The organism is Roseixanthobacter liquoris (assembly GCF_043195135.2).
Taxonomy (GTDB): domain Bacteria; phylum Pseudomonadota; class Alphaproteobacteria; order Rhizobiales; family Xanthobacteraceae; genus NCEH01.
Map to the genome: position 1 here is coordinate 931107 of NZ_CM195537.1, position 55725 is coordinate 986831.

The following is a 55725-nucleotide window of genomic DNA, read 5'->3' on the forward strand; positions in this document are numbered from 1 at the left end:
GCTGCAATGGGGCCTGCTTCCGTTCCAGGGGCGGGGCGGGCCGCTGTGGACCTGGGATGGGCTGGCCCCCATGGTGCTGCCCGCGGTCTCGCTCGGCTCCATCCTCATCGGCCCCATCGCCCGCATGACGCGCACCTCGATGCTGGACGTGCTGGGCCTGGATTTCATCCGCACCGCCCGCGCCAAGGGGCTGGGCGAGACGCGTGTGGTGCTGAAGCATGCCCTGCGCACCGCCCTGATTCCGGTGATCACGCTCATCGGGCTCCAGGCCGGCTATCTGCTGGGCGGCGCGGTGGTTACCGAGACCATTTTCGCATGGCCCGGCATCGGCCGCCTCGCGGTGACCGCGATCACCTCCAGCGACTTCCCCATGGCGCAGGGCACGATCCTGATGCTCGCGCTCTCCTTCATCATCATCAACCTGATGGTCGATCTTCTCTACTCCTGGCTCGATCCGAGGATGCGGCAATGACCGATCAGAACGCCGCGCTCCCGGCCCTGGCGCCGGCGGACGCCTCGCGCAGCCGCCAGCTCCTGCGGCGCCTGCTGCGGGACAAGATCGCGCTCGTCATGCTGGTGCTGCTGATCGTCATCGTGCTGGCGGCCGTGTTCGCGCCGTTCGTCACGCCGTTCGATCCGTACCGGACCAATCTGCGCCTGCGCAACATGCCGCCCGACGCGGTGCACTGGTTCGGCTGCGACGAGCAGGGCCGCGACCTGGTGGCCCGGGTGCTGTTCGGCATCCGCCTCACGCTGGCTTCGGGCTTCACCAGCCTGTTCCTGGGCGGGATCACGGGCACGCTGATCGGCGTGTGCGCGGCCTATTACCGGCGCGCCGATACCCTCCTCATGCGCGCCATGGACGTGCTGCTCTCGTTCCCGGCGATCCTGCTCGGCCTCGCCATCGCGGGCATCTGGGGACCCGGCACCTGGGGCATCATCTTCGCGCTTGCGATTTCCACGGTGCCGCCGGTGGCGCGGGTGGCGCGGGCGGCGGCGCTGGGGGTGGTGAACCAGGATTATCTCATTGCGGCACGCGCGCTCGGGCTCGGGGATCTCGCGATCCTGCGCCGGTACGTGCTGCGCAATTGCGCCACCTCCGTGCTGGTCTATGTGACCTTGAGATTCGGGCAGGTGATCCTGCTCGGGGCGTCGCTGAGCTTCCTCGGCCTCGGCGCGCCGCCGCCCAGCGCGGAGCTCGGCACGATGGTGAGCCAGGGGCGTTCGCTGCTCTTCACCGCGCCGCACGTGGCCCTTGTGCCGTGCTTTGCGCTTTTCCTGATCGTGCTCGTGCTCAACGTTCTCGGCGATGCCGCGCGCGACATCTTCGACCCGAAGGTCCAGCAATGAACATGGTCGATCCGAACCTGAACGCCGCGCGCATGGCATCCGAGACCACAGCCCTCTTCCCGCAGCCCGCCGGCGCCGAGGAGCCGCTGCTGCGGGTCAACCGCCTGCGCACCTCGATCGCCACCGAACGCGGCCGCATGACGGTGGTGAACGACGTCTCGTTCGAGGTGCGGGCCGGGCGCACGCTTTGCATCGTCGGCGAATCCGGCTGCGGCAAGAGCATCACCTCACTCTCGGTGATGCGCCTGCTGCCGAAGCCGCAAGGCCGCATCGACGCCGGCAACATCACCTTGCTCGGCCGCGACCTGACCGCGCTCACCGAGACCCAGATGCACGCGGTGCGCGGGCGCGAGGTGAGCATCGTCTTCCAGGAGCCGATGACGGCGCTCAATCCCGTCTACACCATCGGCGACCAGATCATGGAGGCGCTACTGGCCCACGAGCGCTGCGGGCGGCAGGAAGCGCGCAGCCGCGTCGTCGCCGCCTTGCGCGAAGTTGGAATCCCCGATCCGGAGCGGCGCATCGATACCTATCCGCACGAATTGTCCGGCGGCATGCGCCAGCGGGTCGTCATCGCCATGGCCCTGATCTGCCGGCCGAAGCTGTTGATCGCGGACGAGCCCACGACGGCGCTCGACGTGACCGTCCAGGCGCAGATCCTGGAGCTGTTCCGCCAGTTGCGGGACAGCCACGCCATGGGCCTCATGCTGATCACGCACGATCTCGGCGTGGTGGCGGAAATGGCCGACGACGTGATGGTGATGTACGCCGGGCGGGTGGTGGAAGCCGGGCCGGTGGCGAGCATCTTCAACAATCCGCAGCACCCCTACACGATCGGCCTGCTCGGCTCGCTCCCGAAGATCACCGAGCGCCAGGGGCGCCTCTCGATCATTCCCGGCACCGTGCCGAACCTCATGGCGCCGCCGTCGGGCTGCTGCTTCCATCCCCGCTGTCCCCTGAGCACGGAGCGCTGCGTTTCGGACGCGCCGCCGCTCGCTGCGGTGCGCGGGCGCCATCGTTCCGCCTGCTGGCTCGCGCCGCTGGATTGAGGCCGCAAGGACATCCGACCATGCAAGACGAAGCCCCCATTCTTCAGGTCCAGGATCTCGTCCGGCATTACGCCATGCGCGGGTCCGCCGCCGTGAAGGCGGTGGATGGCGTATCGTTCGACATCGCCATCGGGGAGACCCTGGCGCTGGTGGGTGAAAGCGGCTGCGGCAAGTCCACCCTCGCGCGCATGATCATGGCGCTGGACACGCCCACCGGCGGCAAGGTGCAATTCCAGGGCACCGACCTGTCGCGTCTGTCCGCCCGGCATCTGAACCGGCTGCGGAGGAAGTTCCAGATCATCTTCCAGGATCCCTATTCCTCCCTCAATCCGCGCATGACGGTGCACGAGACCCTGGCGGAGCCGCTCAAGCTGCATCGCATCGTGCCGGCCGACGCGGTCGCCGCGCGGGTGGCCCAATTGCTGGAGTGCGTGGGGCTCACGACGGCTCAGGGCGGGCGCTATCCGCACGAATTCAGCGGCGGCCAGCGCCAGCGCATCGGCATTGCCCGGGCGCTGGCGTGCGAACCGCAGCTGATCGTGTGCGACGAGCCGGTGTCGGCGCTGGATGTCTCGGTGCGCGCCCAGGTGCTGAACCTGCTGCAGGACCTGCAACATCAGTTCGGCTTCTCCTACCTGTTCATCTCTCACGACCTCTCGGTGGTGCGCCATATCTCGCACCGGGTGGCGGTCATGTATCTGGGACGGCTGGTGGAGATCGGCCCGACCGAAAGCGTGTTCGAGCGGCCGCTCCATCCCTATACGCAGGCGCTGCTGTCGGCGATCCCGGTGGCGGACCCGGACGTGCCGCGCTCCCGCATCGCCCTGCGGGGGGAATTGCCCAATCCCACGGCGGAGCTTTCAGGGTGCAAGTTCGCCCCCCGCTGCGCCTATGCGGACGACCGCTGCGTGGCCGAAGTTCCGGTGCTGGAAGAGGGCGACGGACCGGCGGCGAGCGCGGTCGCCTGCCATCATTGGCGCAAGCTTGCCCCTTTCGATCGGGGCCTGACGCAGGAACGCGAGATGCCCGCCTATATGGCGGATATCATCGCCCGCATGTCGCCACCCGCGGCATGACCCGGCACCGCCTGCCGGATCCGATGCCGGCCTCAGGTCTGCGGTTCGTTCTTGACGCTGGCCACCACCCAGATGACCCGCGCCGACCCGCCGCCCTGGTTTTCGAACCGGTGGGCGATCTCGCTGGGAAAGCGGAAGCTGTCGCCCTCGTTGAGGATGTGCGGCTCGTTGTCGAGCCAGAGCCGCAAGGTGCCGGCGATCACGACGCCGGCCTTCTCGCCGCGATGGCTGTAGAATTCGGAACCGGACGTGCCGCCGGGCTTCACCGAAAGCTCGTACAGCTCGATCAGTCCCGGGCCCTCGGGGGTCAGCAATTCCTTGTAGATGCCGCTCGGCGTCAAGGTGAGCGCGCCGCGCGATCCGCGTCGGACGATGTATCCGGATTCTGCGGGATCGTCGCTGTGGGTGGGCGTGAAGAACCAGGAAATGGGCACATCCAGCGCCGCGCCGAGCACCCGCAGCGAGCGCACCGAGGGGGTGGTGAGGCCGCGTTCCAGCTGGCTCAGCATGCCCACCGAAAGGCCGCTCTCCTCGGAGAGGCGCTCGATGGAGAGCTTGCGCTCCTTGCGCAGGATGCGAATGCGGGAGCCGATGCGACGGTCTTCTTCGGCATGCGCCAGTCCCCCGGCTTCGCCGGCCGCGCTGTTCTCGTCGTCGCGACCCGCTGTCTTGCCGATGGAACTCATGCCCTCTCTCCACACCCGCAAATTATATCGCCTTTTATGCAGCTGTGCCCGTCCATTACAACATCAAACATAAAAATGAAGGGAATGTCCAAAATAATCATTATTTTGCATGAACTTATCTATCCAAAAACCAGCTCGGCGCATGTCTCGCGCCACACTTCTGGAGTTTCCGGTGACCTACAGCATCATTGCAGCCTGCCCGGCGACCGGCCGCGTCGGCATTGCCATCGCCAGCCGGTCCATTGCCGTCGGCTTCACACAAGTCCATCTGGTTGGCAAGGTCGGCGCGCTCGTCCGCCTCGGCAAGCGAGACGACCTGACCACCCGCACGCTCTTCAAGCTGCTGGAGCAAGGCGTTCCGCCATCGGCTGCGATCGCGCTCAGCGGGGTCGAGGAGCGCTCGCACCTGACGCGGCAAGTGGCCTTGATTGATGCATCGGCGCGCACCGCCGTCTGGGAGGCCTCCGGCACGGACCCCTGGTCGGGGTTCGTCGCGGGCGCGGGCTTCATCGCCTCGGGCGAAGGCCTCGCGGGCGCGGGGGTCATCAAGGCCATGGCGGATTCCTTTGCCGCAGGGGGCGGTTCGGACTTCGACGTGCGGTTGCTGGCGGCCCTGGAAGCGGGTTCTGCCGCCGGTGGTCTCGCCGGCCCCGCGGAGCGCTCGGCCGCTCTGGTGGTGCACGGCGCCGGCGTCCATTCCGAACTGGACCTGCGCATTGATTTGCAGGAGGGCGCCGTCGCGGAGCTGCGGGTGATGTTCGATTTCTACAAGCCCTATGAAGCCTTCTACCGGCTGCGGAGCGAGAACCCCCGCCAGACGCCGCCGCAGGAAGCTTTCATGGCCACGCTGGCCGCCACGGCCGATTGAGGAGCGCGAAATGACCTATTCAATCGTCGCGAGATGCGCGCGCACGGGCCAGCTTGGCGTCGCCTCGGCAACCTTTTCCCTGGCCTGCGGGGCACGCAACGAAGGGGCGCGGCCCGGTGTCGGCGTCAGCCGCACGCAGGCTTTTCCCAAGCGCTCCAATGATCCGCTGGTCTTGAACATCCTGCAACTCGGCTTCGGCCCCCGCAAGGCGATGGAGTTGGTCGCCGAGAATGATCCGGATTTCGAATACCGGCAGATGGGAATCGTCACGCCCGACGGGGCCGTTGCCATGCATACGGGCAGTATGGCCCGGCCTTGGGCGGGACATCGCACGGGCGAGGATTTCGCCGCATTCGGCAATATCCTCGTGGGCCCGCAGGTGATCGACGGCATCGTCGCGGGATTCCAGGCGGAGCCCGGCGAGGACCTGGCGGAACGCCTGCTTCAGGCCATCGAGGGCGGGCGGGACGCGGGCGGCCAGGTCGGGGTCTCCGGCCATGTCACGGAACGGTCCGCCTGGGTCCGGATCATCGATCCCAGCTATACGCCGCTGCTGGATCTGCGGGTGGATGTCCACACCTCGGCCGTCCATCACCTGCGTCACATCTATTCGGAATTCCTCGCCGAGCAGGCCGAATAGCGCCTGACCCGATATCATCGCCCGCGGCGCGGCTGCCTCGGGGGTGAGGGCGCCGGGTGGGCGTTCGACGAAAACGGCGACGCGGGGGTCCCGCGTCGCCTGCTCAAATCCCCCTGGTCCGATCGGGGCGGACGCGGGCGTCCCGCTTGCCGCGCCCCTGCGCCGCGCGCGGCAGCCCCGGTCAGTTTTTCTTCGGGAAGCTCAGGGGGCTCATTTCCTCGGCGGTGCGGCCGTGCGGGTCCCAGTCCTGCCAGTGCGCCCACACCCGTTCGCCCGCGGCCTGCGCCGCCCCGCGCAGATCGGCGAAGGAGATGCCCGGAATCCGGCCGCCTTCCATGCGCACGATGCCGTCGACGATCACCGTGTCCACATCGTCGCCGATGCCGCAATCCACGAGGCTCTTGATGGGATCGCGCACCGGCCCGTAGCGCAGGCTGTCGCGGCCGGTGAGATCGATGGTGACGATGTCGGCCTTCGCGCCGGGCGCAAGCCGCCCGAGATCCCCGCGTCCCACCGAATGGGCGCCGCCCAGCGTCGCGGCCGAGAACACCTCGGCCGCGGTGGCCGCCTTCAGGTTATGGCTGGCGATCTTGCCCATGTAGGAGGCGTTGCGCATTTGCAGGATCATGTCGCGCGGATAGGTGTCGGTTCCGAGCGCGATGTTCACCCCGGCCTTGCGATAGGATTGCCAGCTGTTCAGGAAGCGCCCGCGCCGCGCCACGTTCACCGGACAATGGGAAATGGAGCAGTGGTGGCGGCCCATGATCTCCAGGTCGTGCGATCCGGAATAGTTCGCAAGCGGATTGTCGGCGGTGAAATTGCCGTGGCCGATGTTCAGCGTGGGGGACATCAGCCCCACATGCTCCAGAAGCTCGATCGACGTCATCTGATGTTCGCGGATGATGTCGAACACTTCGTGGATATTGTAGGCGGCATGGATCGCGACCGGCAAATTGCGTTCACGCGCGGCGATGGCCGCCTTGCGCATGAGGTCCACGGTGCAGGTTTCGATTTCGCGCGGCACGAGGATGCCGCGCACCCGCCCGTCATGGGCGCCGTCATTGCGGGCGATGAAGTCGAGGGCGAGCTCGAATTCCCGCTCTCCCGCCGCCTCGTCGATGACGCGGACGAGCTTTCCATTCTCCCCGCCGATCCAGCGGCCGCTGTCGAAGCCGGGGCCGAGATAGGCCCGGTTACCGATCGTGCCGATCTCCTCGAGCAGGGCTTCCTGCACCTTCAGCTGGCTGCCGAACTCGACGAAGGTGGTTATGCCGTTGCGCAGCAGCTCGGCGGCGGTGAAGCGGGCGTTCAGCGTCAGCGCCTCGGATGCGGCCTTGTCGTCGGGCCGCACATAGCGCACGTCACCGCCGACGCGGGTGCCTTCCCGCGCGACGCTGATTTCCAGGAACGGCTGGCCGAAATAGTCCGGCCGGCCGATGTCGCTGATCAGCCGGTGCGAGGCGCGATGGCCCGAATGCACGTGCGTATCGATGAAGCCGGGCACGACGAGACGGTCGCGGGCGTCCATCTCCTCGTCCACGTGCCCTTCGAAGCCTGTCCCGGCGAACAGGATGGTATTGCCCTCCCAGACCAGCTCGGCGTCTTTCCACAGCGTGTGGCCCGTGCCGTCATGCCCCACGAGCCAGCCGCAGGTCATGCGGGAGCGTTTCTCGCCCATCGATCAGCTTCCTTGTTCGCTGGTGACTTCAGGAAAAAACAGGTCCTTCCAGCTCGCGGGGCGCTGCTTCAACGTGCCGATACGGGCGAGGAAGTCCGAGAGTGCGCCGCTGTTCTGGGGGGCCGTGTTGTAGGCCATGGACGGGTCCTTGATGCAGTCGACGACGAGGTCGAGCGGCAGTTTGGACTGCTCCGCCTTCAGATAGATCGCGGCCGCCTGGTCGGGATGCTCGGCGATGAAGCGGTTGGCTTCATGCATGGCGGCGAAGAAGGCGGCGTAGGTCTTCGGGTTCTGGGCGCGGAAGCGCTCGGTGGTCCAGGTGGCGAGGGCCGTGGTCGGCGTGCCGAACACGTCGGTGCTGGACCAGACCTTGTGAATGCCCGGCTTGCCGCGCAATTGCTGGATGAAGGGCGCGGCGAAGGTGTAGCCGTCCACGACGCCGTTATTGGTCAGCAGGGCGGTCGCGCCCTCGGGTCCGGCAAGGGCGACCGTCATGGCGTTGAGGCGGTCGTGCTGGCCCGCGCCGAACTGCCGCTCGGCGGCGATCTGGAGCATCACCGCCGGGAACGAGACCTTCACCGCCGGCAGGCCGATGCGATCCTTGGCGGTGATGTCGGCGAGCGTCTTCATGTCCGGATTGTTGGTCAAAAGCTCGTACGGCATGGCCGAGAGCGCGACGATGCCGCGCATGGACCGCTCGCCGGCGCTCTTGGTCTTGTCCCAAGCGACCATCATGGCGGTGATGCCGCCGCCGCCGATGTCCAGCGAGCCGGAGAGCAGGCCGTCGCCGATATCGGGTGCGCCGGTGAAATTATGGATGTCCACCGGCACCGGCGGGAGGCCGGCCTTCTTCAGCTCCGCGTCCAGCAGTCCGGCGTCGCGCATGACGTAGACCGGCAGATAGCCGAGGCCGAATTGCACGCCGATGCGCAGCGTCTGCACCTCGGCACGGGCCGGCAGCGCCATGGCGGCTACCAGCAATGCACTCGCCAATATTCGCTTCATCAGCTTTCCCCTTTGTGGTCACATGCCCCAGCGGCGGACGGTGAGGTTTTCGGCGGTGCGGAACACCACGCCCTCGAAGAACAGGCCGATCAGGATGATGGTCATCAGGCCGGCGAAGACGTTGGCCGTGTCCATCTCGGCGCGGCTCTGGTAGATGAACCAGCCGAGACCGCCGGAATGGGAGGAGACGCCGAACACCAGTTCGGCGGCGATCAGCGTGCGCCAGGCGAAGGCCCAGCCGATGCGCAATCCGGTGAGGATGGATGGCACCGCCGACGGCACGAGGATGTGCGCCACGAGGCCCACGCCGTGCAGGCCGAGATTGCGGCCCGCCATGCGCTGGGTCTGCGGCACGGCGAGAAAGCCGGTGTGGGTGTTCAGCGCCACCGCCCACAGCACCGAATGGGTGATCACGAACACCAGGCTGAAATTGCCGATGCCGAACCAGATCAGGGCGAGCGGCAGCAGGGCGATGGCGGGCAGGGGGTTGAACATGACGGTCATGGTGCCCAGAACGTCGCCGCCGCCGGGCACCGTGACCGCAAGCGTCGTCAGCACCGCGGCGCAGGCGACGCCGAGCGCATAGCCGCTCGCCAGCACCCGCAGGCTGGACCACACCCGCGCCGGCAATTCGCCGCTGAGGCAGGAATCGACCAGCGCTCCAAGCGTCTGCGAAAAGGTCGGCACCAGGAGCGGGTCGTTGAGGTAGCGCCCGTACGCCTCCCAGATCGCCGCGAACGCGATCACCACCAGCAGGCGGCGGACCGGCGCATGATCGAGGACGCGCCGCCACAGCGGCAGTTCGCGGGCCACCGGCATGTCGTTCGGCAGCGGGGGTAGGACCACATTCTCGATGTCCGGCCGCGCCGGCGGCTCGATGGGGCGCCGTAGCTCAGGCATGGGTGCGGTCTCCGAACAGGAGGGCGTCGATGCGCCGACGCATGGCCTCGAACCGCTCGCCGCCGCGATCCGCCGCGGTGATGTCGCGGCAATCGATTTCCGCGCGCACGCGGCCGGGGTGGGGAGAGAGGACGATGATGCGGCTGCCCACCAGGATCGCCTCGTCGATGGAATGGGTGACGAACAGGAGGCTGAAGCCGATCTCGCGCCACAGGCGGATCAATTCCTCCTGCATCTGCTGGCGGGTGAGGGCGTCGAGCGCGGCGAAGGGCTCGTCCATCAGCAGCAATTCGGGCTGCATCGCCATGGCGCGGGCAATGGCGACGCGCTGCTTCATGCCGCCGGAGAGTTCATGGGGATAGGCATCGCGAAAGGCGGTGAGCCGCACCGCTTCGATCGCCTCCAACGCGCGGGCCTTCGCCGCGTCGGCGGCAAGGCCGGCGCCCTTGCGCAGGGCGAAGGCCACATTGCCCAGCACCGACTTCCACGGGAGCAATTGGTCGAATTCCTGGAACACCATCATGCGGTCGGGGCCGGGCCCGGTGATGGCGCGGCCGTTCAGGCGGATGTCGCCGGAGAGCGGGCGAATGAATCCGCCGACCGCCTTCAGCAAGCTCGACTTGCCGCACCCGGACGGGCCGAGCAGAACCGTGCGCTCGCCCCGATAGACGTCGAAACTGACCCGATAGGCGGCCGTCACCTCGCTGCGTCGGGTGCGGTATCTGATGGTGACGTCATCGATCTGGAGCTGCGCTTGCATCAGAGGTCAGCCCCTATTCGTAAGTGCACTTATCATATGCTGACTAAAAGCAATTTTTGTGCCAGAACAATCGCAGGCGAGCGTGAGGGATTCGATGACGACCAAGGCGGGGGAGGCCGATGCGGCGCTGGCGCAGCAGGCGGAAACGGATGCCGAATTGACCGAGCGGCCGGGATTTCTCATCCGCCGCCTGCATCAGATTCACCTCGCCATGTTCTACGATGCCTGCTCAGGGCTGAACGTGACGCCGGTGCAATCCAGTATTCTCACCGTCCTGGCGCGTCGGCAGGGCCTGGACCAGGCGGGCCTCGCCGCCATGATCGGTGTCGATCGCGCCACCGTGGGTCAGGTGATCCGCCGGCTCGCGGCACGAGGCCTGGTGGAACGGGGAGACAGCAGCGAAGACAAGCGGTTGAAGCTGGTTCAGCTGACCGAGGAGGGGCGCGCGCTGCTGCACCGGATCGCGCCTTTGACTGCCGCCGCGCATCGGCGCACCCTTGCCGCGCTCTCGGACGAGGAGCGCCGGCTTTTCATGTCCTATCTGAAGAAGCTGGTCGAATCCGACAATGCGCACGGGCGCGCGCCGCTGCGCTGGGGCCCGGCTCTGCCTGAATAATGGGCAGATGCTGACTGGTTTTTAGCTTTGCCCCGATCCCGATCCGGCGGGTCGGGCAGACAGCGTCAGGCGCGCCGTGGCGCAGACGGGTGCTGCGGCCCCGCCCAAGGACGGATGCCGCAGCCAGCGTCTCAATAGAGGCCGACGTTCACATTGTTGACGTTGCGCGCGCCGCTGGAGGGAGCCGCCTGCGCCGCGCCGGGCTTGGGGGCGGGCCGCGTCTTCTTTTTCGGCGCCGCCGGCGCGAGGGCGGCGACCACCTTGGGTGCCCCCGGCTTGTTCATCGCGATCAGTTCCGAGACCGTGACGAACTTGTAGCCCTTCGCAATCAGCGCATCGAGCACGCGCGGCATCGCCGCCACGGTGGTGGCGTGGATGTCGTGCGCCAGGATGATGGCGCCCGGGCGCACCTGCTTCATGACCTGATCATAGATGCTCTGGGCATCGCGGATCTTCCAGTCCAGCGGGTCCACCGACCAGAAGATCATCGTGACGCCGTACTTCTGCACCAGGTGCTGCTGGAGCGCGGGCGTCATGGCGCCGTAGGGCGGGCGCACATACAGCGGCTTCTTGCCGGTCGACGCTTCGATCGCCGCGGATGTATCCTCGATCTGCTTGTCCGCGGCGGCGACGGTCAGCTTCGGCAGCTGCGGATGGTTCCAGGAATGGTTGCCAATCTCGTTGCCGCCTGCCGCGACGGCGCGCACCACGTCCGGATAGGCCGCGGCATTGGTACCGAGCATGAAGAACGTCGCCTTGATGTTCCGCGCCTCGAGGATTTTCAGCAGCTTCGGCGTCGTTTCCGGATTGGGGCCGTCGTCGAACGTGATGGCGATATAGGGGCCGTCCACTTCCATCGAGCGATAGGAGGAGGGCGGAGGCACCGGCGCTGCGGGTGCGAAAACGGGGGCGGTCGCCGCAGGCGCAGCGCCACCCGGCAGGAGGCTGCCCGGCAGGGCGGGCAGCCCTTGCGGAGCACCGGCCGCAGCCGGGGCGCCGACCGGCTGGATCGGCGGCAGGGCCGGCAGCGTCGCGTGGGCCTGCGCGACCACCGTCGCTGCGGCGGGCGCGGTGGCTTGCGGCAGCGGGGGAAGCGCGTTCGACGCGGGCGAGGCGATCGAGCCCGTGATGGTGGGCGCCGAGGCCGCAACGGACGCCGCCGCCTGGGCCGCAGGCGCGGACGTGAGCATCTGGCTGGCGGCGAATCCGAGACCCAGCGCGCCAGTAGCAACAAGTGCGGACAATGCCAAAAGCCGTTTCACGGCGCCGACTTTCTAAGTTGGAAGATCTTTATCCTAGCCCAATGTGGCTCTTCTTGTGTGGATAAATCGTGAAGCGCAAGGGGCGCGAGCGGCTCGCGCCCGGCGTTGCGCGCTTTCCGGCGCGAAAGCTCAGCCGGCGCGCGGCTTGGGCGGGAGGGATGATCCTCATTGCAAATACGCGCTTTTTCCTGATTCCATGCGGCCCGGCGCGGGCGCTGCGGCGCCTTTGGGACGCAGCGGACGCTGCGTCATGGCGCCGCTCTGGCATGCAAGGGGCGTGGGTCTCTTGCGCGTCCGTGTCGGGTGAGCGCCGCTAAGGCACGCGCTTTTTCTCAAGCTTTCGCGCCAGCGTGCGGCGGTGCATGCCGAGCCGCCGGGCGGCTTCGGAAATGTTGAAATCGGTCTCGACCAGGGTTTCGTGGATGCGCTCCCACTCGAGATTCTTCAAGGACGTGGGGCGCGCGCTGACGGCGATGGAGGCATCGCCGTCCACCTTGTCGAACGCGGCCTCGATGTCGTCCGTATTGGCGGGCTTGGCGAGATAATGGCAGGCCCCGAGCTTGATGGCCTCCACTGCGGTCGCGATGCTGGCGAAGCCGGTGAGCACGACGATCCGCATCTCGCAATCGCGGTGATGCAGCGCTTTCACGCATTCGAGCCCGGACCCGCCGGCGAGCTTGAGATCGACCACCGCATAGCCGGGCGAGCGCGTCGCCAGAAGCGCCTGGACGCCTTCGAGGCGATCGCTGACATGGACCTCATAGTCGCGTCGCTCGAACGAGCGGCGCAACGCCTTCGCGAACGCGTCGTCGTCCTCCACGATCAGCAAGACGCGCTTATCGTCCATCGCTTACTCCAAGCGAGAGCGCCGACAGCGGCAATGTTACGGTGACGGCCGCGCCCCCCTCCGGATCGTTCTGCGCGGTCACGCTGCCCCCGAGCTTGCGCACGACATTCACCACCAGGAAGAGGCCGAGCCCGCCGCCCGGCCGGTTCTTGCTGGATCGATAGGGCTTGCCGAACTCCGCCAGCATGTCCGCCCCGAATCCGGGCCCGGCATCGCGCACCGCGATCAAGAATTCGTTGCCCCGTTGAAGCACCGTCACCCCGACCCAGTTCGGCGAGGCCTCCAGCGCATTGTCGAAAATATTGAAGATCACCTGCTTCAGCGCCGGGTCGGAAATGATCGCCGCATCCGAAACCACGGCGTTGCGGTAATCCAGCCGGGGCGGGGAGCGGCTGGAGCGCCATTCCTCCACCAGTTCGTCGAAGAAGGCGCTGGCGGTGGTGCGCACCGTGCCTTCCCCGCGCGCCTCCCCCGACGACATCAGGATATGGGAAACGATGGTCTTGCAGCGATCCAGCTGGCTTTGCATCTCGTCGAGCTCGTCCGCAAGGTCCGGGTCGGACTTGAAGGCCTCGATCCGGCGCCAGTCGTTCAGGATCACCGACAGGGTGGCGAGCGGCGTGCCGAGCTCATGGGCGGCGCCGGAGGCCAGCAGGCTCAACCGCACGATATGGTCTTCCTCCGCCGATTTCTGGCGCAGGTCCGCCAGATGGGCGTCCCGCGCGCGCAGATTGAAATTGATGCGGGTGATGAACAGCACCAGCAGGCATGCCGCCAGCAGGAAGCAGACGAACATGCCCTGAATATGGAGATCGAACAGGCGAAGATGCGGTTCGTGGATCGCCAGCTCCAGCTTGCGGTAGGTGGTGGTCAGCCACAGATAGCCGCCGCAGGCCATCGCCACGAGCACCCAGGTGGACCATGCCTCCAGCAGCACCGCCCCCAGGGTGATCTGCAACAGGTACAGGGAAATGAAGGGATTGGCGGCGCCCCCGCTGAGATAGAGCTGGGCCGTCAGCGCCGCCACGTCCAGCACCAGTTCGAGAAACAGCTCGGTATTGGTCACCGCCTCCGATCGGAGATGGCGCAGGACGCTGACGAGATTGAGCCCGATCAGGAACAACATCACCGCCGTCAGTTCCGCGAGCGGCAGGTGGATGTTGAACCAGAACTTGACGATGAGGATCGTCACCACCTGCCCGATCACGGCAAGCCAGCGCAATTGGATCAGCAGCAGGAGGTTTTGCTTGTTGGCCGTATCGCGGATCGAGGCCGTCATGTTGCTGACCGAATGCCCTTCGTTCCGGGGTCCTCAGATGAAGACGAGCCCGGCCGTCACCATGACCGCCAATCCGAACCAGGTCAGCGCATAGATCAGGTGATTGTTCGGAAAGTCGATGATCGTCAACCCGCCTTGCGGGCCCGTGCCGCCGCCGGCTTCCGCATCGATGAAATAGGGCGCGGCCTCGACGATGCCGCGGCTTTGGGCGATCGCGGGAACGTCGCGCGAGTACCAGCGATCGGCCGCCGGATCGTTGGCGCGCAGGAATCCGCCCTTCGGCTCGCTCATGCGCACGAGACCGGTGACCACGGAGGGGTCCGGCGTCACGCGGGCCGCCCGCGCGTCCTCCGCCGGCACGAAGCCGCGGTTCACCAGCACCGTGAAGCCCTCGACCGTCTTCAGGGGCGTGACCACCCAGAATCCGCCGCCTCGCTCCGTCACGGCTTTTACGAGGGTTTCTCGGTCGTTGAGGAAGGTGCCGGTGACGCGGACGCGGCGATATTCGTCGCTGGCCGCCGAAATCGTCTTCCAGGCCTGGGGCGGCGGCGCCGCGGCCGGCGGCGCATGGACGCGGGCATCGACACGCGCGATCAGTTCGAGCTTCCAGGCCCGCCGCTCCAATTGCCAGATCCCGAGGCCGACCAGAAGCGCGCTCAGCGCCACCGCCAGAAGCCGCGCCAGGAGGCGTGCGGTCTGGGAGCGGGGAGGATGGGGAACCGCTGTCGTTCCGTAACCCGGGTCCCGCTCGCCAATCTCCTGCCGGGGCACCGCCGATCGCTCCTTCGCGCCGGCCTCCAGGGTCACGGCATCTGACGCATGTCGTGGACCGGCATCATGTTCGCATTGAGATGGTACATGACCCACAAGGAACCGCTGAGCGCGATGACCACGATGATGATCGTGAACATCAGCGCCATCATGCTCCATCCGCCTTCCACCCGCGTGTTCATGTGCAGGAAGAAGATCATGTGCACGACGATCTGAATCGCCGCGAACGCGGTGATGGCGATCGCGGTCAACTGGTTGTTGCCGAGCGCGCCGCTCATCACCAGCCAGAAGGGGATGGCGGTGAGGACGACGGACAGGCCGAAGCCGATCCCATAGCTCGCCAGCGAGCCATGCGCGTGATCGTCGGAGTGATCCGCGCCGTGGCCGTGATCTGCGGCGGCGCCCGGTTCGTGGTGCGCTTGCGCGGTCATCGCAGCATTCCCATCAGATAGACAAAGGTGAAGACGCCGATCCAGACCACGTCCAGGAAATGCCAGAACATGCTGAGGCACATGAGCCGGCGGCGGTTGGCGGGGATCAGGCCGCGTTGGCCCACCTGCACCATCAGCGTCACCAGCCAGATCAAGCCGAAGGTCACGTGCAGGCCGTGGGTGCCGACGAGGGTGAAGAAGGCGGAGAGGAAGGCGCTGCGCTGCGGGGTCGCGCCCTCGTGGATCATGTGGGAGAACTCGAACAGCTCGATGGACAGGAACGCCAGGCCGAACAGGGCCGTGACCACCAGCCACACCTGCACCTGCCCGATCCGCCCGCGCGCCATCGCCAGCATGGCGAAGCCATAGGTGATGGAGGAAAACAGCAGCATGGTGGTGTTGAGCGCGACGAGATTGAGGTCGAAGAGATCCTTCGGCCCCGGCCCCGCCGCGAAATTTCCCCCCAGCACGCCATAGGTGGCGAACAGCATCGCGAAGATGAGGCAGTCGCTCATCAGATAGATCCAGAAGCCGAGGGCCGTGCTGCCCCCGTCCGGATGGGCGTGCTCGTCGGCTTCGTAGAAGATCGGCGCGTCTGCGCCCTGCGCGGTCGTTGCGAGCGTCATGGCGTCACCTGCGCGGCGAGGAGGCGGGTGCGCTCGTCCTCGGTCCGGATCACGTCTTCAGCGGGAATGGAGAAGTCGCGATTATAGTTGAAGGTGTGGGCGATGGCGATGCCCAGCAGGGCCACGAAGCTCACCGCCGCCAGCCACCAGATGTACCAGATCAGGGCAAATCCGAGCGCCACGGCACATCCGGCGAGCAGGATCCCGGTCGGCGTGTTGCGCGGCATGTGGATCGGCTTGAACCCCTCCAGCGGGCGCTTGTAGCCGCGCTGCTTCATGTCCCACCAGGCATCGCCGTCGTGGATCACCGGCGTGAAGGCGAAATTATAGTCCGGCGGCGGGGAGGAGGTCGCCCATTCAAGGGTGCGCCCGTTCCACGGGTCGCCCGTGGTGTCGCGCAGCTGCTCGCGCTTCAGGATGCTGACGCCGATCTGCACCAGGAAGGAGAGGATGCCCAGCAGGATCAGGAACGCGCCGAAGGCGGCGATGATGAACCAGATCTGCAGGGAGGGATCGTCGAACACCCGCAGGCGGCGGGTCACGCCCATCAGGCCCAGCACGTAGAGCGGCATGAAGGCGAAGTAGAAGCCCACCACCCAGAACCAGAACGACATCTTGCCCCAGAACGGGTCCAGCTTGAAGCCGAACGCCTTCGGCCACCAATAGGCGATGCCGGCGAACATGCCGAACACCACGCCGCCGATGATGACGTTGTGGAAATGGGCGATCAGGAACAGCGAGTTGTGCAGCACGAAGTCGGCCGGCGGCACGGCGAGCAGCACGCCCGTCATTCCGCCGATCACGAAGGTGAGCATGAAGGCCACCGTATACATCATGGGCAGCTCGAACTTGATGCGCCCCCGGTACATGGTGAACAGCCAGTTGAAGATCTTTGCGCCGGTCGGGATCGAGATGATCATGGTCGTGATTCCGAAGAAGGAATTCACGCTCGCGCCCGAGCCCATGGTGAAGAAGTGATGCAGCCACACGAGGTAGGACAGGATCGTGATGACCACCGTCGCGTACACCATGGAGGTATAGCCGAACAGGCGCTTGCCGGAGAAGGTGGAGGCCACCTCCGAGAACACGCCGAACGCCGGCAGGATCAGGATGTACACCTCCGGGTGCCCCCAGATCCAGATCAGGTTCACGTACAACATCGGGCTGCCGCCGAAGTCGTTGGTGAAGAAGTTCATGCCGAAATAGCGGTCCAGCGCCAGCAGCGCCAGAACGGCGGTGAGGATCGGGAAGGAGGCGACGATCAGCGCGTTGGTGCACAGCGAGGTCCAGGTGAAGATCGGCATCTTCATCAAGGTCATGCCCGGCGCGCGCATCTTCACGATCGTGCATATGAGGTTGATGCCGGACAATGTCGTGCCGACGCCCGCCACCTGTAGCGCCCAGATGTAATAATCCACGCCCACGTCCGGACTGTAGGAAATGCCGGAGAGCGGGGGATAGGCGAGCCAGCCGGTCTTGGCGAATTCGCCGACGAACAGCGACATCATCACGAGGATCGCGCCGCCCACGGTCATCCAGAAGCTGAAATTGTTCAGGAACGGGAACGAGACGTCGCGCGCGCCGATTTGCAAGGGCACCACATAGTTCATCAGCCCGGTCACCAGCGGCATGGCGACGAAGAAGATCATGATGACACCGTGGGCGGTGAACACCTGGTCGTAATGGTGCGCCGGCAGGTAGCCGTCCGATCCGCCGAAGGCCAGGGCCTGCTGAAGGCGCATCATGATCGCGTCGGCGAAGCCGCGCAGCAGCATGATGATGCCCAGCACCATGTACATGATGCCGATCTTCTTATGGTCCACGCTGGTGAACCATTCCCTCCAGAGATAGCCCCAGAGGCGGAAATAGGTGAGCGCGCCGAACACCACGAGGCCGCCCAGGGCTACGGCGGCGAAGGTCGCCACCAGGATCGGCTCATGGAACGGAAAGCTTTCCAGCGTCAGCCGCCCGAAGATCGGACTCACGGGCGTGGAGAATGCGGACACGGCGGATTGAGACACGGCGGATGCAGACATGGCGTCTCGCGTCAGGAGTTTGAGGGCCGGCGGGCGGCGGGCGCGAGAAGGTCCGCCGGGGCGCTGATGGGCGTGAAGGAGGGCGCGGGAAGGCCCGCTCCGAGAATGCGTGCGGGGCCGGTGCCCGCGCGGGGCGCGGACTCGCGGGGCGCGAATGCGCCGACGTCGGTGGCGGGCGCGGCGAGATCCTCCGGCGCGCAGATGCCGACCACCATCGCGGGGGCGCCGCCGAACACGGTGCCGCGCCGGGCGAACTTGTCATAAGTGAGCGGCAGCACGTTGTTGACGCCGGCCATGCCGAGCCCGCCCTTGGCATCGAGGGCCATCATGTCGCTCATGCACATCTTGCCGGGCTCGACGCACAGATTGAGGATGGCCTTGAACAGGGCCGGATCGACCTCAGCGAAGCGGGTCACGGGCACGTTCTGGCTCGGCTTTTCGAGCTCCAGATAGGCCGCGCGCGTCAGATCGCCGCCGGCGGCCTTGGCGCTCGTCACCCAGGCGTCGAAATCGGCCGGAGATTGGCCAAGGAAGCGGAAATGCATGCCGGAGAAGCCGGCGCCGCTGTAATTGGCGGAAAAGCCGCGATAGGACCCGGCCTCGTTGATCACCGCGTGCAGCTTCGTCTGCATGCCCGGCATGGCATAAATCTGCCCGGCCAGCGCGGGGATATAGAAGGAGTTCATCACCGAGGAAGCGGTGATGCGGAAGGAGATCGGGCGATCCACCGGCGCCGCCAGCTCGTTCACCGTCGCGATGCCGTATTGCGGATAGATGAACAGCCACTTCCAGTCGAGCGCCACCACTTCCACCTCGAGCGCTTGCGCGTTCGCAGGCACCGGCCGGTCCTCGGCGATGCGCTCGATGGGCCGGTAGGGGTCGAGAAGATGCGTTCCCATCCAGGTGAGCGCGCCGAGGCAGATGATGATGAGCAGCGGCGCCGCCCAGATCACCAGTTCTAGGTGCGTGGAATGATGCCATTCCGGCTCGTACCGCGCCTCGGTATTGGACTGGCGGTAGCGCCAGGCGAACAGCACGGTGAGGGCCATCACCGGAATGATGATGACGAGCATCAGCACGGTGGAGATGATGACCAGGTCGCGCTGCTGCCAGGCCACATCGCCCGCCGGATGCAGCACGGTAAAGTTACACCCGCTCAGGAAGGCCATGAGCGGCAGCAAGGCGAGGACGCGGAAGCGACTCAATACAGCACCTGTCACGCACGTGGTGGGCTCGGTGCATCGCTAGCTGCGCTGCAACACGAACGACATTGGACAATTTGCCCAATGCCGCAACGCACACTCGCGAGGGAATAAGGAAGCCTGCGGCAGGCTGCTTCCCAGCGGGGCGGGACTGGCGTATGAAAAGCAACTTCATATTGGTGCGAAGATCATGGCGAATGCGTCATCGACGATTGAACGGGACGCGAGGCAGATCAATGCCGGCCATGGCGACGTGGACCCCGGCGAGATTGCCATCGGGGTCATCATCGGCCGAACCTCTGAGTTCTTCGATTTCTTCGTTTACGCAACGGCGGCGGTGCTGGTCTTTCCGAAGCTGGTGTTTCCCTATGTGGATGCCCTGACGGGAACCCTCTATTCCTTCGCCATTTTTGCGCTCGCGTTCATTGCGCGGCCTTTCGGCACTGCACTCTTCATGGCCATAGACCGGGCCCACGGGCGCGGCGCGAAGCTCACCATCGCCCTGTTTCTGCTCGGCACCTCCACCGTCGCCATCGCCTTTTTGCCGGGCTATGAGCAGATCGGCTCGGCCTCCGCGTTCGTGCTCGCGGCGTGCCGCATCGGACAGGGCCTGTCCTGGGGCGGCACCTGGGATGGCCTCGCCCCGCTGCTGGCGATGAACGCCCCGCCCGAGCGGCGCGGCTGGTATGCGATGATCCCGCAATTGGGCGCGCCCCTGGGCTTGATCGTCGCCAACGGCCTGTTCGCCTTCTTCGTCGCCAATCTCTCCCCGGAGGATTTTTTCAGCTGGGGCTGGCGCTATCCCTTCTTCGTCGCCTTCGCGATCAACGTCGTGGCGCTGTTCGCCCGCCTGCGCATGGCGGTGACGCCGGAATATACCGAGCTGTTCCAGCGCGGCGAGCTTCGGCCGGCGACGGTGACGGAAACGGTGCGGGCGGAAAAGCACGGCATCATCGTGGGTGCCTTCGCCCCCCTCGCCACCTTCGCGCTGTTCCATATGGTCACGGTTTTCCCGCTCTCCTGGGTGTATCTGTTCACAAGCGAGGGGCCGGCGCGCTTCCTGGTGATCGAGATCGTCGGCGCGGTGTTCGGCATCGGCGCGATCGTCGCCTCGGGCTTCGTGGCGGACCGGGTGGGGCGCCGCAACCTGCTCGGCGCCACGGCCGCCGCCATTGCGGTTTTCAGCGGTTTCGCGCCGCAATTGCTGAACGGCGGCGTGGTCGGCGAAACCGCGTTCATGGTGCTCGGCTTCGTGCTGCTCGGCCTGTCCTTCGGCCAGGCGTCGGGCGCGGTGGCATCCAATTTCGCGCGCAATTATCGCTATACGGCGTCGGCCTTGACCAATGATTTCGCCTGGCTGTTCGGCGCCGGCTTCGCGCCGCTGGTGGCGCTCGCCCTGTCCAGCAGCTTCGGCCTGATCTCGGCCGGCGCCTATCTGCTCTCCGGCGCCATCTGCACGCTGCTGGCGTTGCAGTGGAACAAGAAGCTGGAACTCGGCGGCGGCTGAACCGCCTCCGCCAAGGCTTTTCGGCGGGACGCGCTCAGCCCCGCAGCGCGTCCGCCGCCCCCTTCAGGATCGCCGCCACAGCGTCGCGGAACGGCGGGAACACCGCCGCGACGCTGTCGTCCGGCCCGGTCCAGTTGACCGTGAAGCAGAAGGTGACGCGCGCCGCGCCCACCACCATCTGGCCCGGCAGGCAGAAGCAGTGGAAATTCCCCCAGTCGATGCTTCCGCCCTTCGCATAAGCAGCAAGGCCCGGCGGCACCACCTGGGCGATGGCGTCGGCCATGGACTGGATGCGCATGAATTCGGTAAGGCTTTCCGGCTTTGAGAAGAAAGCGCCGGTGAGCGCCGTCTGATACCATTTCACCAGTTCGTCGGCGGTGCTGACCATGGTTTCCCGATCATTGACGGGCGGGCGGGGCGTGCCGGGCATCCAGCCGGTTTCCAGCTTCTTCACGCCCTCCCAGCCGATATCCGTGCCGAACGGCGCGCCGGCGATGTAGGAGAACAGCCGGCGCGTCGAATCGGGGATGCGGGTGTTCGCAAGCCCGGCTTCGGCGATCAATGCACGCACCTTGTCGGGGCCCACTTTGGCGAGGGCGATATCGGTGGCGGTATTGTCGCTGTGGGCGATCATGGCTTCGAGGATGCTGCGCGCCTGGGTGGTTCCGGTCAGGTTGAGAAGCACAGGACTGCTGGCGGAGCGCACCTTGTCATCCACCGCCCATTGGTCGGTCTCGGACAACAGGCCGGCTTCCGCCGCGCGCAGCGCCTGGGCGAGGATGAAGGTCTTCACTGCGCTGCCGATGAACAACGGCGCTTGGGGATCGCGAGCGTCCCGCCAGCTCTGGCCCGCTCCCTCGCAGACGATGAGGGCGCTCTTCGTGGCCGGGATCTTGTCGAATTGACTCAATCCGGCGCGCACCGCCTCCGGCGCTGAGGCCGCGAGGGCGGGCGAGGCGAGGGCCATTGGCGCGACCGCCGCGCCGGAAAGAAACAATCGACGGTTCAAGCTCATGACGCACCCTCCGTAGGGAATGCACGCTACAGGAACCGTGCGACCGCCCCAATACGCCCGCCACGCGCGGCGCGCCCTCAGAGGCCGGCGGGGCCGAGGTCCACGGCCTCGAAATAAGGCAGGAGGCCGGTGGAGGGATGGCAGTTCACATATTCCATGTGCGCCCCTTCCAGCAGCGCGAACACCTCGTGCCAGGTGACCACCTCCCGCTTCTCCTTGTAGAGGCGGTTCATCGCGATGGCGTGGCGATAGATGTCGAGATGGGTCTCGTGGGATTTCGCCCAGCGCTCCAGATGCTCCAGCGAGATGAAATAACCGTGCACCGAGGTTTCCTTGCGCGGCGCCCCCTCCGGGTCGAGATTGGCCATCACCCGCAGGGACAAGGTGCCGGTCTCGACCGGATTGTCCGTGAGATAACCCATGCCGCGCATCAGCTTGGGCTGGAGATTGTCGTGATAATCCGCGGTCTGCTCGTTGCCGGCGCCTTCCCAATATTGGCCGGAGCGGATCGCGATCATGTTGTGGGAGGAGGTCACCCGCAGCCGCCGCCCGAGGCTCGCCGGCGTGCAGCGGGCCGGCATGTCCTCGCCATAAGGGCTTTCCAGCGTGTCGATGGCGGACACCGGCATGCGGTCGCGCGCGGCGCCGAAATAGCCGTTCATGGTGATGGGCTGGAGCGTCGCGCCCGGCGTGCGGGCAAGGCCGATGGGATAGTTCGGCGCCGAATAGATGGTCTCGTGCCGGTCGTAGGGCACGCGGATGGTCTCGCGCCACAGGCCGCGCGATCCATGAAGCCGGGCGGGATCGCGGAACCAGGCCATGAAGGGCGCGGTCGTGCTCCAGCGCGCATGGGCCGTCGCGTCCAGCCAATAGGCGACCAGGATGGCGTTCACAGCGCCGGTCTCGTCGGTGGTGCGCATGATCTCGTGGGCGCAGGGGCCGTCCACGTCGAAGGAGGCGGTGAGGCGGGCGAAGAAGTCCGCCTGCTCGGCCCAGCTGAGCCCCTCGCCCTGGAGCGCGAAATAATCGCTGACCAGCAGCCCGACGGGTTCGCTCCAGCGCAGGGAGAAGCGCGGCGCCGCCGGTTCGTGGCCGGGCGGGCGGCGCTCCGGGACGATGCGCGGATAGGTGATGTGGAAAACCATGGCGGGCTCGCGGGACGGGGACGGGTGCGGGCAGAGAGAGACGGCCGCGTCGCCCGGATGCGTCGCGGCCGCTGGGTATCGAGGGCAGGGTATCAGTTGAGGGTCTTGCCGTTCCAGCGGGCGGCGGCCTTGGCGGTCTCGAAGGGATAGACCGTCGCGAGGTCGGCGCCGCGCCATTCCACGAAGATCGGATAGGCGGTGCTGGAGAGGCCGGTGGCATCGAAGGCGGTGCAGCCGCCCGGAATGCCCTTCGCAAAGCCTTCGCCGCATAGTTTCAGCGCGGCGATGGCATCGCGGATCTTGTCGGGATCGCGGGACTGGGCGGTGTCGATGGCCTTGGCCATGTGTTCGAGGGCGGCGCCATACATGATGACCTCGTGGGTCATGAAGGTCCCGTACTTTTCCTTGTATTTGGCGGCGAGCGCGGGGGCGAGGTCGTAATTGGCCGGGGCGATGGAGAAGACCCCGTCGGCATATTCGCCGAGCCCCTTGGCGAAATCGGGAATGATGTATCCGGCCGCGCCGCCGACGATGGGCATCTCGATCTTCTGCTGGCGCATGGCGCGGATGATCTGGAGCGCGTCGTTGAAATAGGAGACGGGGAAGACGATGTCCGCCCCGGACGCGCGCAGCTTGTTGATCAGCGGCGCCACATCCGTGATGCCGAGGGGGTAGGCCTCGTCCACCACCAGGGGAATGCCGGCCTTGTTCGCCGCTTCCCGCAGGCCCTTGGCCTGGGCGGTGCCATAGGCGGTGTCCTCATAGAAGATGGCGACCTTGGTGATGGGAACGCCCGCTTTCTTCGCCAGCGCCGCCGCATAGTCGAATTGCGCCTGGCCATAGGTGGTCGCCTTGGCAGAGACCTGGAAGATGTATTTGTAGCCGCGCGAGGTGATCTGATCGGCGAAGGAATGGGTGATCATGGGGATGCCGGCGCGCTCCGTGACCTCGGACGCGGCGAGCGTCACCGAGGAGACGAACGCCCCGAGCATGCCCACCACCTTGTCCTGGCTGAGCAGGCGCTGGGTGGCGGCGGCGGCCGTGGCCGGGCTCGGCACGTCGGCATAGACCAATTCGATCTTCGCGCCGCCCAGCCCCTTGAGGCCGCCGGACGCATTGATGGCCGCCGCCGCCATCTCGATGCCGTTGCGGCTGTTGACGCCGAACTGGGCGTTCGGACCGCTGAGCGGCAGGACGACGCCGATCTTCACGGTCTCCTGTGCGGCGGCGGGGGTGAGAAAGGCCAGGGAGGCGCCGACGGCGATCGCTGCCGCCCGGCTCCCGCTCCAGATGTCGCGCATGTGCATGTTCCCGTTTTTTGTGAAGGCGGGCATAGAATGAAAACGAAGTGCGTGCGTTGTCAATTTTTTCCGACGAACGACGCGATGATCTGCGCCGAGGCTCGGCACGAATGCATGACAAATCATTGTTTCTCAGCAAAAATCGCCGCGTCGAAAAAAAACGACAATGCGCAAGAAGGTGGGCGGTTGGGGGCGATATGGCGGAGGCGGGTGGCGGTTTATGTCGGGAGATACTGGTCGAAAAATATCGACACGAGATTTTAAGCCGGTTCTGGGGTGCATCACTCGTGCGGATGGCCATTTTATGGGCATAAAATATACAATAATATCAGTACTATAATCTAAAATGACGAATTCTTGTGCGTCGGTGCCTCTTTTTCAGAATGGCGTGGAGATTGACGAAAAATCCCGACATGCCCTAGGTTCGTCGGCATCGGGTCCGCAGAGACCCTCTCCTGCGAGGTGAGCATCATGTTCCAAGCGACCGTCCGCCGGCGCATTGTCCTGGCCGGCCTCATGGGCCTGGTGATGAGCGGCACAGCCGCGGTGAAGCGCGCGCTGGCTGCGGAAGACGTGGTGATCGGCGTGATCCAGCCGCTGAGCGGTCCCAATGCGCAGTTCGGCATCGGCTCCCAGCGCGGCACCGAGCTGGCGGTCGAAATGATCAATGCGGCCGGCGGCATCAAGGCGCTGGGCGGGGCGAAGATCGCCCTCGTCACGGCGGATGTGCCGACCCCGGCGACGGCGGCCGCCGCGACCCAGCGCCTGATCTCCCAGAACAATGTCAGCGCCATCATCGGCGCCTTCGTCTCCTCCACCACGCTCGCGGCCTCCGAGGTGACCGAGCGCGCCGGCATTCCACTCGTCACCTTCGCCTTCGCCGACCAGATCACCGAGCGCGGCTATAAATACGTGTTCCAGGTTTCGCCCAAGGGCACGGTGTTCGGCGCGGCGCAGTTCGATTACGCCACCGAGATCGCCAAGGCGGCGGGCGAGAAGATCGAGAAGGTGGCCATCCTCTACGAGGACACCGCCTATGGCACCGCCCAGGCCAAGGGCCTGCGGGCGGCGGCGACCAAGGCCGGGGTCCAGGTGGTGCTCGACGAGGCCTATCCCCTCGGCATCACCGATGTTTCCCCGCTGGTGAACAAGCTCCGCGCGTCCGGCGCGCAGATGGCCTTTCCCGTCTCCTATCTCAATGACGGCCTGCTGATCATCCGCGCCCTGCGCCAGCAGCAGATCGACATTCCCGTGGTCGGCGGCGCGGCCGGCTACATCATTCCCGATTTCAAGAAGGGCCTCGGCGAATATGCCGAAGGCGTGCTGTCGGTGGCGGCCGCCTCGGGCGACCTGATCCCGGAGCTGGCCGCCAAATACAAGGAAAAATACGGCACCTTCATCACCCATGAGGCGCTGATCCATGCGGCGGCGCTGGATGCGGTGGTGCAGGCCATCGAGAAGGCGAAGTCGAAGGACCCGGAAAAGATCCGCGACGCCCTCGCCACTCTGGATTATTGCGCCGGCTTCGCGCGCGGCGTGCCGGGCGGCTGCGTGAAATTCGACGCCAACGGCCTCAATGCCTCGGCCTTCCCGATCATGGTGCAGTGGCGCGGCGATGAGCCGGTCACGGTCTATCCCCCGAAGGCGGCGAAGCAGAAGCCGGTGTGGGCCGGCAAGCCGGTGCCCTGAGCCGCGGTCGCGCCGCCGCGCCCTCTCCCGCGGGAGGGGGCGCCCGTTTCCCTCCCGCTTTCCTTTCAGGTGGATTTCATGCTGCAAGCCCTGATCGACGGCATCCTTCTGGGCGGGGTCTATGGCGTTATCGCCACGGGCCTGTCCCTCGTGTTCGGCGTGCTGGGCGTCGTCAATTTCGCCCAGGCCGAATTTTTGATGCTCGGCATGTATGTGGCCTGGTTCGCCTGGCGCTATCTGGGGCTCGACCCGCTGCTGGGCTCGGTGCTCTCCTTCATCGTTGTGTTCGTCATCGGCTATCTGGTGCAGCGGCTGCTGATCGCCCGCGTGCTGAAGGCGCCACCGGCGGCCCAGGTGTTTCTCACGGTCGGCTTGCTGATCGTGCTGGAGAATGCCGCGCTCATCCTGTTCGGTTCTGATTTCCGCTCTGTCAGCGTGCCTTACCAGGTGCAGGGGTTCCGCCTCGGCGACATCTTCATTGGCGCGCCCTATCTCTATGCGTTCGCAGCGGCCCTGTTCCTCGCCGCCGCCTTGTGGCTGTTCCTCGATCGCTCCTGGACCGGGCGCGCCATCCGCGCGGTGGCGCAGGACCCCATGGCGGCGACCCTGACCGGGGTGGATACGCGCCTCACCTATGGGGTGGCCTTCGGCCTCGGGGTCGCGCTCACCGCGTTCGGCGGGGCGGTGATCCTGCCCTACATCACGGTGAGCCCGACCATCGGCGGCCAGTTCGTGGTGGTCATGTTCACGGTCGTGGTGCTGGGCGGGCTGGGCAGCGTCGCAGGCGCCCTGGCCGGCGGGCTGGTGGTGGGGATCGTGCAGTCGGTCTCCACCCTGTTCTTCCCGATCCAGCTTCAGAACCTGTGCCTGTTCGTCATCTTCATCGCCGTTCTCGCCCTGCGCCCGCAGGGCCTCATCAAGGGCGCCTGAGCCATGCGCGCGAAACTCACGCCGGGGCTGCTGCTCCTCCTCCTGTTCTTCGTCGCGGCGGCCCTTCTGCCGTTCTATGTGGACCCGCGCGGCCATGTGCTGCGTGTGGCCGCCATGGCGCTGCTGTTCGCGGCGCTCGCCCAATCCTGGAACATCGTCGGCGGGCTCGCGAACCAGGTCTCGCTCGGCCATGCCGCGTTCTTCGGGATCGGCGCCTATACTTCAAGCCTGCTCTATCTGCGGCTCGGCATCTCGCCCTGGCTCGGGCTGGTGGCGGGCGCGGCGCTGGCGGGAGTGGCGGCGGCGCTGCTGTCGCTGCCGACGTTCCGCCTGAAGGGGCATTATTTCGCCCTCGCCACCCTCGCCTTCGCCGAGGTGATGCGGGTGATCGCCAATTCCTGGGCCTCGCTCACGGGCGGGCCGGTGGGGGTCTCCATCCCGTTCGTGGGCAGCCAGCCGCTGAACTTCGCGTTCCGGGCGGTCTCCTCTTATTACTGGATCATCCTCGGCCTGCTGGCCCTGGTGTGCCTGGTGTTCGGCTTTTTGGCGCGCGGCGCCATCGGCTATCGGCTGCGGGCGGTGCGCGAGAACGAGGCGGCGGCGGAAGTGGCGGGCGTGGATACATTCCGCGTCAAGCTCACCGCCAGCGTGATCTCGGCGGCGCTCACCGCCGTGTGCGGTTCGGTGTTCGCCCAGTTCACCTTCTTCTTCGATCCGGATTCCATCTTCTCGCTGGCCGGCGTCTCGGTGCGCATGGCGATGATCGCCATTGTCGGCGGGCTCGGCACGCTCGCCGGGCCGATCGTCGGCGCGCTGTTCCTGATCCCGCTGGAGGAGACGGCGAACGCGTTTCTCTCCTCCAAGGCGGCGGGGCTGTCCCAGCTCGTGTTCGGGGTCATCCTGATCGCCGCGATCCTCATCCAGCCGCGCGGCCTCATGGCCTATTGGCCGAAGCGCTGGAGCCGCACGCCACCCCGCCCGCCGGCCCCCGTGACGACGCCGGCCCTCGCCAAGGGAGGCCAGTGAGATGAACGCGCATATCCCTCCCGTGCTGGAAGCTGAGGCCATCGCCGTCACCTTCGGCGGGCTGAAGGCGGTGGACGGCATTTCCTTCACCCTCGCGCCGGGCGAGATCGTCGGGCTGATCGGCCCCAACGGCGCCGGCAAGACCACCTTGTTCAATTCGCTGGTGGGGCTTCAGCGCCTCACCTCGGGCCAGGTGATGCTGGGCGGGGAGAAAGTCTCCGGCCTCAAGCCGCACCGGGTCGCGGGCAAGGGCATGACCAAGACCTTCCAGAACGCGGCGCTGTTCCCCGACATGAGCGTGCTGGAAAACGTGCTGACCGCCGCCTTGCTGCGCCATGATCTGGCGAGCGCCCGGATGAAGGCGGGCGCGGTGCTAGAGCGGCTCGGCCTCGGGGCGATCGCGGAAACCGATGTCGCGGACCTCACCTTTCCCCAGAAGGCGCTGGTGGAGATGGCCCGCGCGCTCGCCACCGAGCCCAAGGTCCTGCTGCTCGACGAAGTGATGGCGGCCCTCACCCCGAGCGAGATGGACGAGGTGATGGCGGTGATCCGCTCCCTGCGCGACGAGGGGCTGACCTTCCTGGTGGTGGAACATCACATGCGGGCCATCATGGCTCTGTGCGACCGCCTGCTGGTGGTGAATTTCGGCCGGATGATCGCGCAAGGGACACCGGCCGAAGTGGCGAACGATCCGGTGGTGATCGAGGCCTATCTCGGCCAGGGGGCAGCGCACGGCGCGGCAACCGGCGGCACGAACGCGGCAGGAGGCGCCCATGCTTGAGATCCGGGGCCTCAGCGCCTCCTATGGCGGACCGAACGTGCTGGAGGATGTCGCCCTTGATGTCGCGCGCGGCGAGACGGTGGCGGTGCTCGGCGCCAACACCGCCGGCAAGACGACGCTGCTGCGCAGCATCTCCGGGCTGGTCGCCAAGGCGCGCGGCAGCATCGTGTTCGAGGGCGAGAGCCTGCTCGGGCGGCTCGCCCACACCATTCCCGGGCTCGGCATCGGCCATGTGCCGGAAGGCCGGCATGTGTTCCCGCGCATGTCCACCGCCGACAATCTCATGATGGGCGCCTATGGGGACAGACGCGCCCGAGATCTTGCCGCGCGCATGGACCGGGTGTTCGCCTTGTTCCCGCGCCTCGCCGAGCGGCGCACCCAGATGGCCGGCTCCATGTCCGGCGGCGAGCAGCAGATGGTGTCCATCGGCCGCGCGCTGATGGGCAATCCCAAGCTGATGCTGCTGGACGAGCCGAGCCACGGCCTCGCGCCCATCGTGGTGGAAGAGCTTCACGCCGCCATCGGCGCCATCAACAAGCAGGGCGTCTCGGTGCTGCTGGTGGAGCAGAACGCGGTGCTGGCGCTGTCGGTCGCCCATCGCGGCTATGTGCTGGAAGCCGGCCATGTGGTGCTGAGCGGCAGCGCGCAGGAGCTTCAGGCGGACCCCGGGGTGCGCCGCGCCTATCTCGGCGTCTAGCGGCGCCCAATCTTTCAAACGGAGCGTGTCATGATTGTAAAAGCCGGCGTCGCCCAGGTGGGCGCGGTGCCCTTCGACATCGAAGCCTCGATCGCCAAGGCCGAGGACTGGATCGCCAAGGCGGGCGCGGCGGGATGCCAGATCGTGGTGTTCCCCGAGGCCTTCATCTCGGTCTATCCCAAGGGATCGGATTTCGACATTTCCATCGGCGTGCGCACGGTGCGCGGGCGCGATGAATTCCGCCGCTATCTCGATGCCTCCATCGCCGTGCCGGGACCTGAGACCGAGCGGCTCGGCAAGGCGGCGGCGGCGGCGAATTGCTTCGTGGTGATCGGCGTCATGGAGCGCGAGCTTGGCACCATGTATTGCACCGTGCTGTATTTCGGCCCCGACGGCGCGCTGGTGGGCAAGCATCGCAAGCTGATGCCCACCGCCGGCGAACGCCTCGCCTGGGGCTTTGGCGATGGCTCCACCTTGCCGGTGTTCGACACGCCCATCGGCAAGATCGGCGCGGTCATCTGCTGGGAAAACTATATGCCCATGCTGCGCATGACCATGTATGCCAAGGGCGTCTCGCTCTATTGCGCCCCCACCGCGGACGACCGCGAGACCTGGTTGCCCACCATCCGCCATATCGCGCTGGAAGGCCGCTGCTTCGTGCTGTCCACCTGCCAGGTGGTGAAGCGCGGGGATTTTCCGGCCGATTATCGCTCCGCCATCGATGCCGATCCCGAGACCTATGTGATGCACGGCGGGGCCGCGATCATCGGCCCGCTGGGCCAGGTGCTGGCCGGACCGGTGTTCGACGAGGAATGCCTGCTGACTGCGGAGCTGGACACGGACGAACTCGGCCGCGCCAAGTTCGATTTCGACGTGGCCGGCAATTATGCCCGGCCCGACGTGTTCTCCCTCACCGTCAACGAGGCACCGCAGACCGCCGTGGCCCTGAAGGGCTGAGCGGGGCGGGGCTCGTTTCCTCCTGCAATTCGCCATATTTTGCCGCCGCCGCCGCGCCGGCCGTGGCGGATTGCGGTACGGTGCGGTGAAGCACGGCAATCGCATAGGGCATCATGGATATCGAGGAAAAGCTCGCCAAGATCGGCATCACCGGCAAGCTGTTCAAGCTGTATATGGCGGCCGTGGAACTGGGCGAGGCGCCGGTCCAGGAGGTGGCGACCCGCGCGGGCCTTGCGCGCACGACCGCCTATGACGTGCTCGCCCGCCTGGAGCAGGAGGAACTGATCCGCGTGGAGGAGCGGCAGGGCCGCCGCTTCATCGTCGCGGAGGATCCGGTCGGCATGTTGCAGCGGCTGGAGCTGCGCCGGCAGGTGCTGGGCGATCTGATGCCGCAGATCCGCTCGCTCTACAATCGCGCCAAGGGCAAGCCGCAGATCCGCTTCTATGAAGGGGAGGAGGGCGTGCGCACCGTGCTGTGGGAAACCCTCTCCTGCCAGAGCAAGGTGCTGCGCGGCATCCTCTCCATGGACGAGCTGATCGAGACGCCCGGCCTGGACGAGATGGACAGCTACATCGCCGAGCGGCTGAAGAAGGGCATCAAGCTCCAGGTCCTGCGCTCGCGCCACAAGGACACCGAGCGCATCTGGCCGTCCACGCCGCAGGAGCTGCGCGAACTGCGCTACGCGCCGGAAAGCATCACCCTGTCGGTGACGCAATATGTCTATGACGACAAGGTCGCCATCATCTCGTCCAAGCGCGAGAATTACGGCCTGGTGATCGAGAGCGAGGATTTCGCGCGGCTCCAGACGGTGCTGTTCGAAACCCTCTGGTCGCTGAGCGCGCCGGCGGAGGAGCCGCCGCCGCGCCCCAACGGCCGGCGCCGCAAGGGCGCCTGAGCCGATCCTGAAACGCTCACGCGGCGGTGCCCGCGTGCGCGGCCTTCAGCGCGGCGATGTCAAGCTTCACCATGCCCAACATCGCGGCCATCACGCGCTGGGCCTTGGCGGGATCGGGATCGCCCAGCAACTGCGGCAGCACGCGCGGCACGATCTGCCAGGGCACGCCAAAGCGATCCTGCAGCCAGCCGCATCGCTCGATCCGCCCGCCCTGCGCCAGGGCATCCCACAGGTGGTCCACTTCCGCCTGGTCCGCGCAATCGATCTTGAACGAGACCGCATGGGTGTAGTCGACCCGCATGCCGCCGTTCAGCGCCATGAAGCGCTGGCCGGCGAGGGTAAAATCCACCACGAGCACGGTCCCGGCCTTGCCGCCCGGCGAATCACTCACATTGCGCTGGACATGCTCGATGCGCGAGTCCGGCAGCAGGGAGACGTAGAAATTCGCCCCCTCCTCCGCCTCCCGCTCAAACCACAGGCAGGGGGAAATCTTGGACATGGCCCATCCTTTCGCGGGTATGCGGGCGAGGCCCGCGCAGGCGCGGTTCAGCCCTGCACGAGCTGGTCGGCGGCCATGGCGGCGGTGGCGGCTTCCATATCCATCCACATGATTTCCCAGATGTGGCCGTCCGGGTCCTCGAAGCTGCGGCCGTACATGAAGCCGTAGTCCTGCGTCGGGTTGGGATCGGCGGTGCCGCCGGCGGACTCCGCCTTGTCGACGATGGCATCCACCTCCTCGCGGCTGTCGGCGGAGATGCAGATCAGCACCTCGCAGGCGGTCTTCGCATCGACGATGGGCTTGGCGCAGAACATGCGGAACTTGTCGTGGGTCAGGAGCATGGCGTGGATGGTGTCGGAGAACACCATGCAGGTGGCGGTGTCGTCGGAGAATTGCGGGTTCTTCCGCGCGCCCACCGCTTCGTAGAAGGCATTGGCGCGCGGCAGGTCGGAAACCGGCAGGTTCACGAAAATCATCTTCGGCATGGGGCATGTCCTCCGTTGGCGTCCAAGGACGATGCGGGAAAACCCCGGCCGACAACAGGGCCGAAAAAATCCGCCGGCCCGGCGGCGTGCCCGGGTCCTGCCGCGCCCGGGCCGTGCCTCGCCGTGGTTCGGCCGCGCGATGGGGAAACCCGCGCGATCGGCACGCAAGGCGCTGTACGTGGAGGCTCGAGTGTGACCACCTCGCGCCACAGCGAAAGATCGCCCCGGGCGCGGGCGCAGGAGGAGAGGCCATGGCGCGCGAGACGGTTTACATCGTCCAGGGATACAAGGCCGGCAAGGGCAAGCGCCTGATCGCCGAAGCCCCGGTTTCCTGCAAGTCCGCCGGCGCCGCCGAACGGCTGGCCGAGCGGCTGGCTGAGACCCGCGCCGGCGTGGTCGCATTCTCCTCCTCCGGCGATGCCGAGATGGGCGATTACGACGACGAGCCCACCATCCTCTTCAAGACCGGCCAGCTGCCGCCGCAATTCAGCGGCCAGGACGGCTGAGCAAGGCGGGCGGAGCGCGCCTCGCTGACCCGGGATGGCCGGGCCGGCGCCCGCACCGGCCCGGCGCGGGCCCTCGATCCGAGGCGAGGGATCAGGTCGCGCCGGCCGAAAGCTGCGCGAGGTAGCGATAGATCTCGGTATGGTCCGCGCCGCGCTCCAGCTTCGCCTTCGCATCGTCCCACAGGTCGGCGGTGGACTGGATGACCGGGACGGGAACATCCAGCGCGTCCGCCAATTCGGCGGCGGTGCGCAGGTCTTTCGCCATCAGGGCGAGCGAGAAGCCCGAGCCGAAGGTCTGCGAGATGATGAAGGGCTTCATCTTCACTTCGGTCGAATTGTTCTTGCCCGTGGAGGCATTGAGCACGTCCACCACCACGTTCGGATCCAGCCCGAAGCGCTTCGCGACGATCACCGCTTCGGCGGCGGCAACGAGGCCGGCGGCGGAGACGTAATTGTTCAGCGCCTTCATGGCGTGGCCCGAGCCCAGCGGGCCGGTGGCGAAGATCGACTGGCCCATGGCCGCCAGAACCGGACGGGCGCGCTCCACATCCTCCAGCGGTCCGCCGGCCATGATGGCGAGCGTGCCGCTCACCGCCCGGCGCACGCCGCCGGAAACCGGAGCGTCGATGAAGCGCAGGCCCTTCGCGGCCAGCTCTTCCCCAAGCTTGGCGGTGCCGAGCGGCGCCGAGGAACTCATGTCGATGATGAGGGTGCCGGGCGCGAGATGGTCCGCCAGGGCGTTCGCCCCCACCAGCACGTCGCGCACGATCCTGCCGTCGGGCAGCATGGTGATCACCACGTCCGCGCCACGCACCGCCTCGCGGGCCTCGGCGAAGGCCGATCCGCCGGCGGCGGCGAAGGCGTCGCGCGCGGCGGGGGAGAGATCGGCGCCGCGCGTGTCGAAGCCGGCCTTCACGAGGCACGCCGCCATGGGCAGCCCCATCATGCCGAGGCCGATCATCGCGACCACCGGCTTGGATGTCGCCGGATCAGTCAAGGCCCATCTCCTTCAGCACCTCGTTGGCGATGCGGAACCCGTCGATGGCGGCGGGGATGCCGCAATAGACGCCCACCTGAAGCAGGATTTCGGTGATTTCTTCCTTCGTCAGCCCGTTGTTGAGCGCGCCGCGAATGTGCAGCTTCAGTTCGTGCGGACGGTTCAGGGCGCTGATCATGCCGAGGTTCAGGATGGAGCGCGAGCGGCGGTCGAGGCCGGGCCGGTTCCAGATATTGTCCCAGCAATATTCGGTGGTCAGCACCTGCATCGGCCAGTTGAAGTCGGTGGCATTGTCGACCGAGCGGTTGACATAGTCCTCGCCCAGCACCTCGCGGCGGGTCTTGAGGCCTTTTTCAAACTTTTCGGAACGCGGACGCGTGTCGGCCATGGGGATAGCTCCTTGAAGAAATGCGCGCGGTCCCGCCATCACCAGATGGAGGTGCCGCCATCGATGGTGAGGGTGGACCCGGTGGCGAACGCCGCCTTGTCGGAGGCGAGCCAGAGAATGGCTTCGGCGATCTCCTCCGGCCGGCCCATGCGGTGCATGGGGGCGCGGTCGTCGAGCGCCTTCTTCATCCCGGCGGGATCGGCGGATTGCGCGAACATGCGGTCGAAATAGGGGGAATGGACCGTGCCCGGCGCGACCGCGTTCACGCGGATGTTCTGGTCCACATGGTCGAGCGCCATGGCGCGCGTGAGCGCCACCACGCCGCCCTTGGAGGCCACATAGGCCGCGCGATCCGCAATCCCGACGCTGGCGGTATAGGAGCCGGTGTTGACGATCGCCCCGCCGCCCTGGGCGGCCATGACCGGGATGACGTGCTTGGAGCACAGGAACACGCCCTTCAGATTGACCGACATCAGCCGGTCCCAATCTTCTTCCGCGATGCTCACCACGGTGCCGGTGAAGCCGAAGCCGGCATTGTTCACCAGCACGTCGATGCGGCCGAACTGCTCCAGGGTGAAGGCCACGAGCGCGCGCACATCGGCATCCTTGCTGACGTCGGTGCGCAGCGCCCGGGCGTTCGGACCGAGGGCGGCGGCGGTCTCGCGCGCGGCCGCCTCGTTGCTGTCGGCGATCACCACCTTCGCGCCGTCGCGCACGAACAGCGTCGCCGCCGCCCGCCCGATGCCGCTCGCCGACCCGGTGACGATGACGACTTTTCCGTCCAGTGACATGGCTCTTGTCCTTACGTTTCGTGAAGTGCGGGGAGGCCGCGCGGGCCGCCGTCAGTGCTTGCCGAGCCCGGCGTCCTCGAGCGAGGAGGCGGGCAGGGCGTCGAGGGCGGAGACCTCCCCGCGCTCGATCACATAGATCCGGTCGGCGAAGGCGCGCAGCAGGCTGGGATTGGATTCGGTGATCAGCAGCGTGATGTCCCGGTCTGCGTCGCGCAGCGCCCGCAGCGCGGTGCCGTAGCGGATCGCCAGGACCGGCGCGAGGCCCTGGAACGGCTCGTCCAGCAGGATGATGCGGTCTCCGGCCATGAGCGCGCGGCCGAGCGCCACCATCTTGCCTTGCCCGCCCGAGAGGCCGGCGGCGGGCCGCTCGCGCATGTCCTTCAGTTCGGGCAGCACGCCATAGACCCGTTCCAGGCGGCGCGCGATCTCGGTTTCGGGCAGGCGCATCACCTCGGCGGGAAAGCGCAGGTTCTGCTCCAGCGTGAAGGCCCCGTAGAGCCGGCGGTCCTCCGGCGCATAGCCGATGCCGAGATAGGGCCGGCGATGGGGCGGCACCTGCGCCAGGCTGTTGCCGTCGAGCGTGACCTGCCCGGCGGTGATCTTCATGAAGCCCATGATGGACCGCAGCAGGCTGGTCTTGCCGGCGCCGTTGCGGCCGATCAGGGCGATGGTGGAGCCCTGGGGCATTTCGAGGTCCGCATGGCGCAGCACCTCGATGCCTTCGATCTGGGCGGAGAGCCGTTCGATCTTCAGCATGTCAGACCCCGATCACGTTCTTGCGCACGTCGGGATCGTTGAGCACATGCTCCGGCGTCCCTTCCAAGGCGATCTTGCCGCCGGTCCACACCGCCACGCGATCGGCGTAGCGGGAGACCACGTCCATGTCGTGCTCGACGAAAATGGCGGTGGTCGCGCTGTGATCCAGCGCCCGCACCAGGGTATCCATGATGGAGAATTTCTCCCGGCTGGAAACGCCGCTGGTCGGCTCGTCCATGAACACGAGGCGCGGCTTGAGGGCGAGCGCGAGCGCGATGTCGATCAGCTTGCGCATGCCCTCCGGCAATTCGCGCACCGGCCGCTCGCCCACCTTGCTGAGGCCGATCACCTCCAGCATCTCGCGCATCTCGTCGGCCTTGGGATGGCGGTCGAGCCGCATCCAGGGCCGCCATGAGCCCTCGCGGGCGGAGAGCGCGAGCAGCAGGTTCTCGAACACCGTATTGTCCAGGAACAGCTGCGGCAGCTGGAACGAGCGCCCGATGCCGCCGCGCGCGATGGTGCGCGGGGCGAGCTTGGTGATGTCCTTGCCCTCGAAGATCACCGCCCCGGACTGCGGCTTGAGATAGCCGGTGCAGATATTGACGAAGGTGGTCTTGCCGGCGCCGTTGGGGCCGATGATGGCGATGCGCTCGCCCGCATGGGCGGTCAGCGAGGCACCGTCGGCGGCCACCACGCCGCCGAAGCGCAGGCGCAGATTCTCGGCCTTGAGAACGATCTGGGTCATGCGCCGCCCCTCTTCTTGCCGAAGCGCATCTGGGTCAGGCCCTGGGGCGCGAACATGATGATGGCGATGAGCGAGACGCCGAGAATGGTCTGCCAGTAATCGGCGGCGAACGCGGCGGCGTAGTTGCGCACGATCTCATAGACGATCGAGCCGGCGAACGCGCCCACCACATTGCCCGCGCCGCCGAGAATGGCGATGAAGACGAATTCGCCCGAGCGCACCCAATAGGCGAATTCCGGCGCCACATGGCCGGTGACGATGGCGATGACGCCGCCGCCGAGCCCGGCGAGGCAGGCCGAGACCGCATAGGCGATGTGCAGGATGCGGCCGCTGGAGACGCCGAGATATTCGAGCCGCGTCTCGTTGGACTTGATCGCCTCCAGCCCCTTGCCGAGCGGCGAGGCGAGATAGCGCCCCACCACCAGCGCCACCACCACGACGAGGGCAAGCGTGGTGTAGAACATCCAGAATTCGAACGAGACCCGCCCGAGCTTGAGGCCGGCCAGCGTCGGCCGCGCCACGTTGAGGCCGTCGCCGCCGCCGGTGATGGAATAGAGCTTCTCAAGCAGCGAGAAGGCGACCATGGACACCGCGAGGTTGATCATGGCGAAGAAGATGTCGCGATAGCGCACGGCGAAGAAGCCGAACACCACGGCGATCCCGCTCGCCACCAGCGCGCCCGCCGGCAGCAGCAGCAGGGTGTCGAGGCCCAGGCGCGCCTGCACCAGGAACGCGACCGTATAGGCGCCGGCGGCATAATACAGGCCGTGGCCGAACGAGATCTGCCCCGCCCGCAGCAGGACCACGACGCCGAGCACCGCAAGGCCCACGCCGAGCGCGATGGTGAGCATCACCGTCGCCCAGGGAATGAAGAAGGGAACGCCCGCCACCGCGCAGAAGGCGATCGCGCCGAACAGGAGGTCGAAGCGCATCACACCTTCCTCGTCTGGAGGGTGCTGAACAGGCCCTGCGGCTTGAACAGGAGCACCACGAACATGATCAGATACGGCATCAGCACGTCAAATTCCGGCGCGAGATAGACCGCGATGGAGCGCCCGAGCCCGATCATGAGCGCCGCCACCGCCGCGCCCTCGATCTGGCCCAGGCCCGCCGTGGCGGCGACCGCGAAGGAGAGGATGATCATGCCCGAGCCCATGCCGGGCACGAGCGAGGTCGAGCCCGAGGCCAGCGCCCCGCCGAAGGCCGCGAGCGCGGCGCCGGCCATGAAGGTGAACAGATAGACGCGGCTGGAATCCACGCCCATGGCCATGGAGGCCTCGCGGTCCTCGGTCACGGCGGTGACGATGCGGCCGATGCGGGTGTGGCGCAGGATGAAGCGCAGCCCCAGCAGCACGCACAGCGCCACCAGCGGCAGGACGGCGAGCTGATAGACCGAATAATTGATGCCGAGCACGTGCACCGTGCCGAGCAGGCTCAGCGGCGTATTGACGAAATACGGCTTCACCCCCCAGGTCACCTTCTGCACGTCTTCCAGGATCATGAAGACGGCGAAGGTCACCAGCAGCTGGAGCACCTGCTCCTTGCCGTAGATGCGGCGCAGCAGCGTCGCCTCCAGGAGGCCGCCCACCACCACGCCCACCAGGATCGCGGCGACCAGCATGGCGGGGTAGGAGAGCCACGGGCTCCAGCCCGCGGTGGCGATCCAGATGCCAAGCGAGGCCGCCACATAGGCGCCGATGGCATAGAAGCTCCCATGGGCCACGTTGACGATCCGCAGGACGCCGAAGATCAACGAGAGCCCTACGGCGACCAGGAACACCTGGGCGCCATAGGAGAGGCCATCGAGCATGGCCAGAAGGATGATGTCCAAGGACATGCGGACGGCCTCACCGATCCCTTTACTTCGCCGTGGCGAAGGTTTCGATGGACGGATCGTTCGCCATCGCGGGCTTGATCTTGCTCAGCCATTCCGCCGACTTGTCGCCGATGGGGGTGGTCACGAGCGCGCCGGGATAGATCGAGATGTTGTCCAGCACCGCGAAGGGATATTGCGGCACGCGGATGGTGGTGCCGATGAGCTGGTCTTCCAGGCCCTGGTGATCCTCGCGGATGGTCACGTCGCTGGTGAGGCCGTGGAACTTCAGCTTCTGGAAGGCGGCGAGCAGCTGGTCCTTCGAGGGCCACTGGCCGTTGTTGTCCTTGGCGGCCTTCGCATAGGCGTCCTGAAGCGCGGCGATGGCCTGCGCCATGTGGAACACGGGATAGATGGGATAGGCGCCGGTCTTGTCGTGATAGCGCTTCACGAAGTCCTGGAATGCCGCGTCCTTGAGATGCTTGGGATGCAGGAAGTAATGATCGCCGCGTCCGCCGATGATGACGCCGGGGGGCACCGCGTCGCCGAGGCGCTCCAGCGAGCTTTCGCCGAGCGGCAGAACGAAGGTGCTCTGGGTCATGAAGCCGCGCGCCGCCGCCTGCTGGACGAAGGTGTCGAGGTCACCGCCCCACGAGGTATTCACCACCACGTCCGGCTTCAGCGCCTGGAGGCGGGAAATCTCGGTGGAATAATCCGGGGCGCCGAACTTCGGGAACAGCTCCGCCACCACCTGGATATCCGGCTTGAGCGCCTTGAGCGCGACGAGGAACAGGCCCCACTGGTCGCGCCCGGCGGCGTAATCCTGGTTCACGCCGGCGATGGTCTTGAAGTTCGGCTTGTTCTTCACGAGATACAGGGCCGCCGCCAGCATTTCGGCGCCGGTATGCGCCTGGGTGCGCACGGAATATTTGTATTTATTGTCCTCGAAGATGCGGGGCGAGCTGCAATCCCAGAGGATGTTCGGGACTTCCAGGTCTTCCGCCACCGGGCTCAGGGCGAGGCAATTGGCGCTGGACACGGAGGCCAGCATCACCTGCGCGCCCTCGTTCAGCACCACGCGGCGATATTCCGACATGAGCTGGTTGGCGCCGGCGCCTTCGTCGATGACGATCGCCCGCACGGGCACGCCCAGGATGCCGCCCTTGGCGTTGAGATCGGCGATCAGCATGTCGGCCGCGTTCTTACCCGGAACGCCGAAGACCGACGCCGGGCCCGACAGGAAGGTGGTGATCCCGATCACCAGTTCCTTGGGTTTTTCAACGGCGGATGCCGGGGTAATCGCGAGTACGGCAGCGCTGAGCGCAGCCATGGCGGCCTTTGCAATCATGAACGTCTCCTCCAAGAAACCCGCAGCTTTTCGCTGACCTTGTGGGAAGATTGCCTGCTATCAGACAATCCGTCAATATAACAAAACCGGTTTCCGGCGCGGCCGGCCGGCAGCGCCCGGCGCGCCGTGGAAACCGTTGATGCTGGTGGTGATTTTCCAAAAGGAACGCGGACGCGCGGCCGTCGGCGCCCGGGCGTGTCCCGGCGCCGCGCGCACGTTCGGCCCGCGCGGGTCCAGGCAGCCTGGGTTCGGCACGCCGGCACTCGGGTTGCCGAGGGGGGCTTTGCCCGCGGGGGGCTTTGCCGGCCGGATCGCCGTTCAGAAGGTGATCACGTGTCGCACCACCTTGCCCTGGTCCAGCAGGTCGAACGCCGCGTTGATCTCCTCCAGCGGGCCGGTGCCGGAGAGCAGGCGATTGACCGGCAGCTTGCCGCGTTCATAGAGGGCGATGAAGCGGGGAATGTCGCGCGACGGCACGCAGCTGCCCATGTAGCTGCCGTGGATCGTGCGTTCCTCGCCCACCAGGTTCACCGGCGGCAAGGTGATCTGGGAATTGGGATTGGCGAGCCCCGCCGTCGCCGTCTTGCCGCCGCGCCGCGTGATCTTGTAGGCGAGGTCGAACGCGCGCACCGAACCGGCCATCTCTATGGCGTGGTCGACGCCGCCCTTGGTGGCCGCCTTCACCTGCTCCACGATGTCCGGATCGGTGGCGAGGAAGGCGTCGGTGGCGCCGAGCTGCAAGGCGAGGTCCAGCTTGTCCTGGGCCAGATCGATGGCGACGATGCGGGTCGCCCCGCACGCCGCGGCCCCGAGAATCGAGGACAGGCCGACGCCGCCGAGGCCCACCACGGCGACGCTGTCGCCGGGCCGCACCTTGCAGGTGTTCACCACGGTGCCCACCCCGGTCATCACCGCGCAGCCGAACAGCGCCGCTTCCACGAGCGAGATGTCCGAATCGATCTTCACCACCGAGCGCCGCGAGACCACGGCATAGTCCGCGAACGCGGAAACGCCGCTGTGGTGATAGGGCTGCGCGCCGTCGTCGCAATGGAATCGCCGCGCGCCGGACAGCAGCGTGCCGCGCCCGTTGGCGGCGTGGCCCGGCTCGCACAATTGGGCGCGCCCCTCCATGCACGGCAGGCAATGGCCGCAGGTGGGCAGGAAGCTCATCACCACCTTGTCGCCGCGCTTGAGGTCGCTGACGCCCGCGCCCACCTCCTCGACCACGCCCGCGCATTCATGGCCGATCACCATGGGGGTCGGCCGCAGGCGATCGCCGTTGATCACGGAAAGGTCGGAATGGCACAGGCCGGCGGCGGCGATCTTCACCAGCACTTCGTCGGCGCCGGGCGGGTCCAGCTCGATGGTCTCGATGCTCAGCGGCTTGTTGACGGCATAGGGGCGCTCGACGGGCGAGGCGCGCAGGACGGCGGCGCGAATACGCATGGCTTCCTCGATGAGTGTTTCCAGAAAGGGGCTGCCCCGGCATTTTGGTCTGGCTTGGTCGCCGGCTTTGGTGCCGCCGCGGGTCGCCGATGCGGAAAAATTATCCAGGCCAGACCTGTCAGTCAATCAGACAATCTATTACGGTGCGATTGACAGCGGTTTGAAGGCCATGCCTGTTATGTCAAAACGGGACCGCACGTTTTGTCAGGCCGGGCGATGGATAATCAGGATCTACACATCACACGCCAAGCGGCAACATTGCGCCTCATGGTGGAGGAGAAGCTGCGCGCCGCCATCGCGAAGGGCCTGTTCAAACCCGGCCAGAGGCTGGTCGAGCGCGAGCTGTGCGAACTCATCGGCGTCGGGCGCACCTCCATTCGCGAGGCGCTGCGCCAGCTCGAGGCGGAGGGGCTGGTGCAGACCATTCCCCACCGCGGGCCCATCGTCAGCAGCATTTCGGCGCAGGAGGCGCGCCAGCTCTATGAGATCCGCGCCCTGCTGGAAGGCTATGCCGGCCGCCAGTTCGCCGAGCGCAAAGATCCGCAGGCGGTGAAGGAGCTGGACAAGACCGTGAAGGCGCTGGTCAAGGCGATCAAGAGCAACGAGCAATTGGCGCTCATCGAGGCCAAGACCCAGTTCTACAAGGTGCTGATGGGCGGCGCCGACAATGTGTTCGTGACGCAGATGCTCACCAGCCTGCACAATCGCATCACCCTGCTGCGCTTCACCTCCATGACCCAGCCCGGCCGGCTGGCCCGCAGCATGGTGGAAATCCGCGACATCTACGATGCCATCGCCGCCGGCGACGGGGATGCGGCGGAGAAGGCGTGCCGGCTTCATATCCAGGAGGCCGCGAAGGTCGCCCTCGCGGTGCTCGACGGCAGCTTTTCCCAAACCTCGCCCGCCCCGGCGAAATCCCAGCGCCTGCCGGCGCCGGAGACGCCGGTGGACGACACGCCAGCCAGGGCCGCTCGATCCAAACCCGCCGCCCCCAAACCCGCCGCCCCCAAATCTCCACCTGCGAAGGATAAGCCGGCGGCCATTAAGGCCGGCGTCGCCCGGGCGGCCCGCCGCTGAAGCGGTGTCGCAGCGACGGGGAAACCGATTCGCGTCGGCGCCAGCCTAGCCGTTCTTGTCCGACAGGCCGGCCCAGGTGGGAAACAACCGTTCCAGCAGCATTTTCGGCAGGATCACGCCGAACGCCATGGCCAGCAGGATCGCCGCCGCCGTGGTGCCGTCCTGGATCGGCGGGAGCAGCAGGGCGGGCGCGGCCGCGGGGCCGGCATCGAGCAGGGCGACCATGCCCGCCGCCATGCGGAACAGGAACACGCCGGGAATGAGCGAGACCACCGAGGCGAAGGCGAAGGCGGCGAACGGCAGGTGCAGGCGATTCGCGATCGGCGTCACCAGGGTGGCGGCGATCAGGCACGCCACCAGCGCCCCGCCCGCCAGCCCCGCGCCATCGGCGATCGCCAGCCAGCGGCTGGCATGGGCGGTCATGCCGATGGCGATGGGGATGGGCAGGGTGCGCCAGGGCATGGAAAAGAACGTGCCGAAGGCGGAAACGGCGATGCCGGCGGCGATCACGTCATAGGCCAGGGGAACCGGCGCCGAGGGTCCCGGCGCGGGCAGGCCCGCGACGCCGAGGGAGAGGCCCGCGATCAGCCCCACGGAAATCAGCAGGATGATCAGGCCGGCGAATCCGAAGCGTGCGCCGCCGAGGCCGATGCGCATATGGGCGAGATCCAGCGCACCGTTCAGAAGGTGCGGGCCGGGCACCAGCACCATGCAGGGGCAGAGCGCGACCAGATAGAGATTGGCGCCCGGCAGGAGGTGCGAAGCGGCCGCGGCGATGAGGCCGGCGAGCAGGGCGGCGCACAGGGGCTGGGCCAGGAAATTCTTCGCCACATGGGCGAGCCCGCGCCGCAGGGCGGCGCCCGAGCCGGCGCTGAGCGCCACCAGCGCAAGGGTGGTGAGGTCGGCCGCGCCGAAGATGACCGAGAGCGCCGCCGCGCCGATGGCCGCGAGCGCGACGAAGCGCAGGGCCGAGACCGGAGGCAGGCGGGCGATGGCCTCCAGCGCGGCACGGGCGCCGGCCGCGTCCAGGCCGCCGTCGCAGACCTGGTCGATCACGCCGAGGGTCAGCGTCACCTTGTTCATGTCGACCCCCGCGGGCGCGGCGGCGATGGCCTCCACCCGCGAGATGCCGGAGGCGGCGGGCGCCTCCATGCGGATCACCAGCTCGCCCCAGGTGGGAAAGACGGTGACGGACAGGCCGAGCGCGCGGGCGAGCCGCTCCGCGTTCTGGATCGTCCGTTCCGTGGTCTGCCCGTTGGCGTAGAGGATTTTCGCGGCGGCGCAGACGAGCGCGAAGGCGTCATCGGGGGATGACGCCGGAGCTGGTGGGATCATGGCGCCTCAGACCGCGGGATAGGCGGGGAGATAGGCGAGCGCGGCAATGTGCGCCGCGATGTCGGCCGGGCGCTGAACCTGGGCGAGGCCGTTGTCGAAGACATATTCCGCGATCCGCACCGCCACGTGCAGCGAGGCTTTGCGGATGTCGCTCTGCGGCGGATAGATCAGGCCCTTGTCCAGGTCTGCGTCGGTCACCTGCTCGGCCACCGCCTTGGCGGCGACGATGAACATGGCCTCGGTGACGCGGCGGGCCTGCGTGGCGAGCACCGCCATGCCCATGGCGGGGAAGATATAGACATTGTTGCCCTGGCCCGGCACGAAGGTGCGCCCGGCCAGTTCCACCGGCGGGAACGGACTGCCGCTGGCGAAGATCGCCTGCCCCTCCGACCAGCGATAGGCCTCCTCCGCCGTGCATTCCGAGCGCGACGTGGGATTGGAATAGGGGAAGATGATCGGCCGCGCGTTGATCTTCGACATGGCCTGGATGACGGCCTGGTTGAACAGCTTCGGCACGGTGCTCACCCCAACGATGCCGGTCGGGCGGATCGCCTCGATCGCCTCGACGAACGAATTCACCGGCGCATGGTCGTGGGTGAAGGGCTTCTGGAAGCCGGCGATGTCGGTGCGGGAATTGACCATCAGGCCGTTGACGTCGAACAGCCAGTTGCGCGCCCGCGCCTCCTCGATCGTCGCGCCCTCCAGCACCATGGCCTGGCTGATGAGTTCGGCGATGCCGGTGGCCGCCGAACCGCCGCCGAGAAAGAGGAAGGTCTGGTCGGTCAGCTTCTGCTTGGAGATGCGCAGCGCGCCGTAGATGCCCGCGACCGCCACCGCCGCCGTGCCCTGGATGTCGTCATTATAGGTGCAGATCTTGTCCCGGTAGCGTTCCAGGATCGGCACCGCGTTGATATTGGCGAAGTCTTCCCATTGCAGGCAGCAGCGCGGGTAAAGCTCGGTCACGGCGGTGACGAATTCGTCGATGAAGGCGTCGTATTCCGCCCCGCGCACGCGGTTCTGCCGCAGGCCGAGATAGAGCGGGTCCTCCAGCAGCGCCGCATTGTTGGTGCCGACGTCGAGCGTGATCGGCAAGGTCAGCTCCGGCGGCACGCCGGCGCACACCGTATAGAGCGAGAGCTTGCCGACCGGGATGCCCATGCCGCCCACGCCGAGGTCGCCGAGCCCGAGGATGCGCTCGCCGTCGGTCACGACGATGAAGCGCACGTCCTTCTGCGACCAGCGGGAGAGCACCTCCTTCAGGCGGCCCTTGAGGGTGATGGGCAGATACATGCCGCGCGTGGCGCGCAGCACATGGTCGAACTTCTGGCACGCCTCGCCCACGGTCGGGGTGTAGACCAGCGGCATGAACACCGCCGGGTCGGACATGAGCACCGCATAGAACAGCGTTTCGTTGCGCGCCTGGAGGTCGCTCAGCAACAGGTATTTCTGGAGATCGTTGTCGAGCTGCGTCAATTGCAGGTGGACGCGGGAGACCTGGGTTTCCAGCGTGTCCGCCACCGGCGGCAGGAAGCCTTCCAGGCCGAGCCGGGCGCGGTCCTCCACCGGGAAGGCGCTGCCGCGGTTGAGGATCGGATCGTGAAGCAGCGCGGCCCCTTTCGGGGTGGTCTGGTCGCTCGGCGCGGACATGGCGGAACCTCCGGAAGGGTATGATCTTGTTGCGCGGTCTCGAAAGCGGGGGCGCGGCGCGGCGGGGAAATCCAGGCCGCACCGCGCGGGGACGGCCTAGTTGCCGTCCTCCTTCGCGACATAGGGCTTCACCATCTTGGCCGGGTCCACCACGCGCAGGAATTCCTCCTCGGTGACGAATTCGAGCGCCAGCGCGGCTTCCTTCAAGGTGAGGTCGTTGTCCATGGCATGGTGGGCGATCTTGGAGGCCCTATCGTAGCCGATGACCGGGGCGAGCGCGGTCACCAGCATCAGCGAGCGGTCCACATATTCCTGGATCTTCCTGCGGTTGGGCTTGGTGCCCTCCACCAGGAACTTGCGGAAATTGGTGCAGCCGTCGGACGCGATGGTGATGGAATGGGCGATGTTGAAGATGATCAGCGGCTTGTAGACGTTCATCTCCAGATAGCCGCTGGCGCCGCCGAAGCCGACGCTCACGTCGTTGCCCATCATCTGCACGGCGATCATGGTGAGCGCCTCGGCCTGGGTGGGGTTCACCTTGCCGGGCATGATGGAGGAGCCGGGCTCGTTCTCCGGGATGATCAGCTCGGCAAAGCCCGCGCGCGGGCCGCACGACATGAGGCGGATGTCGTTGCCGATCTTGTAGAGCGAGGCGGCGAGCGTGCGCAGCGTGCCGGAGAATTGCACCAGGGCGTCATGGGCGCCCTGGACCGTGAACTTGTTGGGGGCGGTGACATAGGGCAGGCCGGTGAGGGCCGCGATCTCGTCCGCCACCGCCTCGGCAAATCCCGGTGCGGCATTGATGCCGGTGCCCACCGCCGTACCGCCGAGCGCGAGGCGATAGACGCCCTTCAACGCGTCCTGAAGGCGCTCGATATCGTCCGCCAGCATGCCGGCATAGCCGGACCATTCCTGGCCGAGGGTGAGCGGGGTCGCATCCTGCATGTGGGTGCGGCCGATCTTGACGATATCGGCCCATTCCTCGGCCTTGGCCGCGATCGCGTCGTGCAGCGCCTGCACCGCCGGGATGAGGCGCTGCGTCGCGTTCACGCCGACCGCGATGTGCATGGCTGAGGGGAAGCTGTCGTTCGACGACTGCGACATGTTCACATGGTCGTTCGGATGCACCGGCGCCTTGCTGGCGAGCGGCGTGCCCGCGAGCTGGCAGCAGCGGTTGGAGATCACCTCGTTGACGTTCATGTTGAACTGGGTGCCGCTGCCGGTCATCCACACGTGCAGCGGGAACATGTCCTGGTGCTGGCCGGCGAGCAGCTCGTCGCACACCTGCACGATCAGCTTGTAGGGCTCTTCCGGCAGGCGCCCGCCCGCATGGTTCGCCCGCGCCGCCGCCTTCTTGAGAAGCGCATAGGCGGTGATCATCTCGCGCGGCATCAGGTCCGTGCCGATGCTGAAATGCTCGAGCGAGCGCTGGGTCTGGGCGCCCCACAGCTTGTCCGCCGGGACATCGACTTCACCGAGGCTGTCGGTTTCCTTGCGTATGTCAGTCACGTGGGGACCTCTGAGATCGTGGATTGCGAGGAGGAGATCGGCCGGGCGCGCCGGCGCCCGCGGGAGGGCGGTCAGGATCGCGGGTGGGGTGATGCGCAGGCGGCCGGCGCCACCCGTCCGGCGCACGGCGCCCGGCCCAAGCGTTCGGCCATGGCGGGAGCGGCGAGAGCTGCGCTCGCCGGGGCGGCGAGACGGGGAATGGGGATGGCGGTAACGGGCACGCGTCTCATGAGGCGATATCCGGACGGAAAAGAAAAGCCGAGCAAAAGACGTCGAAAAGGACGCTATCCCCAACCCCGTTGTTTTTCAACACGGCACGCGAAAAGCTTATGGTTAATAAGTTGGATGCGACCGAAAATAGTCGTTGCATCGATGTGCGGCCGCAAAATTCGCTTTTGTGCGCCGCCAAACAAATTCGGCTTTCCCGCTCTTGCGGCTGTGGGCGAAGCGGCCTCCCAAAACCTCCTGTTAACGCCGCACTCCGTATCCCTGGAGACAACGCGGCCGGCTCGGCCGGCCCTCCGGGTCATGGAAGATCATGCCTTCTTCAAACCGCCCTCCCAGAACCTACGAGCCGTCCTTTTTCAACGCCGCGCAGGCCGGCGGCGCGCTGCCGGCGGGCCGTCCGCTGCTGCCCAAGGAGGCCCGCGAGGCCGCCTTTTCGCCCTGGGTCGCGCTCGAACTGGTGCCGAGCTGGCTGCGCCCCTTCACGCTGGACGAAAACACCCGCTTCACCCGGACGCCGGACCATTTCCTGCGGACCCGCCACGGCCTCGGCGAATCGCCGAAGGTGACCTCCGCGCCTCCCGTGCAGCCGCGCCCGGCCGCCCGCGATGCGGTGGCGCCCGAGGTGCCCGGCTCCGCCCCCGCCGATGCGCCGGGCGGCGCCGCGCCCAGTCCCGCTTCCGGTCCCGCTTCCGGGCCAACTTGGCGCTTCCTGGTGGAGGAAACCGAGCCCGAGACGCAGACCGCCAGCATGGCCTGGAGCGATGCGGCGGAACCGGCCGTGGCCTTGGAAACCCTGCGCGCCGCCATCGTGGAAATCCTCGTGGTGGCTGTGACGCAGATGCCGGACGCGGCAGCGCCGGCGCTTGCGCCGCCCGACATGGCGGAAGCCGCCGTCCTCCCGGCCCTGCCGGCCGACCCGCAGGAAGTCGCGGCGCAGGAAGTCGCCGCGCAAGAGACGGATGCCGCAGCCGCCGAGGATCAGCGGCGCGAGATCGCGCTGCGCGACGGTCAGGAAAACCCTGTCGGGGAGAGGGCGGCCGACGCCATCGAAGGGCAAGACACCGCGGCCGATGGCGCAAGCCTCGAAATCGCCGCCGCGCCGGATGCGGAACGGCGCCCGGCCCTCGCGCCGGAGGCCGTCGCAGCCGCTGCCATGGCGCCCGATGCCGAAGCGTCCAATGCCGAAGCGCCCGACGTCGCGGTGCCCGACCTCACCGCGTGCGACGCGCCGGCCGCGATCGATCCCGCCGCTGACCATCGCGCGGATGGCCCCGCCTGCGAAGCGGAGGGTGCCGTCGCGCCGAGCGCCGCCGAGCCGGAACTGGCCCCGGAGACCGCACGCGACGCGATGAACCCCGCGCCGGGCGATGCCACCTCGCCCGATGCTCCCGAGGTGCTCGGCGACCCGTCTGCGGGGCGCGCGCTGCCCGAGACGCTGCTGAAGCTCGGCCGCCTCATTCGTCTTGGCGAGGGGATCACCCCGCGTGCCGCCGCGGAACAGGATCTGCAACCCGCGCCTGCCCCGCACGACGCGGCCGTCGACGAAGCCTCGCCGGACGAACCCCCGCCGGACGCGCCGCTGCCGGACGCGCCGCTGGCGTGCGACGAACGGGCCGGCGAAGCGCCGCCGGAGGGCGAGCCGGCGGACGATGCGCGGGCGGAGACGCTTTCGAGCGTCGCGCGCCCGGCGCAAGCCGCCGCCGTCGCCGAGGCGACGACCGCTCCGGCCGCGGAGCCAGCGACCCCGGCCGTCGCGCCGATTCCCCTGGAGCCGCTTTCCGCCATCGTCGGCGCGTCGTTCCACTGGGCGTTCCAGGGGCTGAACTTCCGCCCCGAGACCGGGATGCCGCCGGCGCCCTCGCCCATCGTCCCCGCCGCGCCGGTTGCGCCCGCGCCGTCGCCCGCCGCGCCGTCCCGCGCGGTGGAAGCCGCAGAGGAGGACGGCGCCTATGAGCTGCCCGCGCTCGCGCTGCTGCGCGAACCGCCGGTGGAGGAGCCGGATTTCGAGCTTTCGGAAGAATTCCTCGACCAGAGCTCGGCCATCCTCCAGCAGACGCTGCGGGATTTCGGCGTGCGCGGCGAAGTCATCGACGCCAATCCCGGCCCGGTGGTCACGCTGTATGAGTTCGAGCCCGCCCCGGGCACCAAGTCCAGCCGGGTGATCGGCCTCGCGGCCGATATCGCGCGGTCCATGAGCGCGGTTTCGGTGCGCGTGGCGGTGGTGGAGGGGCGCAATGTCATCGGCATCGAGCTGCCGAACCGGCGCCGCGGCACCGTGTGGCTGCGCGAATTGCTGGAGGGCCCGCATCTCGACGAGGCGCATGCGAAGCTCGCCATCGCGCTTGGCAAGACCATCGGCGGCGCGCCGGTGATCGTCGATCTCGCCCGCATGCCGCACCTGCTGGTGGCGGGCACCACGGGTTCGGGCAAGTCGGTCGCCATCAACACCATGATCCTGTCGCTGCTCTACCGGCATTCGCCCCAGGCCTGCCGGCTGATCATGATCGACCCGAAGATGCTGGAGCTGTCCGTCTATGAGGGCATTCCCCACCTGCTGACGCCGGTGGTGACGGACCCGAAGAAGGCGATCATCGCGCTCAAATGGGCGGTGCGCGAGATGGAGGATCGCTATCGCAAGATGTCGCGCCTCGGCGTGCGCAACATCGACGGCTTCAACGCCCGCATGGCGGAAGCGCGGGCCAAGGGCGAGATCATCAAGCGCCAGGTCCAGGTGGGCTTCGACAAGGAGACCGGGGAGGCCCTGTTCGAGGAACAGGACATGGACCTCACCGCTTTGCCGTTCATCGTCATCATCGTCGACGAGATGGCGGACCTGATGCTGACCGCCGGCAAGGAGATCGAGGGGGCGATCCAGCGCCTCGCCCAGATGGCGCGCGCCGCCGGCATCCATCTCGTGATGGCGACCCAGCGCCCCTCGGTGGATGTCATCACCGGCACCATCAAGGCGAATTTCCCGACCCGCATCTCGTTCCAGGTGACGAGCAAGATCGACAGCCGCACCATTCTCGGCGAGATGGGCGCCGAGCAGCTGCTGGGCCAGGGCGACATGCTCTATATGGCGAGCGGCGGGCGCATCACCCGCGTGCACGGGCCATTCGTCTCCGACGGCGAAGTGGAAAAGGTGGTGGCCCACCTGAAAGCCCAGGGCGGGCCGGAATATCTCGATGCCGTCACCAGCGAGGATGAAGGCGAGGGCGTGGGGGACGGCGACGATGCCGTGTTCGACAAGGGCGCGCTCGGCGAGGCGGCGGGCGACCTCTATGAACAGGCGGTGGCCATCGTGCTGCGCGACCGCAAGGCGTCCACCTCCTATATCCAGCGCCGGCTCCAGGTGGGCTACAACAAGGCGGCGAGCCTCATGGAGCGCATGGAGACCGAGGGCATCGTCGGCCCCGCCAACCATGCCGGCAAGCGCGAGATCCTCACCGGCGCCCGCTCGCTCTGAGCCGGCTTAACGGCGGGTCCGCCCACGGGCGGCCCGCCGCCGCGCATGTCCTCAGGCGACCTCGTCGGTGATGACCTGGAAGTTCGCCAGCGTGCAGGGGCCGAACGAGGACACGATGGCGACGTCGGTGGCGTCGCGCCCGCGCGCCATCAGGATACGGCCGACGCGCGGCTTGTTGTGCCGGGCATCGAACGTGTACCAGCGATCGCCGAGATAGACCTCGAACCAGGCGCTGAAATCCATCGCCGAGCCGTCATAGGGCACGCCGATATCGCCGAGATAGCCGGTGCAATAGCGCGCCGGCACGTTCATGCAGCGGCATAGGGCGACGGCGAGATGGGCGAAATCGCGGCACACGCCGCATTGCTCGTTATAGGCCTCGAACGCGGTCTTGGTCGAGCGCGCGTGGGCATAGCCGAAGGTGATGCGCTGGTGCACGAAATCGCAGATGGCGGTGACCAGCGGCCAGCCCTTCGGCACCTGCCCGAACAGCGACCAGGCGATGTCGGACAAGCGGTCGGTCTCGCAATAGCGGCTGCCGAGCAGATAGAGCAGCACATCCACCGGCAGCTCGGAGAGGGCATGCTGGCGGGCGTGCGGGGCGTACAGATCGGCCTGCCCCCCGTCCATGATCGTGAAGTCGGTGAACATGGTGAGCCGGCCGACCGGGGCGTTGATCACGTGGCAGAAATTGCCGAAGCTGTCGTGATAGGTATTGGCCGGGATCGGCGGATCGAACATCACCCGGTCGGGGTTCAGCAGGTCGCCGACCCGCGAGGGATGCACGCTCAGCGTCAGGATCATCGGGGTCGGCTGGGGGCAGTCATAGGCGATCCGGTAGCCGGCATGAATCTTCATCGAAAATCTCCGGCGCCGGCGCGCGCAGGTCCGTGAGGGTCGCTGCCCGGCGCGCCGGCAAGTTGAAATGCAAAGTGGAATGCGGTCCGCGATGTCGTCGTGTTCTGCGAAATCGTGTTCTGCGAAATCGTCGTGGTCTGCGATGTCGTCGTGTCCCGCGGTGTCGTCGTCTGGGATGGTCGTCCGGGATGTCGTCGTCCGGGATGTCGTCGTCTGGGATGTCGTGTCGGCGGGATATCGCCGCGCCTCGCTTGCGCGCGCAAAAACCCAGGCGCGCGGCCGCGCCTGCCTGTCCGTCACCCCGTGTTGCCGGGCAAGACTAGCATTATCCTGCGCGGATGTTCGATGTTTGTCGCCGCCGGCAGGAAAATGACTGATCAAATATCGGGCAGGCGCTGCATGTGGATTGAAAATGCCCGCGCAGAGCTGACGATGTGCCCGACAATAGTCTATAGCTGGGCGAAAGGACCTGGGGAGCCCGTCCGCTTCTCTTTGTTAGCCACCAGCAGAACCCGGAAAAAAGATGGCGCACACGCTCCTGGCCGCCGACGAGCCGTCGCCCGTCAGCATTTATAACGCGCAGGCCCCCTCGCGGTTCCTCATCGTCGCGGACCACGCCGGAAACCGCATGCCGCGCGCGCGCGGTCGGCTCGGGCTCGCGGAGGCCGACTTTGCGCGCCATATCGCCATCGACATCGGCATCGCGGGCGTCTGCCGGCATCTGGCCGAGGCGCTGGACGCGACGCTGATCCAGCAGGAATATTCGCGCCTCATCATCGATTGCAACCGCCAGCCGGGAACGCCGACGTCCATCCCGGCGATCAGCGAAGCCACCGAGATTGCGGGCAACATCGGCCTTGGTGCCGAAGAGGTCGCGCAGCGGGAGCGGGAGATCTTCCGTCCCTATCACGACCGGATCGAAGCCGAGCTGGACGCGCGACAGGCCGCCGGCCGCCCGACCGTCCTGATCGCCATGCACAGCTTCACGCCGGTCTATCTCGGCATTTCGCGGCCCTGGCATGCGGGCGTGCTCTACAATCGCGATCCGCGCCTCGCGCGCGCTTTGTTCGCCGCGCTGCAAGGCGAGGGGGATCTCGTGGTCGGCGACAATGAGCCGTATTCGGTGAGCGATGCGTCGGATTATACGATCCCGGTGCATGGCGAGCGGCGCGGCCTGCCCCATGTGGCGGTGGAGATCCGCCAGGATCTGATCGGCGATGCGGCGGGGCAGGCGGCGTGGGGCGCGCGCATGGCGCGGCTGCTGGCGTGCGCCGTCGCGGCCTTCGATGCACCCGCGCCGGCGGACGCCGCGTCCTGACGGGCGGCATGCTGCGGCGCGAATTTTGTCCGTTGCCGGCCCGCGCGCATTGACCCTCGCTTCGGCCGCTGCCATGTGCGCGGCGGGAGAATGCGCATGCGGCTGCTGCTGGTGGAGGACAATCGGGAACTCGCCGCCTGGCTCGCCAAGAGCCTGCGCCAATCCACGTATGCCGTGGACGTGGTGCATGACGGCCTCGATGCCGAGCATGCGCTGGAGGTCGCCGAATATGCCCTGGTGATCCTGGACCTGTCGCTGCCCGGCCTCGACGGGCTCCAGGTGCTGCGGCGTCTGCGCCGGCGCGGCAGCACGCTTCCGGTCATCATCCTCACCGCCAATGCCAGCCTCGACGGGCGGGTGGCCGGGCTCGACGAGGGGGCGGACGATTATCTCGCCAAGCCCTTCGAGATCGCCGAGCTGGAGGCGCGCATCCGCGCCCAGCTGCGGCGGGTCCACCGGCAGGCCGACCCGGTGGTGGTGTTCGGCGACCTGTCGTTCGATTCGCGCACCCGCCTGTTCGCCCTGCGCGACGGCGAGCTGGCGCTGACGCCGCGCGAATATGCGGTGCTGGAACATCTGCTGCTGAAGAGCGGGCGCACGGTGAGCAAGGCGCAGCTTTCGCAGAGCGTGTTCGGCTTCGAGGACGAGGCCGACCCGAGCGCCATCGAGATCTATGTCCACCGGGTGCGCAAGAAGCTGGAGGGCTCCAACGTGCGTATCGTCACGCTGCGCGGCCTCGGCTATCTTCTGCGTCATGAGGATTAGAAGCCTCCGGCTGCAATTGCTCGCATGGCTGGTCCTGCCCCTGGCGGGCGTGGTGGCCGTGAATGTGTGGACGAGCTACGGCCATGCGGTCTCAACCGCCGACCTCGTCACCCGCCGCATGCTCACCGCCTCCGCCCGCGCCATCGCCGAGCCGAGCCGCGCCGATCGCGGGGTGATCGAGGCCATCGTGCCGCCCGTGGCGCTGGAAATGTTCGCCACCGGCCACCAGGACCGGGTCTATTACCGCGTGGAGACCGCCACCGGCCGCCTGCTCACCGGCTATCCCGACTTGCCCCTGCCGCCGCGCATGCCCACGGATTTCGAGCCGCTGTTCTATGCGGGCGCGTACCGCGACCAGCCGCTGGACCTCGTGATGATGCTGCATCCCCTGGTGGGCGCGGGCGCGGAGGGGCCGATCCGGGTCATGGTCGGGGTCACGCGCGCCGGTCATGGCGACATGGTGCGGCAATTGTGGATCGGCGGCTTCGGCCAGCAGGTGCTGCTGCTGGTGGCGGCGGCGATCCTGGCGCTGATCGGGCTCAATCGCGGTCTGACGCCGCTGCTGCGCCTGCGCGATGCGGTTCTGCGCCGTTCCCGGGAGGATCTGGCGCCATTCTCCGCCGAGGCCGTGCAGACCGAGCTGCGCCCGCTGGTCGGCGCCCTCAACCAATATATGGACCGGGTGCAGAAGCAGATGGCGGCGCAGCGCCGCTTCGTCGCCAATGCGGCCCATCAATTGCGCACGCCGCTCGCCCTGCTCAGCACCCAGGCGAGCTACGCCCTGCGCGAGAACGATCCCGGCGAGCGCACGGAAGCGCTCAAGGCGCTCCAGGCCAGCGCCCGGCAATTGGCGCGCCTCGCGGCGCAATTGCTCACCCTCGCCCGCGCCGAGCCGGGCAGCCGCCGCCCGCGCAGCGAAAGCATCGACCTCGCCGCCGCCGCGCGGCTCGTCACCGCCGAATTCGCCGATGGCGCGCTGGCGCGCGGCATCGACATCGGCGTCGAGGCGGACGGCGCGGTGCCGGTAACCGGCGACGGCACCATGCTGCGGGAGATGATCGTCAATCTGGTGGACAATGCCACGCGCTATGCCGGGGACGGCGGCATCGTCACGGTCAGCGTCGCGCGTGTGGGGCAAGAGGCGGTGCTGCGCGTGGCGGACAGCGGGCCGGGCATTCCCCCGGCCGAGCGCGAGCGCGTGTTCGAGCGCTTCTATCGCGTCCTCGGCACCAGCGCGGAGGGCAGCGGGCTCGGCCTTGCCATCGTCAAGGAAGTGACGGAGGCGGCGGGGGGAAGCGTCGCGCTGCACGATGCCGAGGGCGGCGGGCTGGTGGTCGAAGTGCGCCTGCCGCTGGCGTGAGGAGCGCGCCGCCGCCCGCACCGCCGCTTGCGGATAAAAAAAGGCCCGGCGTTGGGGCCGGGCCAGTCTGGGAGGACCGTGAAAGGGGAGGCGGCGAAATCAGCCGTGCTGATCGTTGAGCGGGGCGGGGCGCCATTTCACCAGGCGGTTCTCCACCAGCGTGATGATGAACTCGACCACCAGCGCCAGCACGGCGAGGATCACCATGGCGGCGAACACGCCATTGGCGTTGAACGCGCCCTGGGCGGTGGAGATCATGAGCCCGACGCCCTTCTTCGCGCCCAGAAACTCGCCCACCACGGCACCCACCAGCGCGAAGCCGAAGGAGACGTGCAGGGAGGCGAGGATCCAGCTCATGGCCGAGGGGATGATGACCGTGCGGGTGATCTGCAGCGGCGAGGCGCCGAGGATCTGGGCATTGGCGATCAGTGCCCGGTCGGCCTCGCGCACGCCCTGGAAGGCGTTGGCGAACACCACGAAGAACACCATCACCACCGCCAGCGCCACCTTGGAGGCCATGCCGAGGCCGAGGGCGATGATGAAGATGGAGCCCAGCACCACGCGGGGAATGGAGTTCGCCACCTTGATATAGACGCTGAACACGTCCGCCAGCAGCTTGTTGCGCCCCAGCAGGATGCCGCAGGCCACCCCGCCGACGGCGCCGATGAAGAAGCCGAGCGTGGTTTCCTCCAGCGTCACCAGGATCTGCTCCCAGAGCGGGCCCTGCGAGGTGCCCTCGGTCATCCAGATCCAGATCTGGTCCCAGATGCCGGACGGGCTGGCGAAGAAGAAGGGATCGATGAAGCCGGTCTGCGCGCCGAGTTCCCACCCGCCCAGCACGCCCACCAGGATGGCGATGCGCAGGGCGATGACGAGCGCGTGTCGGCGGCGCATGGCGCGCTGCGCGGCGGCGGAGACGGATTCGAGGGTCGGAGCCGCGTGGGCGGCGAGCAGTTCGGCCTGGACGGTCATGGCGTCTCCTCCTCTCAATGTCCGGCCGACATGGCGCGGGCCTGGCCGATCTGCACTTCCTCGCGCAGGTCGTTCCAGATCACCCGGGCGATCTCGACGAACTGGTGGTCGTAGCGGATCTCCGACATCACGCGCGGGCGCGGCAGGTCGATCTGGTAGACGCTCTTCACCGTGGCCGGGCCGGCGGTGAGCACATAGACCTTGTCGGCCAGCGCCACGGCCTCCTCCAGGTCGTGGGTGACGAACACGACGGAGGCGCCGGAGCCCGACCACATGGCGAGCAATTCGTCCTGCATCAGGGTGCGGGTCTGGATATCGAGCGCGCTGAACGGCTCGTCCATCAGCAGGATCTTCGGCTCGTTGATGAAGGTCTGGGCGAGCGCCGCGCGC

At 67.2% G+C, this 55725-nt stretch carries 54 protein-coding genes (2 of these 54 running past the window's edge); 21 read left to right on the forward strand and 33 right to left on the reverse strand.

Going from position 1 to position 55725, the window contains the following annotated elements:
* The 4 genes in view from V5F84_RS04230 to V5F84_RS04245 are tightly spaced (at most 32 nt apart) and all read left to right on the forward strand, a layout consistent with a single transcriptional unit that may run on beyond the window.
* Nucleotides 1-472 carry the 3' portion of an ABC transporter permease gene (locus V5F84_RS04230; protein WP_394045119.1) on the forward strand. 467 nt of this gene lie to the left of the window's left edge, so 472 of the gene's 939 nt are visible here — the last part of the coding sequence; the start codon falls outside the window, past its left edge; its stop codon occupies nucleotides 470-472.
* Nucleotides 469-1350, forward strand: a complete 882-nt coding sequence (locus V5F84_RS04235; protein WP_394045121.1) for an ABC transporter permease — start codon at nucleotides 469-471, stop codon at nucleotides 1348-1350. The genes V5F84_RS04230 and V5F84_RS04235 overlap by 4 nt, the downstream gene beginning before the upstream one ends.
* A 32-nt stretch (nucleotides 1351-1382) precedes the next feature.
* Nucleotides 1383-2399, forward strand: a complete 1017-nt coding sequence (locus tag V5F84_RS04240; protein ID WP_394045247.1) for an ABC transporter ATP-binding protein — start codon at nucleotides 1383-1385, stop codon at nucleotides 2397-2399.
* Between the two features lie 20 nt (nucleotides 2400-2419).
* Nucleotides 2420-3475: an ABC transporter ATP-binding protein gene (locus tag V5F84_RS04245; protein WP_394045123.1), complete on the forward strand. Its 1056-nt coding sequence runs from the start codon at nucleotides 2420-2422 to the stop codon at nucleotides 3473-3475.
* A gap of 32 nt (nucleotides 3476-3507) precedes the next feature.
* Here the strand turns inward: V5F84_RS04245 and V5F84_RS04250 are convergent, their stop codons facing one another.
* The gene (locus V5F84_RS04250; RefSeq protein WP_394045125.1) at nucleotides 3508-4161 is read right to left on the reverse strand and encodes a helix-turn-helix domain-containing protein; all 654 of its coding nucleotides are present in this window, start codon (nucleotides 4159-4161) and stop codon (nucleotides 3508-3510) included.
* 172 nt (nucleotides 4162-4333) lie between these two features.
* Between V5F84_RS04250 and V5F84_RS04255 the strand changes: the two genes are divergently transcribed.
* Together V5F84_RS04255 and V5F84_RS04260 are read left to right on the forward strand one after the other, a co-directional pair.
* Nucleotides 4334-5029 (forward strand): DUF1028 domain-containing protein, encoded by a 696-nt coding sequence (locus tag V5F84_RS04255; RefSeq protein WP_394045127.1) that lies wholly within the window; start codon nucleotides 4334-4336, stop codon nucleotides 5027-5029.
* Nucleotides 5030-5039: 10 nt separating this feature from the next.
* Nucleotides 5040-5669, forward strand: a complete 630-nt coding sequence (locus tag V5F84_RS04260) for a DUF1028 domain-containing protein (RefSeq protein ID WP_394045129.1) — start codon at nucleotides 5040-5042, stop codon at nucleotides 5667-5669.
* Nucleotides 5670-5850: 181 nt separating this feature from the next.
* On the opposite strand, the gene V5F84_RS04265 is transcribed toward V5F84_RS04260, so the two are convergent.
* The 4 genes from V5F84_RS04265 to V5F84_RS04280 are packed head-to-tail and all read right to left on the reverse strand — an operon-like array spanning nucleotide 5851 to nucleotide 10012.
* Nucleotides 5851-7347: a chlorohydrolase family protein gene (locus V5F84_RS04265; RefSeq protein ID WP_394045131.1), complete on the reverse strand. Its 1497-nt coding sequence runs from the start codon at nucleotides 7345-7347 to the stop codon at nucleotides 5851-5853.
* Between the two features lie 3 nt (nucleotides 7348-7350).
* Nucleotides 7351-8352, reverse strand: coding sequence for an ABC transporter substrate-binding protein (locus V5F84_RS04270; protein ID WP_394045133.1), 1002 nt, complete (start codon nucleotides 8350-8352; stop codon nucleotides 7351-7353).
* A gap of 18 nt (nucleotides 8353-8370) precedes the next feature.
* A complete protein-coding gene (locus V5F84_RS04275) occupies nucleotides 8371-9252 on the reverse strand; it encodes an ABC transporter permease (protein ID WP_394045135.1) in 882 nt (293 codons plus the stop codon).
* Nucleotides 9245-10012, reverse strand: a complete 768-nt coding sequence (locus V5F84_RS04280; protein WP_394045137.1) for an ABC transporter ATP-binding protein — start codon at nucleotides 10010-10012, stop codon at nucleotides 9245-9247. Before V5F84_RS04280 ends, V5F84_RS04275 begins: the two co-directional genes overlap by 8 nt.
* 94 nt (nucleotides 10013-10106) lie before the next feature.
* On the opposite strand from V5F84_RS04280, the gene V5F84_RS04285 reads away from it, so the two are divergent.
* Nucleotides 10107-10628 (forward strand): MarR family winged helix-turn-helix transcriptional regulator, encoded by a 522-nt coding sequence (locus tag V5F84_RS04285; protein ID WP_394045139.1) that lies wholly within the window; start codon nucleotides 10107-10109, stop codon nucleotides 10626-10628.
* A 131-nt stretch (nucleotides 10629-10759) separates the two neighbouring features.
* Here the strand turns inward: V5F84_RS04285 and V5F84_RS04290 are convergent, their stop codons facing one another.
* The 8 genes from V5F84_RS04290 to cyoA all read right to left on the reverse strand — a co-directional run bounded on the left by V5F84_RS04290 (nucleotide 10760) and on the right by cyoA (nucleotide 19085).
* Nucleotides 10760-11890 carry a polysaccharide deacetylase family protein gene (locus tag V5F84_RS04290; protein WP_394045141.1) on the reverse strand — a complete coding sequence of 377 codons (1131 nt, stop codon included), beginning with the start codon at nucleotides 11888-11890 and terminating at the stop codon, nucleotides 10760-10762.
* A 313-nt stretch (nucleotides 11891-12203) separates the two neighbouring features.
* On the reverse strand, nucleotides 12204-12737 hold the full coding sequence (locus tag V5F84_RS04295) for a response regulator transcription factor (protein ID WP_394045143.1): 534 nt from the start codon (nucleotides 12735-12737) through the stop codon (nucleotides 12204-12206).
* On the reverse strand, nucleotides 12727-14016 hold the full coding sequence (locus tag V5F84_RS04300; protein ID WP_394045145.1) for an ATP-binding protein: 1290 nt from the start codon (nucleotides 14014-14016) through the stop codon (nucleotides 12727-12729). Before V5F84_RS04300 ends, V5F84_RS04295 begins: the two co-directional genes overlap by 11 nt.
* Before the next feature lie 33 nt (nucleotides 14017-14049).
* Nucleotides 14050-14823 (reverse strand): SURF1 family protein, encoded by a 774-nt coding sequence (locus V5F84_RS04305; RefSeq protein WP_394045147.1) that lies wholly within the window; start codon nucleotides 14821-14823, stop codon nucleotides 14050-14052.
* The gene (gene cyoD, locus V5F84_RS04310) at nucleotides 14820-15218 is read right to left on the reverse strand and encodes a cytochrome o ubiquinol oxidase subunit IV (protein WP_394045149.1); all 399 of its coding nucleotides are present in this window, start codon (nucleotides 15216-15218) and stop codon (nucleotides 14820-14822) included. The genes V5F84_RS04305 and cyoD overlap by 4 nt, the downstream gene beginning before the upstream one ends.
* Complete coding sequence (gene cyoC, locus V5F84_RS04315; RefSeq protein ID WP_394045151.1) at nucleotides 15215-15844, reverse strand: cytochrome o ubiquinol oxidase subunit III; 630 nt, start codon at nucleotides 15842-15844, stop codon at nucleotides 15215-15217. Before cyoC ends, cyoD begins: the two co-directional genes overlap by 4 nt.
* Nucleotides 15841-17880, reverse strand: a complete 2040-nt coding sequence (cyoB, locus tag V5F84_RS04320) for a cytochrome o ubiquinol oxidase subunit I (RefSeq protein ID WP_394045153.1) — start codon at nucleotides 17878-17880, stop codon at nucleotides 15841-15843. Before cyoB ends, cyoC begins: the two co-directional genes overlap by 4 nt.
* 11 nt (nucleotides 17881-17891) lie before the next feature.
* On the reverse strand, nucleotides 17892-19085 hold the full coding sequence (cyoA, locus tag V5F84_RS04325) for a ubiquinol oxidase subunit II (RefSeq protein WP_394045155.1): 1194 nt from the start codon (nucleotides 19083-19085) through the stop codon (nucleotides 17892-17894).
* Between the two features lie 187 nt (nucleotides 19086-19272).
* Here cyoA and V5F84_RS04330 point away from each other — a divergent pair, with 187 nt between their 5' ends.
* Nucleotides 19273-20589, forward strand: coding sequence for an MFS transporter (locus V5F84_RS04330; protein ID WP_394045157.1), 1317 nt, complete (start codon nucleotides 19273-19275; stop codon nucleotides 20587-20589).
* Nucleotides 20590-20623: 34 nt separating this feature from the next.
* On the opposite strand, the gene V5F84_RS04335 is transcribed toward V5F84_RS04330, so the two are convergent.
* The 3 genes from V5F84_RS04335 to V5F84_RS04345 all read right to left on the reverse strand — a co-directional run bounded on the left by V5F84_RS04335 (nucleotide 20624) and on the right by V5F84_RS04345 (nucleotide 24050).
* Nucleotides 20624-21604 carry a serine hydrolase gene (locus V5F84_RS04335; RefSeq protein ID WP_394045159.1) on the reverse strand — a complete coding sequence of 327 codons (981 nt, stop codon included), beginning with the start codon at nucleotides 21602-21604 and terminating at the stop codon, nucleotides 20624-20626.
* Between the two features lie 77 nt (nucleotides 21605-21681).
* Nucleotides 21682-22749, reverse strand: a complete 1068-nt coding sequence (locus V5F84_RS04340) for a phenylacetaldoxime dehydratase family protein (protein ID WP_394045161.1) — start codon at nucleotides 22747-22749, stop codon at nucleotides 21682-21684.
* A 92-nt stretch (nucleotides 22750-22841) separates the two neighbouring features.
* On the reverse strand, nucleotides 22842-24050 hold the full coding sequence (locus V5F84_RS04345; RefSeq protein WP_394045163.1) for an ABC transporter substrate-binding protein: 1209 nt from the start codon (nucleotides 24048-24050) through the stop codon (nucleotides 22842-22844).
* 471 nt (nucleotides 24051-24521) lie between these two features.
* On the opposite strand from V5F84_RS04345, the gene V5F84_RS04350 reads away from it, so the two are divergent.
* The 7 genes from V5F84_RS04350 to V5F84_RS04380 all read left to right on the forward strand — a co-directional run bounded on the left by V5F84_RS04350 (nucleotide 24522) and on the right by V5F84_RS04380 (nucleotide 31026).
* Nucleotides 24522-25739: an ABC transporter substrate-binding protein gene (locus tag V5F84_RS04350; protein ID WP_394045165.1), complete on the forward strand. Its 1218-nt coding sequence runs from the start codon at nucleotides 24522-24524 to the stop codon at nucleotides 25737-25739.
* A 78-nt stretch (nucleotides 25740-25817) separates the two neighbouring features.
* On the forward strand, nucleotides 25818-26669 hold the full coding sequence (locus V5F84_RS04355) for a branched-chain amino acid ABC transporter permease (RefSeq protein ID WP_394045167.1): 852 nt from the start codon (nucleotides 25818-25820) through the stop codon (nucleotides 26667-26669).
* Nucleotides 26670-26672: 3 nt separating this feature from the next.
* Nucleotides 26673-27695, forward strand: coding sequence for a branched-chain amino acid ABC transporter permease (locus tag V5F84_RS04360; protein ID WP_394045169.1), 1023 nt, complete (start codon nucleotides 26673-26675; stop codon nucleotides 27693-27695).
* Nucleotide 27696: 1 nt separating this feature from the next.
* Nucleotides 27697-28476 carry an ABC transporter ATP-binding protein gene (locus V5F84_RS04365; RefSeq protein ID WP_394045171.1) on the forward strand — a complete coding sequence of 260 codons (780 nt, stop codon included), beginning with the start codon at nucleotides 27697-27699 and terminating at the stop codon, nucleotides 28474-28476.
* Complete coding sequence (locus V5F84_RS04370) at nucleotides 28469-29173, forward strand: ABC transporter ATP-binding protein (RefSeq protein WP_394045173.1); 705 nt, start codon at nucleotides 28469-28471, stop codon at nucleotides 29171-29173. Before V5F84_RS04365 ends, V5F84_RS04370 begins: the two co-directional genes overlap by 8 nt.
* Nucleotides 29174-29203: 30 nt before the next feature.
* The gene (locus V5F84_RS04375; RefSeq protein ID WP_394045175.1) at nucleotides 29204-30130 is read left to right on the forward strand and encodes a carbon-nitrogen hydrolase family protein; all 927 of its coding nucleotides are present in this window, start codon (nucleotides 29204-29206) and stop codon (nucleotides 30128-30130) included.
* Between the two features lie 113 nt (nucleotides 30131-30243).
* Complete coding sequence (locus tag V5F84_RS04380; protein ID WP_394045177.1) at nucleotides 30244-31026, forward strand: TrmB family transcriptional regulator; 783 nt, start codon at nucleotides 30244-30246, stop codon at nucleotides 31024-31026.
* Nucleotides 31027-31042: 16 nt separating this feature from the next.
* Here the strand turns inward: V5F84_RS04380 and V5F84_RS04385 are convergent, their stop codons facing one another.
* Nucleotides 31043-31525: a VOC family protein gene (locus V5F84_RS04385; protein WP_394045179.1), complete on the reverse strand. Its 483-nt coding sequence runs from the start codon at nucleotides 31523-31525 to the stop codon at nucleotides 31043-31045.
* Nucleotides 31526-31572: 47 nt separating this feature from the next.
* On the reverse strand, nucleotides 31573-32010 hold the full coding sequence (locus V5F84_RS04390) for a VOC family protein (RefSeq protein ID WP_394045181.1): 438 nt from the start codon (nucleotides 32008-32010) through the stop codon (nucleotides 31573-31575).
* Between the two features lie 251 nt (nucleotides 32011-32261).
* Between V5F84_RS04390 and V5F84_RS04395 the strand changes: the two genes are divergently transcribed.
* Complete coding sequence (locus tag V5F84_RS04395; protein WP_394045183.1) at nucleotides 32262-32516, forward strand: hypothetical protein; 255 nt, start codon at nucleotides 32262-32264, stop codon at nucleotides 32514-32516.
* 91 nt (nucleotides 32517-32607) lie between these two features.
* Here V5F84_RS04395 and V5F84_RS04400 read toward each other — a convergent pair whose 3' ends face one another.
* The 9 genes from V5F84_RS04400 to V5F84_RS04440 form a co-directional block, all read right to left on the reverse strand.
* Nucleotides 32608-33459 (reverse strand): NAD(P)-binding domain-containing protein, encoded by an 852-nt coding sequence (locus V5F84_RS04400; protein WP_509277198.1) that lies wholly within the window; start codon nucleotides 33457-33459, stop codon nucleotides 32608-32610.
* Between the two features lie 46 nt (nucleotides 33460-33505).
* Entirely contained in the window at nucleotides 33506-33901 is a 396-nt protein-coding gene (locus tag V5F84_RS04405; protein WP_394045185.1) for a carboxymuconolactone decarboxylase family protein, read from the reverse strand.
* Between the two features lie 38 nt (nucleotides 33902-33939).
* A complete protein-coding gene (locus V5F84_RS04410) occupies nucleotides 33940-34692 on the reverse strand; it encodes an SDR family oxidoreductase (RefSeq protein ID WP_394045187.1) in 753 nt (250 codons plus the stop codon).
* A 51-nt stretch (nucleotides 34693-34743) separates the two neighbouring features.
* Complete coding sequence (locus V5F84_RS04415; RefSeq protein ID WP_394045189.1) at nucleotides 34744-35448, reverse strand: ABC transporter ATP-binding protein; 705 nt, start codon at nucleotides 35446-35448, stop codon at nucleotides 34744-34746.
* A 1-nt stretch (nucleotide 35449) separates the two neighbouring features.
* Nucleotides 35450-36193: an ABC transporter ATP-binding protein gene (locus V5F84_RS04420; protein ID WP_394045191.1), complete on the reverse strand. Its 744-nt coding sequence runs from the start codon at nucleotides 36191-36193 to the stop codon at nucleotides 35450-35452.
* Complete coding sequence (locus tag V5F84_RS04425) at nucleotides 36190-37125, reverse strand: branched-chain amino acid ABC transporter permease (protein WP_394045193.1); 936 nt, start codon at nucleotides 37123-37125, stop codon at nucleotides 36190-36192. The genes V5F84_RS04420 and V5F84_RS04425 overlap by 4 nt, the downstream gene beginning before the upstream one ends.
* Nucleotides 37125-38030, reverse strand: a complete 906-nt coding sequence (locus V5F84_RS04430) for a branched-chain amino acid ABC transporter permease (protein ID WP_394045195.1) — start codon at nucleotides 38028-38030, stop codon at nucleotides 37125-37127. Before V5F84_RS04430 ends, V5F84_RS04425 begins: the two co-directional genes overlap by 1 nt.
* Nucleotides 38031-38052: 22 nt before the next feature.
* Nucleotides 38053-39354, reverse strand: coding sequence for an ABC transporter substrate-binding protein (locus V5F84_RS04435; protein WP_394045197.1), 1302 nt, complete (start codon nucleotides 39352-39354; stop codon nucleotides 38053-38055).
* A gap of 318 nt (nucleotides 39355-39672) precedes the next feature.
* Nucleotides 39673-40800: a zinc-dependent alcohol dehydrogenase family protein gene (locus V5F84_RS04440; RefSeq protein WP_394045199.1), complete on the reverse strand. Its 1128-nt coding sequence runs from the start codon at nucleotides 40798-40800 to the stop codon at nucleotides 39673-39675.
* Between the two features lie 216 nt (nucleotides 40801-41016).
* On the opposite strand from V5F84_RS04440, the gene V5F84_RS04445 reads away from it, so the two are divergent.
* A complete protein-coding gene (locus tag V5F84_RS04445) occupies nucleotides 41017-41877 on the forward strand; it encodes a GntR family transcriptional regulator (RefSeq protein ID WP_394045201.1) in 861 nt (286 codons plus the stop codon).
* A gap of 45 nt (nucleotides 41878-41922) precedes the next feature.
* Here the strand turns inward: V5F84_RS04445 and V5F84_RS04450 are convergent, their stop codons facing one another.
* From V5F84_RS04450 to fumC, 3 genes are all read right to left on the reverse strand, one after another.
* Entirely contained in the window at nucleotides 41923-43212 is a 1290-nt protein-coding gene (locus tag V5F84_RS04450) for a threonine/serine exporter family protein (protein ID WP_394045203.1), read from the reverse strand.
* Between the two features lie 6 nt (nucleotides 43213-43218).
* The gene (locus V5F84_RS04455; protein ID WP_394045205.1) at nucleotides 43219-44859 is read right to left on the reverse strand and encodes an NAD-dependent malic enzyme; all 1641 of its coding nucleotides are present in this window, start codon (nucleotides 44857-44859) and stop codon (nucleotides 43219-43221) included.
* A gap of 96 nt (nucleotides 44860-44955) precedes the next feature.
* On the reverse strand, nucleotides 44956-46368 hold the full coding sequence (fumC, locus tag V5F84_RS04460; protein WP_394045207.1) for a class II fumarate hydratase: 1413 nt from the start codon (nucleotides 46366-46368) through the stop codon (nucleotides 44956-44958).
* A gap of 538 nt (nucleotides 46369-46906) precedes the next feature.
* On the opposite strand from fumC, the gene V5F84_RS04465 reads away from it, so the two are divergent.
* Complete coding sequence (locus V5F84_RS04465; protein WP_394045209.1) at nucleotides 46907-50062, forward strand: DNA translocase FtsK; 3156 nt, start codon at nucleotides 46907-46909, stop codon at nucleotides 50060-50062.
* Nucleotides 50063-50113: 51 nt separating this feature from the next.
* Here V5F84_RS04465 and V5F84_RS04470 read toward each other — a convergent pair whose 3' ends face one another.
* Entirely contained in the window at nucleotides 50114-50920 is an 807-nt protein-coding gene (locus V5F84_RS04470; RefSeq protein ID WP_394045211.1) for a transglutaminase-like domain-containing protein, read from the reverse strand.
* A 523-nt stretch (nucleotides 50921-51443) separates the two neighbouring features.
* On the opposite strand from V5F84_RS04470, the gene V5F84_RS04475 reads away from it, so the two are divergent.
* From V5F84_RS04475 to V5F84_RS04485, 3 genes are all read left to right on the forward strand, one after another.
* Nucleotides 51444-52238: an N-formylglutamate amidohydrolase gene (locus V5F84_RS04475; RefSeq protein WP_394045213.1), complete on the forward strand. Its 795-nt coding sequence runs from the start codon at nucleotides 51444-51446 to the stop codon at nucleotides 52236-52238.
* A gap of 96 nt (nucleotides 52239-52334) precedes the next feature.
* On the forward strand, nucleotides 52335-53003 hold the full coding sequence (locus V5F84_RS04480; RefSeq protein ID WP_394045215.1) for a response regulator: 669 nt from the start codon (nucleotides 52335-52337) through the stop codon (nucleotides 53001-53003).
* Nucleotides 52993-54363: a sensor histidine kinase gene (locus tag V5F84_RS04485; protein WP_394045217.1), complete on the forward strand. Its 1371-nt coding sequence runs from the start codon at nucleotides 52993-52995 to the stop codon at nucleotides 54361-54363. Before V5F84_RS04480 ends, V5F84_RS04485 begins: the two co-directional genes overlap by 11 nt.
* Before the next feature lie 99 nt (nucleotides 54364-54462).
* On the opposite strand, the gene V5F84_RS04490 is transcribed toward V5F84_RS04485, so the two are convergent.
* Both V5F84_RS04490 and V5F84_RS04495 read right to left on the reverse strand, forming a co-directional pair.
* A complete protein-coding gene (locus V5F84_RS04490; protein WP_394045219.1) occupies nucleotides 54463-55335 on the reverse strand; it encodes an ABC transporter permease in 873 nt (290 codons plus the stop codon).
* A 14-nt stretch (nucleotides 55336-55349) separates the two neighbouring features.
* Nucleotides 55350-55725: the end of an ABC transporter ATP-binding protein gene (locus V5F84_RS04495; protein WP_394045221.1), read on the reverse strand. 479 nt of this gene lie beyond the right edge of the window; 376 of the gene's 855 nt are visible here — the last part of the coding sequence; its start codon lies beyond the right edge, outside the window; the stop codon is at nucleotides 55350-55352.

Bases quoted from the DNA above. Each gene is read 5' to 3' on its own strand.
- V5F84_RS04235 (WP_394045121.1), top strand. From the start codon at position 469: ATGACCGATCAGAACGCCGCGCTCCCGGCCCTGGCGCCGGCGGACGCC.
- V5F84_RS04240 (WP_394045247.1), top strand. From the start codon at position 1,383: ATGGCATCCGAGACCACAGCCCTCTTCCCGCAGCCCGCCGGCGCCGAG.
- V5F84_RS04245 (WP_394045123.1), top strand. From the start codon at position 2,420: ATGCAAGACGAAGCCCCCATTCTTCAGGTCCAGGATCTCGTCCGGCAT.
- V5F84_RS04250 (WP_394045125.1), bottom strand. From the start codon at position 4,161: ATGAGTTCCATCGGCAAGACAGCGGGTCGCGACGACGAGAACAGCGCG.
- V5F84_RS04260 (WP_394045129.1), top strand. From the start codon at position 5,040: ATGACCTATTCAATCGTCGCGAGATGCGCGCGCACGGGCCAGCTTGGC.
- V5F84_RS04265 (WP_394045131.1), bottom strand. From the start codon at position 7,347: ATGGGCGAGAAACGCTCCCGCATGACCTGCGGCTGGCTCGTGGGGCAT.
- V5F84_RS04270 (WP_394045133.1), bottom strand. From the start codon at position 8,352: ATGAAGCGAATATTGGCGAGTGCATTGCTGGTAGCCGCCATGGCGCTG.
- V5F84_RS04275 (WP_394045135.1), bottom strand. From the start codon at position 9,252: ATGCCTGAGCTACGGCGCCCCATCGAGCCGCCGGCGCGGCCGGACATC.
- V5F84_RS04280 (WP_394045137.1), bottom strand. From the start codon at position 10,012: ATGCAAGCGCAGCTCCAGATCGATGACGTCACCATCAGATACCGCACC.
- V5F84_RS04285 (WP_394045139.1), top strand. From the start codon at position 10,107: ATGACGACCAAGGCGGGGGAGGCCGATGCGGCGCTGGCGCAGCAGGCG.
- V5F84_RS04295 (WP_394045143.1), bottom strand. From the start codon at position 12,737: ATGGACGATAAGCGCGTCTTGCTGATCGTGGAGGACGACGACGCGTTC.
- V5F84_RS04300 (WP_394045145.1), bottom strand. From the start codon at position 14,016: ATGACGGCCTCGATCCGCGATACGGCCAACAAGCAAAACCTCCTGCTG.
- cyoD (WP_394045149.1), bottom strand. From the start codon at position 15,218: ATGACCGCGCAAGCGCACCACGAACCGGGCGCCGCCGCAGATCACGGC.
- cyoC (WP_394045151.1), bottom strand. From the start codon at position 15,844: ATGACGCTCGCAACGACCGCGCAGGGCGCAGACGCGCCGATCTTCTAC.
- cyoB (WP_394045153.1), bottom strand. From the start codon at position 17,880: ATGTCTGCATCCGCCGTGTCTCAATCCGCCGTGTCCGCATTCTCCACG.
- V5F84_RS04330 (WP_394045157.1), top strand. From the start codon at position 19,273: ATGGCGAATGCGTCATCGACGATTGAACGGGACGCGAGGCAGATCAAT.
- V5F84_RS04335 (WP_394045159.1), bottom strand. From the start codon at position 21,604: ATGAGCTTGAACCGTCGATTGTTTCTTTCCGGCGCGGCGGTCGCGCCA.
- V5F84_RS04340 (WP_394045161.1), bottom strand. From the start codon at position 22,749: ATGGTTTTCCACATCACCTATCCGCGCATCGTCCCGGAGCGCCGCCCG.
- V5F84_RS04345 (WP_394045163.1), bottom strand. From the start codon at position 24,050: ATGCGCGACATCTGGAGCGGGAGCCGGGCGGCAGCGATCGCCGTCGGC.
- V5F84_RS04350 (WP_394045165.1), top strand. From the start codon at position 24,522: ATGTTCCAAGCGACCGTCCGCCGGCGCATTGTCCTGGCCGGCCTCATG.
- V5F84_RS04355 (WP_394045167.1), top strand. From the start codon at position 25,818: ATGCTGCAAGCCCTGATCGACGGCATCCTTCTGGGCGGGGTCTATGGC.
- V5F84_RS04360 (WP_394045169.1), top strand. From the start codon at position 26,673: ATGCGCGCGAAACTCACGCCGGGGCTGCTGCTCCTCCTCCTGTTCTTC.
- V5F84_RS04365 (WP_394045171.1), top strand. From the start codon at position 27,697: ATGAACGCGCATATCCCTCCCGTGCTGGAAGCTGAGGCCATCGCCGTC.
- V5F84_RS04370 (WP_394045173.1), top strand. From the start codon at position 28,469: ATGCTTGAGATCCGGGGCCTCAGCGCCTCCTATGGCGGACCGAACGTG.
- V5F84_RS04375 (WP_394045175.1), top strand. From the start codon at position 29,204: ATGATTGTAAAAGCCGGCGTCGCCCAGGTGGGCGCGGTGCCCTTCGAC.
- V5F84_RS04380 (WP_394045177.1), top strand. From the start codon at position 30,244: ATGGATATCGAGGAAAAGCTCGCCAAGATCGGCATCACCGGCAAGCTG.
- V5F84_RS04385 (WP_394045179.1), bottom strand. From the start codon at position 31,525: ATGTCCAAGATTTCCCCCTGCCTGTGGTTTGAGCGGGAGGCGGAGGAG.
- V5F84_RS04390 (WP_394045181.1), bottom strand. From the start codon at position 32,010: ATGCCGAAGATGATTTTCGTGAACCTGCCGGTTTCCGACCTGCCGCGC.
- V5F84_RS04395 (WP_394045183.1), top strand. From the start codon at position 32,262: ATGGCGCGCGAGACGGTTTACATCGTCCAGGGATACAAGGCCGGCAAG.
- V5F84_RS04400 (WP_509277198.1), bottom strand. From the start codon at position 33,459: ATGGGGCTGCCCATGGCGGCGTGCCTCGTGAAGGCCGGCTTCGACACG.
- V5F84_RS04405 (WP_394045185.1), bottom strand. From the start codon at position 33,901: ATGGCCGACACGCGTCCGCGTTCCGAAAAGTTTGAAAAAGGCCTCAAG.
- V5F84_RS04410 (WP_394045187.1), bottom strand. From the start codon at position 34,692: ATGTCACTGGACGGAAAAGTCGTCATCGTCACCGGGTCGGCGAGCGGC.
- V5F84_RS04415 (WP_394045189.1), bottom strand. From the start codon at position 35,448: ATGCTGAAGATCGAACGGCTCTCCGCCCAGATCGAAGGCATCGAGGTG.
- V5F84_RS04420 (WP_394045191.1), bottom strand. From the start codon at position 36,193: ATGACCCAGATCGTTCTCAAGGCCGAGAATCTGCGCCTGCGCTTCGGC.
- V5F84_RS04425 (WP_394045193.1), bottom strand. From the start codon at position 37,125: ATGCGCTTCGACCTCCTGTTCGGCGCGATCGCCTTCTGCGCGGTGGCG.
- V5F84_RS04430 (WP_394045195.1), bottom strand. From the start codon at position 38,030: ATGTCCTTGGACATCATCCTTCTGGCCATGCTCGATGGCCTCTCCTAT.
- V5F84_RS04435 (WP_394045197.1), bottom strand. From the start codon at position 39,354: ATGATTGCAAAGGCCGCCATGGCTGCGCTCAGCGCTGCCGTACTCGCG.
- V5F84_RS04440 (WP_394045199.1), bottom strand. From the start codon at position 40,800: ATGCGTATTCGCGCCGCCGTCCTGCGCGCCTCGCCCGTCGAGCGCCCC.
- V5F84_RS04445 (WP_394045201.1), top strand. From the start codon at position 41,017: ATGGATAATCAGGATCTACACATCACACGCCAAGCGGCAACATTGCGC.
- V5F84_RS04450 (WP_394045203.1), bottom strand. From the start codon at position 43,212: ATGATCCCACCAGCTCCGGCGTCATCCCCCGATGACGCCTTCGCGCTC.
- V5F84_RS04455 (WP_394045205.1), bottom strand. From the start codon at position 44,859: ATGTCCGCGCCGAGCGACCAGACCACCCCGAAAGGGGCCGCGCTGCTT.
- V5F84_RS04465 (WP_394045209.1), top strand. From the start codon at position 46,907: ATGCCTTCTTCAAACCGCCCTCCCAGAACCTACGAGCCGTCCTTTTTC.
- V5F84_RS04470 (WP_394045211.1), bottom strand. From the start codon at position 50,920: ATGAAGATTCATGCCGGCTACCGGATCGCCTATGACTGCCCCCAGCCG.
- V5F84_RS04475 (WP_394045213.1), top strand. From the start codon at position 51,444: ATGGCGCACACGCTCCTGGCCGCCGACGAGCCGTCGCCCGTCAGCATT.
- V5F84_RS04480 (WP_394045215.1), top strand. From the start codon at position 52,335: ATGCGGCTGCTGCTGGTGGAGGACAATCGGGAACTCGCCGCCTGGCTC.
- V5F84_RS04485 (WP_394045217.1), top strand. From the start codon at position 52,993: ATGAGGATTAGAAGCCTCCGGCTGCAATTGCTCGCATGGCTGGTCCTG.
- V5F84_RS04490 (WP_394045219.1), bottom strand. From the start codon at position 55,335: ATGACCGTCCAGGCCGAACTGCTCGCCGCCCACGCGGCTCCGACCCTC.